The organism is Paraburkholderia sp. GAS206C, from assembly GCF_050435645.1.
Lineage (GTDB): Bacteria > Pseudomonadota > Gammaproteobacteria > Burkholderiales > Burkholderiaceae > Paraburkholderia > Paraburkholderia phenazinium_B.
Genome location: NZ_JBNDKR010000015.1, coordinates 114,519 through 166,734, shown reverse-complemented (window position 1 = coordinate 166,734; position 52,216 = coordinate 114,519). Strand labels below are relative to the sequence as shown.

General features: G+C 62.7%; 47 protein-coding genes (1 of these 47 running past the window's edge). 23 read left to right on the top strand and 24 right to left on the bottom strand.

Annotated elements, in window-relative coordinates; genetic code table 11:
• Nucleotides 1–102 precede the first annotated feature (102 nt).
• On the bottom strand, nt 103–579 hold the full coding sequence (locus tag P3T20_RS34250; protein WP_074266763.1) for a MarR family winged helix-turn-helix transcriptional regulator: 477 nt from the start codon (nt 577–579) through the stop codon (nt 103–105).
• A gap of 204 nt (nt 580–783) precedes the next feature.
• Here P3T20_RS34250 and P3T20_RS34245 point away from each other — a divergent pair, with 204 nt between their 5' ends.
• The 6 genes from P3T20_RS34245 to P3T20_RS34220 all read left to right on the top strand — a co-directional run bounded on the left by P3T20_RS34245 (nt 784) and on the right by P3T20_RS34220 (nt 8,342).
• The gene (locus P3T20_RS34245) at nt 784–1,881 is read left to right on the top strand and encodes an aromatic ring-hydroxylating oxygenase subunit alpha (RefSeq protein WP_074266762.1); all 1,098 of its coding nucleotides are present in this window, start codon (nt 784–786) and stop codon (nt 1,879–1,881) included.
• Nucleotides 1,878–2,849, top strand: coding sequence for a PDR/VanB family oxidoreductase (locus P3T20_RS34240; RefSeq protein ID WP_074266761.1), 972 nt, complete (start codon nt 1,878–1,880; stop codon nt 2,847–2,849). The genes P3T20_RS34245 and P3T20_RS34240 overlap by 4 nt, the downstream gene beginning before the upstream one ends.
• A 119-nt stretch (nt 2,850–2,968) precedes the next feature.
• The gene (locus tag P3T20_RS34235) at nt 2,969–3,736 is read left to right on the top strand and encodes a coniferyl-alcohol dehydrogenase (RefSeq protein WP_074266760.1); all 768 of its coding nucleotides are present in this window, start codon (nt 2,969–2,971) and stop codon (nt 3,734–3,736) included.
• Between the two features lie 36 nt (nt 3,737–3,772).
• Nucleotides 3,773–5,245 carry a benzaldehyde dehydrogenase gene (locus P3T20_RS34230; RefSeq protein ID WP_429289192.1) on the top strand — a complete coding sequence of 491 codons (1,473 nt, stop codon included), beginning with the start codon at nt 3,773–3,775 and terminating at the stop codon, nt 5,243–5,245.
• Between the two features lie 76 nt (nt 5,246–5,321).
• Nucleotides 5,322–6,158 carry a p-hydroxycinnamoyl CoA hydratase/lyase gene (locus P3T20_RS34225; protein WP_090682947.1) on the top strand — a complete coding sequence of 279 codons (837 nt, stop codon included), beginning with the start codon at nt 5,322–5,324 and terminating at the stop codon, nt 6,156–6,158.
• A gap of 18 nt (nt 6,159–6,176) precedes the next feature.
• The gene (locus P3T20_RS34220; RefSeq protein WP_074266758.1) at nt 6,177–8,342 is read left to right on the top strand and encodes an acetate--CoA ligase family protein; all 2,166 of its coding nucleotides are present in this window, start codon (nt 6,177–6,179) and stop codon (nt 8,340–8,342) included.
• Nucleotides 8,343–8,390: 48 nt separating this feature from the next.
• Here the strand turns inward: P3T20_RS34220 and P3T20_RS34215 are convergent, their stop codons facing one another.
• Complete coding sequence (locus P3T20_RS34215) at nt 8,391–8,864, bottom strand: MarR family winged helix-turn-helix transcriptional regulator (RefSeq protein WP_074266757.1); 474 nt, start codon at nt 8,862–8,864, stop codon at nt 8,391–8,393.
• 180 nt (nt 8,865–9,044) lie between these two features.
• Here P3T20_RS34215 and P3T20_RS34210 point away from each other — a divergent pair, with 180 nt between their 5' ends.
• Entirely contained in the window at nt 9,045–10,331 is a 1,287-nt protein-coding gene (locus P3T20_RS34210; RefSeq protein ID WP_074266756.1) for an MFS transporter, read from the top strand.
• A gap of 91 nt (nt 10,332–10,422) precedes the next feature.
• On the top strand, nt 10,423–11,499 hold the full coding sequence (locus P3T20_RS34205; protein ID WP_074266755.1) for a porin: 1,077 nt from the start codon (nt 10,423–10,425) through the stop codon (nt 11,497–11,499).
• An 890-nt stretch (nt 11,500–12,389) separates the two neighbouring features.
• Here the strand turns inward: P3T20_RS34205 and P3T20_RS34200 are convergent.
• Both P3T20_RS34200 and P3T20_RS34195 read right to left on the bottom strand, forming a co-directional pair.
• Entirely contained in the window at nt 12,390–12,833 is a 444-nt protein-coding gene (locus tag P3T20_RS34200) for a TetR family transcriptional regulator C-terminal domain-containing protein (protein WP_429289191.1), read from the bottom strand.
• Entirely contained in the window at nt 12,734–13,219 is a 486-nt protein-coding gene (locus P3T20_RS34195) for a helix-turn-helix domain-containing protein (RefSeq protein ID WP_217272830.1), read from the bottom strand. The genes P3T20_RS34200 and P3T20_RS34195 overlap by 100 nt, the downstream gene beginning before the upstream one ends.
• A gap of 949 nt (nt 13,220–14,168) precedes the next feature.
• Between P3T20_RS34195 and P3T20_RS34190 the strand changes: the two genes are divergently transcribed.
• Nucleotides 14,169–15,095, top strand: coding sequence for a hypothetical protein (locus P3T20_RS34190; protein ID WP_429289190.1), 927 nt, complete (start codon nt 14,169–14,171; stop codon nt 15,093–15,095).
• 823 nt (nt 15,096–15,918) lie between these two features.
• On the opposite strand, the gene P3T20_RS34185 is transcribed toward P3T20_RS34190, so the two are convergent.
• On the bottom strand, nt 15,919–16,707 hold the full coding sequence (locus P3T20_RS34185; RefSeq protein WP_429289189.1) for a COG4705 family protein: 789 nt from the start codon (nt 16,705–16,707) through the stop codon (nt 15,919–15,921).
• 115 nt (nt 16,708–16,822) lie between these two features.
• Here P3T20_RS34185 and P3T20_RS34180 point away from each other — a divergent pair, with 115 nt between their 5' ends.
• The 3 genes from P3T20_RS34180 to P3T20_RS34170 all read left to right on the top strand — a co-directional run bounded on the left by P3T20_RS34180 (nt 16,823) and on the right by P3T20_RS34170 (nt 19,259).
• Nucleotides 16,823–17,485 carry a response regulator gene (locus P3T20_RS34180; RefSeq protein ID WP_429289188.1) on the top strand — a complete coding sequence of 221 codons (663 nt, stop codon included), beginning with the start codon at nt 16,823–16,825 and terminating at the stop codon, nt 17,483–17,485.
• The gene (locus tag P3T20_RS34175; RefSeq protein WP_429289187.1) at nt 17,482–18,843 is read left to right on the top strand and encodes an ATP-binding protein; all 1,362 of its coding nucleotides are present in this window, start codon (nt 17,482–17,484) and stop codon (nt 18,841–18,843) included. Before P3T20_RS34180 ends, P3T20_RS34175 begins: the two co-directional genes overlap by 4 nt.
• Before the next feature lie 119 nt (nt 18,844–18,962).
• Nucleotides 18,963–19,259 carry a DUF4148 domain-containing protein gene (locus P3T20_RS34170; RefSeq protein WP_429289186.1) on the top strand — a complete coding sequence of 99 codons (297 nt, stop codon included), beginning with the start codon at nt 18,963–18,965 and terminating at the stop codon, nt 19,257–19,259.
• 23 nt (nt 19,260–19,282) lie between these two features.
• On the opposite strand, the gene P3T20_RS34165 is transcribed toward P3T20_RS34170, so the two are convergent.
• Complete coding sequence (locus P3T20_RS34165) at nt 19,283–20,671, bottom strand: heavy metal sensor histidine kinase (RefSeq protein WP_429289194.1); 1,389 nt, start codon at nt 20,669–20,671, stop codon at nt 19,283–19,285.
• The gene (locus tag P3T20_RS34160; RefSeq protein ID WP_074266746.1) at nt 20,671–21,345 is read right to left on the bottom strand and encodes a heavy metal response regulator transcription factor; all 675 of its coding nucleotides are present in this window, start codon (nt 21,343–21,345) and stop codon (nt 20,671–20,673) included. The genes P3T20_RS34165 and P3T20_RS34160 overlap by 1 nt, the downstream gene beginning before the upstream one ends.
• Before the next feature lie 181 nt (nt 21,346–21,526).
• On the opposite strand from P3T20_RS34160, the gene P3T20_RS34155 reads away from it, so the two are divergent.
• The 10 genes from P3T20_RS34155 (at nt 21,527) to P3T20_RS34110 (ending at nt 34,325) form a co-directional block, all read left to right on the top strand.
• Entirely contained in the window at nt 21,527–24,757 is a 3,231-nt protein-coding gene (locus P3T20_RS34155) for an efflux RND transporter permease subunit (RefSeq protein WP_429289185.1), read from the top strand.
• A 77-nt stretch (nt 24,758–24,834) separates the two neighbouring features.
• Nucleotides 24,835–26,073: an efflux RND transporter periplasmic adaptor subunit gene (locus P3T20_RS34150; RefSeq protein ID WP_429289184.1), complete on the top strand. Its 1,239-nt coding sequence runs from the start codon at nt 24,835–24,837 to the stop codon at nt 26,071–26,073.
• The gene (locus P3T20_RS34145) at nt 26,070–27,590 is read left to right on the top strand and encodes an efflux transporter outer membrane subunit (protein WP_429289183.1); all 1,521 of its coding nucleotides are present in this window, start codon (nt 26,070–26,072) and stop codon (nt 27,588–27,590) included. The genes P3T20_RS34150 and P3T20_RS34145 overlap by 4 nt, the downstream gene beginning before the upstream one ends.
• Before the next feature lie 418 nt (nt 27,591–28,008).
• Nucleotides 28,009–28,359, top strand: coding sequence for a hypothetical protein (locus tag P3T20_RS34140; protein ID WP_429289182.1), 351 nt, complete (start codon nt 28,009–28,011; stop codon nt 28,357–28,359).
• A 33-nt stretch (nt 28,360–28,392) separates the two neighbouring features.
• Nucleotides 28,393–29,601, top strand: coding sequence for a bacteriohopanetetrol glucosamine biosynthesis glycosyltransferase HpnI (hpnI, locus tag P3T20_RS34135; protein WP_429289181.1), 1,209 nt, complete (start codon nt 28,393–28,395; stop codon nt 29,599–29,601).
• Nucleotides 29,602–29,697: 96 nt separating this feature from the next.
• Complete coding sequence (gene hpnJ, locus P3T20_RS34130) at nt 29,698–31,119, top strand: hopanoid biosynthesis associated radical SAM protein HpnJ (RefSeq protein WP_429289180.1); 1,422 nt, start codon at nt 29,698–29,700, stop codon at nt 31,117–31,119.
• Between the two features lie 7 nt (nt 31,120–31,126).
• Nucleotides 31,127–32,362, top strand: coding sequence for a bacteriohopanetetrol glucosamine biosynthesis glycosyltransferase HpnI (hpnI, locus tag P3T20_RS34125; protein WP_429289179.1), 1,236 nt, complete (start codon nt 31,127–31,129; stop codon nt 32,360–32,362).
• Between the two features lie 4 nt (nt 32,363–32,366).
• Nucleotides 32,367–33,410: a lysylphosphatidylglycerol synthase domain-containing protein gene (locus P3T20_RS34120; RefSeq protein ID WP_429289178.1), complete on the top strand. Its 1,044-nt coding sequence runs from the start codon at nt 32,367–32,369 to the stop codon at nt 33,408–33,410.
• Nucleotides 33,411–33,478: 68 nt separating this feature from the next.
• Nucleotides 33,479–33,913, top strand: coding sequence for a Fur family transcriptional regulator (locus tag P3T20_RS34115; RefSeq protein WP_074266741.1), 435 nt, complete (start codon nt 33,479–33,481; stop codon nt 33,911–33,913).
• A gap of 31 nt (nt 33,914–33,944) precedes the next feature.
• Nucleotides 33,945–34,325: a nucleotide pyrophosphohydrolase gene (locus P3T20_RS34110; protein ID WP_074266740.1), complete on the top strand. Its 381-nt coding sequence runs from the start codon at nt 33,945–33,947 to the stop codon at nt 34,323–34,325.
• A 35-nt stretch (nt 34,326–34,360) separates the two neighbouring features.
• Here P3T20_RS34110 and P3T20_RS34105 read toward each other — a convergent pair whose 3' ends face one another.
• On the bottom strand, nt 34,361–35,602 hold the full coding sequence (locus P3T20_RS34105) for an NAD(P)/FAD-dependent oxidoreductase (protein WP_429289177.1): 1,242 nt from the start codon (nt 35,600–35,602) through the stop codon (nt 34,361–34,363).
• Between the two features lie 127 nt (nt 35,603–35,729).
• On the opposite strand from P3T20_RS34105, the gene P3T20_RS34100 reads away from it, so the two are divergent.
• Nucleotides 35,730–36,470: a class I SAM-dependent methyltransferase gene (locus tag P3T20_RS34100; protein ID WP_429289176.1), complete on the top strand. Its 741-nt coding sequence runs from the start codon at nt 35,730–35,732 to the stop codon at nt 36,468–36,470.
• Nucleotides 36,471–36,572: 102 nt separating this feature from the next.
• Here the strand turns inward: P3T20_RS34100 and P3T20_RS34095 are convergent, their stop codons facing one another.
• The 16 genes from P3T20_RS34095 to P3T20_RS34020 all read right to left on the bottom strand — a co-directional run.
• A complete protein-coding gene (locus P3T20_RS34095) occupies nt 36,573–37,010 on the bottom strand; it encodes an excinuclease ABC subunit A (RefSeq protein WP_074266737.1) in 438 nt (145 codons plus the stop codon).
• A gap of 41 nt (nt 37,011–37,051) precedes the next feature.
• Nucleotides 37,052–37,480, bottom strand: coding sequence for a signal peptidase (locus P3T20_RS34090; protein WP_429289175.1), 429 nt, complete (start codon nt 37,478–37,480; stop codon nt 37,052–37,054).
• 40 nt (nt 37,481–37,520) lie between these two features.
• Nucleotides 37,521–38,768 carry a beta-ketoacyl-[acyl-carrier-protein] synthase family protein gene (locus P3T20_RS34085; RefSeq protein ID WP_429289174.1) on the bottom strand — a complete coding sequence of 416 codons (1,248 nt, stop codon included), beginning with the start codon at nt 38,766–38,768 and terminating at the stop codon, nt 37,521–37,523.
• Entirely contained in the window at nt 38,765–39,991 is a 1,227-nt protein-coding gene (locus tag P3T20_RS34080; protein ID WP_429289173.1) for a beta-ketoacyl-ACP synthase, read from the bottom strand. Before P3T20_RS34080 ends, P3T20_RS34085 begins: the two co-directional genes overlap by 4 nt.
• The gene (locus P3T20_RS34075) at nt 39,991–40,716 is read right to left on the bottom strand and encodes a 3-ketoacyl-ACP reductase FabG2 (protein WP_074266733.1); all 726 of its coding nucleotides are present in this window, start codon (nt 40,714–40,716) and stop codon (nt 39,991–39,993) included. The genes P3T20_RS34080 and P3T20_RS34075 overlap by 1 nt, the downstream gene beginning before the upstream one ends.
• Complete coding sequence (locus tag P3T20_RS34070) at nt 40,713–41,210, bottom strand: hotdog family protein (protein ID WP_429289172.1); 498 nt, start codon at nt 41,208–41,210, stop codon at nt 40,713–40,715. Before P3T20_RS34070 ends, P3T20_RS34075 begins: the two co-directional genes overlap by 4 nt.
• A gap of 8 nt (nt 41,211–41,218) precedes the next feature.
• Nucleotides 41,219–42,367, bottom strand: a complete 1,149-nt coding sequence (locus P3T20_RS34065; RefSeq protein WP_254369071.1) for a beta-ketoacyl-[acyl-carrier-protein] synthase family protein — start codon at nt 42,365–42,367, stop codon at nt 41,219–41,221.
• Between the two features lie 32 nt (nt 42,368–42,399).
• Nucleotides 42,400–44,820 (bottom strand): MMPL family transporter, encoded by a 2,421-nt coding sequence (locus P3T20_RS34060; protein ID WP_074266730.1) that lies wholly within the window; start codon nt 44,818–44,820, stop codon nt 42,400–42,402.
• On the bottom strand, nt 44,820–45,530 hold the full coding sequence (locus P3T20_RS34055; protein WP_074266729.1) for a LolA family protein: 711 nt from the start codon (nt 45,528–45,530) through the stop codon (nt 44,820–44,822). The genes P3T20_RS34060 and P3T20_RS34055 overlap by 1 nt, the downstream gene beginning before the upstream one ends.
• Nucleotides 45,518–45,949 (bottom strand): acyl-CoA thioesterase, encoded by a 432-nt coding sequence (locus P3T20_RS34050; RefSeq protein ID WP_074266728.1) that lies wholly within the window; start codon nt 45,947–45,949, stop codon nt 45,518–45,520. Before P3T20_RS34050 ends, P3T20_RS34055 begins: the two co-directional genes overlap by 13 nt.
• A complete protein-coding gene (locus tag P3T20_RS34045) occupies nt 45,946–47,538 on the bottom strand; it encodes an HAL/PAL/TAL family ammonia-lyase (RefSeq protein ID WP_074266727.1) in 1,593 nt (530 codons plus the stop codon). The genes P3T20_RS34050 and P3T20_RS34045 overlap by 4 nt, the downstream gene beginning before the upstream one ends.
• Complete coding sequence (locus tag P3T20_RS34040) at nt 47,525–49,291, bottom strand: glycosyltransferase family 2 protein (protein WP_074266726.1); 1,767 nt, start codon at nt 49,289–49,291, stop codon at nt 47,525–47,527. Before P3T20_RS34040 ends, P3T20_RS34045 begins: the two co-directional genes overlap by 14 nt.
• Nucleotides 49,288–50,979, bottom strand: a complete 1,692-nt coding sequence (locus tag P3T20_RS34035; protein ID WP_074266725.1) for an AMP-binding protein — start codon at nt 50,977–50,979, stop codon at nt 49,288–49,290. Before P3T20_RS34035 ends, P3T20_RS34040 begins: the two co-directional genes overlap by 4 nt.
• Entirely contained in the window at nt 50,976–51,596 is a 621-nt protein-coding gene (locus P3T20_RS34030) for a hypothetical protein (RefSeq protein WP_074269244.1), read from the bottom strand. The genes P3T20_RS34035 and P3T20_RS34030 overlap by 4 nt, the downstream gene beginning before the upstream one ends.
• 113 nt (nt 51,597–51,709) lie before the next feature.
• A complete protein-coding gene (locus P3T20_RS34025; RefSeq protein ID WP_074266724.1) occupies nt 51,710–51,961 on the bottom strand; it encodes an acyl carrier protein in 252 nt (83 codons plus the stop codon).
• Nucleotides 51,962–51,963: 2 nt separating this feature from the next.
• A protein-coding gene (locus tag P3T20_RS34020) for a phosphopantetheine-binding protein (RefSeq protein ID WP_074266723.1) crosses the window boundary here: on the bottom strand, nt 51,964–52,216 show its 3' portion. It continues 47 nt past the right edge of the window; the window shows 253 of its 300 coding nt (coding positions 48–300); the start codon falls outside the window, past its right edge; its stop codon occupies nt 51,964–51,966.

The window sequence follows — 52,216 nt, the reverse complement described above, 5'->3', positions numbered from 1 at the left end:
GACCCAGACACCCACCGTATAACCCGCAAAGCTGGTCCAACGGGTGGGTCAGAATTCAGTGCAAATCGCGGGTCAGGATTCCATGCAAATCAACATTTAGCCCTACGCTTTAAGCGGTGCCCGGCTCTGCTCGTTGTTCAGATGTACGAATTTGCTCAGGAGCCGCATCAGATCAAGCGCATCTTCTTCACCCATGCCTTCGAACAGGCTATCGCGTAGATCGTGAACCCGCGGCGTCAACTCGGCGAGCAGCGTCGTACCCTCAGGCGTCAATGCGAGGCTGCGCTGCCGTCTCGGCAGCATTTCCCTGACGATCCAACCTTTGCTTTCCAGGCGCGCGGCAATGTCGGCCGTCGTCGACGTGTCGAGGGCGACCTTCTGCGCGAGAGTTACCTGATCGAGCCCGGGATTCTCTGCGAGCATGCGCAGCACCGCGTACTGCACCGGCGTGATATCGCGACCGAGCTTTTCGTAAAACATCGCTACCGCGATCTGATTAGCGCGCCGGATCAAGTGGCCGGGCTCTTCATAAAGATGCAGGGGCGGACGCGATGCGTCAGCTGTGTTTCGTTTTTTCATGGCGAGGCGAGCAGGTAATGATTCGATGCGCCGCATGCGCGGCGTAGCGGCCCTTTCAGGGAAAACCAGTATACCGCCGTCCTTGCCGGGTTCCGGGACGCTCAGTACACTCAGTCACATTCAGTGTACTGAATGTTAGGATCGCTGTGTACGGTTCGCATTATTTGAATCGAACCGTTCCGACATCAGGAGGAGACAAAGGCGATGTTTCTGAAGAATGCGTGGTACGTGGCGTGCACCCCGGACGAGATCGATGGCAAGCCGTTAGGTCGCAGGATCTGCGGCGAATCAATGGTGTTTTACCGTGGCGAAGCGGGCGAGGTGATCGCGCTCGAAGACTTCTGTCCGCATCGCGGCGCACCGCTCTCGCTCGGCTTTGTGCGCGACGGCAAGCTGGTCTGCGGCTACCACGGGCTGGAGATGGGCTGCGACGGCAAGGCGTCGGCAATGCCCGGACAAAGAGTGGGCGGCTTTCCGTCGATCAGGCGCTATGCGGCACTCGAACGGGACGGGTTCGTCTGGGTGTGGCCAGGCGATATTTCGCAGGCCGATCCCGCGCAGCTGCACCCGCTGCCGTGGGCGAGCGATCCTGGCTGGGCTTACGGCGGCGGCCTTTATCACATCGGCTGCGACTACCGGCTGATGATCGACAACCTGATGGATCTCACACACGAAACCTATGTGCACGCGAGCAGCATCGGCCAGAAGGAGATTGACGAGGCGCCGCCGAAGACCGCGAGCCGCGGCGACGAGGTCGTGACGAGCCGCTTCATGCACAACATCGCGGCGCCACCGTTCTGGCAGATGGCGCTGCGCGGCAATGGCCTCGCCGACGATGTGCCGGTGGATCGCTGGCAGATCTGCCGCTTCACGCCGCCCAGTCACGTGATGATCGAAGTGGGTGTCGCGCACGCGGAGCATGGCGGGTACGACGCACCTGCGGAACATAAGGCGTCTTCGATCGTCGTCGATTTCATCACGCCCGAGACGGAAACGTCAATCTGGTATTTCTGGGGCATGGCGCGCAATTTCCGGCCGGACGACGTGGACCTGACCGCGCAAATCCGCGAAGGTCAAGGAAAAATCTTTGCCGAGGATCTGCAGATGCTCGAGCGTCAGCAGCAAAACCTGCTGGCGTGGCCGGAGCGTTCGCTGCTGAAGCTCAATATCGATGCGGGCGGGGTGTTGTCCCGCAAGATCATCGACCGTCTGCTGGCCGAAGAGCGATCGCAACAGGTAGCGCACGAGGGCATGCCGGTTGTGCCGATCAAGCCGGTCGTGTCGACGAAGGAGGCTTCGTGAACGACGCCACGTTGACGGTCGAAGTGGTGCGCAAGTGGGATGAGGCGCACGGCATCTGCGGTTTCGAACTGCGTCGCCCGGATCGCGCGCCGCTACCCGGCTTCGACGCGGGCGCGCATGTCGACGTGCATCTTCCAGGTGGGCTCATTCGCCGGTATTCGCTATGCGGCAATCCGGCTCGCAACGACTGCTACGAAATTGCGGTGCTGCGCGATGCGAACGGACGGGGCGGTTCGATGGCGATGCACGATCAGGTGCGACAGGGTGACTTGATCCGGATCGGCGCGCCGCGCAACCATTTTCCGGTGGACGCGCAGGCAGCCCGCCATCTGCTGCTCGCGGGCGGTATCGGCGTGACGCCGATCCTCGCGATGGCCGAGCATCTCGCCGCGCAGAATGCGCCATTCGACATGCACTATTGCGCGCGTTCACGCGAGCGGGCGGCGTTCGTCGAGCGGCTGGCGGCCTCCGCATTTCAAGAACGCGTGCAGATTCATTTCGACGATGCGGCTGCGCATCAAGCGTTCGATATCGCCGCGGTGATCGCGGCGGCGACCGCGCACACGCATCTCTACGTGTGCGGTCCACGCGGTTTCATGGAGTCGGTGCTGGCCGAAGCGCGGTCGCAAGGCTGGGCCGATCATCGACTGCATCATGAGTTCTTCGCGAGTGTGGCTGCGAATGCAGATGCGCGTGAAGAGAGCAGCTTTACGGTGCGCATCGCAAGCAGCGGCGTGTCGGTCGAAGTGCCAGCCGGGTGTACGGTCGTCGAGTCGCTCGCGCAACACGGCGTGGACGTGCTGACGTCGTGCGGACAAGGTGTGTGTGGCACCTGCGTGACGCGCGTGCTGGCAGGCGAGCCCGATCACCGGGACAGCTACCTGACCGACGAGGAGAAGGCCGCCGGCGAGTACTTCCTGCCGTGCTGCTCGCGTTCACGCTCGCCCGTCCTCGTGCTCGATCTCTAGCCGTTTCCGCGCCAAGTCGCGCATGCTGAAATTTTGCTTGAAAAAATAGTTATACGATGTAACTATTATGGTGTAAAACAATTAAACGGCACTCGACCGGAACCAAGGAGACAAGCTCAATGAATCTGCATGGCAAGACCCTGATCGTCACTGGCGTTGCGTCCGGAATCGGCGCGGAAACCGCCCGCCTCGCGCGGTTTCATGGCGCCCGTGTGATCGGCGTGGACCGTCAGCCAGTCAACATGACCCTCGATGCGTTCCACCAGGCGGACCTGGGCGATCCGGACGCGATCGACGCGCTGGTCGAACGCCTGCCCGCTCGCATCGACGCATTGGCGAATATCGCCGGAGTGCCGGGCACCGCGCCGGTCGACGTCGTCGCGCGCGTGAACTATCTGGGGCTGCGCCATCTGTGCGAGGCGCTGCTGCCGCGTCTCGCGCCGGGCGGCAACGTGATCAACGTCGCGTCGATCCTCGGCGCCGAATGGCCGCAACGGCTGGCCCTGCATCGGGAGCTGGCCGGGACGGACGGCTTCGATGCCGGCTCGCGCTGGCTCGCCGGGCATCCCGTGCCCCAGGCCACCTGTTACCAGTATTTCAAGGAAGCGCTGATCGTGTGGAGCGCGCGCCGTTCGCAGGACTGGTTCGCGAAGCATTCGGTGCGCGTCAACAGCGTCGCGCCGGGTCCCGTCTTTACGCCGATTCTGGGCGATTTCGTCACGATGCTCGGTCCCGAGCGCGTGGAGGCCGATGCCGCCAGAATGAAACGCCCCGCGTACGCCGACGAAGTCGCCGAAGCTATCGTGTTTCTGGCCTCCGACGCCGCGCGCTGGATCAACGGCGTCAATCTGCCCGTCGACGGCGGTCTGGCCGCCACGGCTATCTGAACAGAGCAGGTTCAACACCAACTGGAGACATTCGTCATGAGCAATCCGTCAGGCCTCTCGCTTGCCAACGCCGATACATGGCGCGGCGCGATCTTCAACGGCGACTGGGTCCGCGTGCCGGGCACGCTGGACGTCATCGAGCCGGCTTCCGGTCGGCCGCTGCATCAGGTCGGCAAGGCCACGCAGGAGGACGTCACGGCTGCGGTGCGCGCGGCGCGCGCGGCACAGTGCGCGTGGGCCGCCACGCCACCGCGCGAACGTGCTGCCGTGTTTCATCGCGCGGCAGCGCTGCTTCAGGAGCACGCTCAGGCTGCAGCAGCGCTGATTGCGCGCGAGACCGGCGCCATCCTCCCTAAGGGCGAGCATGAGGTGCGTGAAGCGATCGTGCTGCTGCAGCGTGCCGCGGCCATGCCGCTGGAAGCGACCGGCCGCGTGCTGCCGAGCGTCCCTGGCAGGCTCAGCATCGCGCGCCAGTTGCCGCTGGGCGTGATCGGCGTGATTTCGCCGTTCAACTTCCCACTGGTGCTGTCTCTGCGCTCGGTGGCGCCCGCGCTGGCTGTCGGCAACGCGGTGGTGATCAAGCCTGATCCGCGCACGCCGTATGCCGGCGGCTTCGTGATTGCCGAAGTGCTGGCGGCCGCGGGCCTGCCGAAGGGCCTGCTGCATGTGCTGCCCGGTGGCGCGGACGTCGGGCAGGCGCTGGTCGAGGCACCCGGCGTGCCGATGCTCGCGTTTACCGGTTCGACGGCCGCCGGCCGCAAAATCGGCGAACTGGCGGGCCGGCATCTGAAGAAGGTCTCGCTGGAACTGGGCGGCAAGAATTCTCTGATCGTCCTCGACGATGCCGACCTCGACCGCGCGGTCTCCGCGATCGCATTCGGCGCGTGGTTCCACCAGGGACAGATCTGCATGGCGACCGGCCGCGTGCTGGTGCAGCGCGGCATCGCTGCAGAACTCACGCGGCGTCTCGCCGACAAGGCGCGTCACCTGCCGGTGGGCGACCCAGCCGTCGCACAGGTGGCGCTCGGGCCCATCATCGACCAGCGGCAGTTGCAGAATGTGGTCGACATCGTTGGCGCATCGGTGGCGGCCGGCGCGGTAGTCGAGGCGGGTGCGACGCACGAGGGACTGTTCTACGCGCCCACGGTGCTGTCCAACGTAAAGCCGGGCATGCGCGCATTCGATGAGGAAATCTTCGGGCCCGTCGCCAGCGTAATTCCGTTCGATACCGACGATGAAGCCGTGGAGCTCGCCAACCACACCGAATACGGCCTGTCCGCCGGCGTGATCTCGGCATCCGTCGGACGCGCGATGGCACTGGGCGAGCGTCTGCACACGGGCCTTCTGCATATCAACGACCAGACCGTGGCCGACGAGGTGATCAACCCGTTTGGCGGCACGGGCGCCTCGGGCAACAGCACCAGCGTGGGCGGTCCCGCGGACTGGGAGCAGTACACCCACTGGCAGTGGGTCACGGTGAAGGACGCCGTGCCGCAGTATCCATTCTAGGCAGCAGCGGGGCGTCTGTAGGGTATTGCAGTCCGGCGCCCCGATCTATCATTTCTCTTCGAACAAGGTGTCGGCAATGAGCAGTCAGGCAGAAGAACAGACCGTCGTTTTCAGCATCGAGAACGGCATCGCGTGGGTAAAATTCAATCGCCCGGAAAAGCGCAACGCGATGAGCCCGGCGCTGAACCGTCGCATGATGGAAGTGCTCGACGAGCTGGAATTCCATCCAGACGCGGGTGTGCTGGTGCTGACGGGAGAAGGGCCCGCGTGGACGGCCGGCATGGATCTGCAGGAATACTTCCGTGATACGGAGGCCGATGGTCTCGCAGGCACGCGCAAGGCGCAGCGTGAGAGCTACGGCTGGTGGCGGCGTTTGCGCTGGTACCAGAAGCCCACCATCGCGATGATCAACGGCTGGTGTTTCGGCGGCGGCTATGGCCCGCTGTTCGCCTGCGATCTCGCGTTCTGCGCCGAGGACGCGCACTTCGGCCTGTCGGAGATCAACTGGGGCATCTTGCCGGGCGGTGGTGCGTCGAAGGTCGCAGCGGAGCTGCTGTCGTTTCGTCGCGCGATGTATCACGCGATGCTCGGCGAGCGTATCGATGGTCGCAAGGCCGAGGAGTGGGGGCTCGTCAACGAGGCCGTGCCTGCCGCGCAATTGCGTGCGCGCGTCGTCGAGGTGGCGCAGGCGCTGCTGAAAAAGAATCCGGTTGCGCTGAAGGCTACCAAGGACGCGGTCCGCCGGGTGCGCGAGATGACCTACGACAACGCGGAAGACTTTCTCGTGCGTGCCCAGGAAGCGGCCAACAGCTACGACGACGACGGCCGCAAGGAAGGTCTGCGACAATTCCTCGACGACAAGACCTATAAGCCCGGTCTTGGCACGTACGATCTGACACGCCAGCGTACCTGAGCCCGGGAGCCCGCCGACATGAACCCGAGTCAATCCGACGTGCGCTCCGCAGTGAGCGCGCAGGCTGTGGGACGTCTGCTGCGGCCCGAGTCGATCGCCATCGTCGGTGCTTCGCCGACGCCCGGCGCGCTCGGCGCTTCGGTGCTGGCCAATCTCGAGCGCAACGACTACCGGGGCCGCATCTACCTCGTCAATCCGAAGCGCGACGAAATCGACGGCCGGCCGTGCGTGAATTCGATTGACCAGTTGCCCGATGGCATTGACGTCGCCGTGCTGGCAATTCCGCAACCCGCAGTGCTCGATGCCGTGCGCGCGCTTGCGGCACGCAAGGTCGGGGCGGTCGTGATCTTTTCGGCGGGTTTCGCCGAAGCAGGGCAGCAAGGCATCGCGCAGCAGCGCGAGATTGCGCGCATCGCTGCGCAAGCGGGCATGCTCGTCGAAGGGCCCAACTGCCTTGGCTGCATCAACTATCTCGATCGCGTGCCGCTGACGTTCATCGAAACGACAGTGAGCGACGCGCAGGCGCAGCGCAACCGCGAGCATCCGGCGATTGGTATTCTGTCGCAGAGCGGCGCGATGATGGCAGTGCTCAACACGACGCTGGCAAGCCGCAATTTGCCGCTGTCGTACGCAGTGTCGACGGGAAACGAGGCGGCTAGCCACCTGGAAGATTATCTGGCATTCCTGCTCGATGATCCCGGCACGCGCGTCATCGCGCTGATCGCCGAGCAGTTCCGTCAACCGGGCCGGCTGCTCGCGGCGGCGCGTCGGGCACGCGAGGCGGGCAAGCTGCTGGTGTTACTGCATCCGGGCAGGAGCGCCGCCGCGCGCGAATCGGCGGCCACGCACACCGGCGCCATGGCCGGCGACCATGCGTTGATGCGCACGAAGGTCGAACGCGCGGGCATCGTGCTCGCCCACACGCTGGAAGAACTCGGCGACATCGCGGAGATCGGGCTGCGCTGCGCGCAGCTGCCCGCGCGCGGCACCGCGATCGTTGGCGAGTCTGGGGCATTCAAGGCGCTGTGTCTGGATCTCTGCGAGGAGCTCGATCTCGAGCTGCCCGCGCTTCACGATGACGATGCACCCGCGCTCCGCTCCGTGATGCCGGCGTTCGTGGCGGTGGCCAATCCGCTCGACCTGACCGCGCAGGGGCTGGTCGATCCTGAGCTTTACTACCGTACGCTGTCTGCGCTATTCGACGACGACCGCTTCTCGGCGATCGTGATCGGTCTCATCCAGACCGACTCGGTGACGTGCGCTATCAAGATGCCGCCGGTGTTGCGCGCGGTGCGCGAACTGCGGCCGCAGAAACTGGTGATCTGTGCCGGCCTGGACGAAGGCGCGCTCGTGCCTGCCGACTACATCGCGCAGATGCGCGAGGTGGGCATTCCGTACTTCCCGAGCACGGAGCGCGCGCTGCGCGCGGTCGCCCGTCTGTCGGAACTCGGAACCCGCGACTTCGCGCAGGCCGTCTTTGAGCCCATCACGCCCGGCATGGCGCTGCCCAACGGCGTCGTGCCTGAATACCGGGCCAAGCAACTGCTTGCGCCGCTAGGTGTGCCGTTCGCACGCGGCGAGCTTGCCACCGATCTCGACACCGCGCTGACGATCGCGCGGCGGCTCGGCTACCCGGTCGCGCTCAAGGTGCAGGCGGCCGCGTTGAGCCACAAGAGCGACGTAGGCGGCGTGATCCTCGGCACGAGCGGGGACGATGCGCTCAGACTGGCGTGGGCGCAGCTTCACGACAACGTGCGGCAACGCGCTCCCGGAGTCGCGCTCGATGGCGTGTTGATCGAACGGATGGGGGAGCGTGGGCTGGAGATGATCGTCGGGGCGCGCCACGATCCGCAGTGGGGGCCGGTGATTCTGATCGGATTCGGTGGCGTCGCTGCCGAGGTTACGCGCGACATTCGCCTGTTGCCGCACGATCTGACCAGAGAGGCGGTGGTGCGCGAGATCGGCAAGCTGAAGAGTGCGCCGCTGCTGCATGGTTATCGCGGTGCGCCCGCGCTGGATGTCGAAGCGCTCGCGGAGGTGGTCGTGCATCTGGGGGCCCTGCTGCAAACGACAGCGGATATTCGCGAGATCGACCTGAATCCGGTGGTCGTCTATCCGCGTGGGCAGGGCGTGCTGGCGCTCGATGCGTTGATGCTGGTCGCAGCAGACCCGATCGCTACCTGAACGCGATGTGCCGGTGGGGAACGCGGTGTCGTTCCCCACCGGCGCGCGCTAGTCCTGGAAAATTTTCGACAGCAGCAGTCTCAACTGATCCCGCTCATCGCTCGACAGCCGGTGCACGGCCGCTTCGTCGGCCTTGCGCGCGGCCTTCACTGCCTGAGTGTGGAGCTTCGTGCCTTGCGGCGTGAGCGAGACGAGCTGGATGCGTTTGTCGCCGGTGCTGCGTTGACGCGCCAGCAGCCCGGCAGATTCGAGGCGGTCGAGCAACGTGGCGAGGTTGGGCGGCGCGATGGCAAGCGCCTCGGCAAGAGACTTCTGATTGATGCCCGGATTGCGCCGCAGGGTGGATAGCACCGCGAAATCGGCCTGACGCACCTCGAGCTTTTCCATCTGCATGTCGAAGTGCGCCTGGATCACCAGATATGCGCGCCGCACGTTGTAACCGAGAAGATCCAGCAGTTCCGACTGGTCGACCTGACCGACGAGATCGTCGTTGATGTTATCGGCGGTGGGTTTGGTCGACATAGGCGTGGAACATGGGTGTGGACATGGCAAAACAGGCTCGATGGATCATAGCATGCGACTACCTCGAATTCAGCGTTTTCCCCTAACCCGGGATTCTTGCGTTTTTTGATAAACAACTTATCATCTATAACAAATATAGAACATAAACAAATTCCGAGAACCTGGACAGGAGACACCCTCATGCATTCTGCTTCACCTGAACATGTGAAAACGGGTCAGAAACATGATTCGGTATACGAAATAAAGACACTCGTTTTGCTCGGCCTCGGTTTCGGCCTGGTCGGACTGGACCGCTGGATCGTCGCGCCGCTGTTTCCGCACATGATGCGCGATCTCAATCTGAACTTCCAGCAACTGGGTAGCCTCATTGGGATTCTGAGTGTCGCGTGGGGCGTCTGGGCGATCGCGATGGGGCCCGTGTCCGATCGCATCGGTCGCAAGCGCATTCTGGTCACGACGATGGTCGCGTTTTCATTGCTCTCGAGCCTGTCGGGTCTCGCAAGCGGCTTCGCTAGCCTGATGCTGATCCGCGCAGTGATGGGCATTGCGGAAGGGGCGTTCACGCCGGCCAGTGTCGCGGCTACTGGCGAGGCGTCACTGCCGTCGCGGCGCGGCTTCAATCTGGGGCTGCAGCTCAGCATGTTCTCGCTGCTGGGTCTTGGCGTCGCGCCGATCCTAGCGACGCAACTGCTGCGGGTTGTGCCGTCCTGGCACTGGGTCTTCACGATTTCCGCGGTGCCGGGATTGATTGTCGCGATCCTCATCGCTCGCACGCTGAAGGACCAGCCGCGCAACGAACTGATGCCCACGCAGGTCAGTTCCGCCCGCCCCCGCTGGACCACGCTGTTCAGACGCCGCAATGTCTGGCTCGCCACGCTCGCGATCCTGTGCGCGATGGCGGGCATCTTCGTGGTCAGCGCGATGGTACCGACCTATCTCGTCGAAGTGCTGCATCTCGACACACAGAAGATGGGCTTCGTCGTGTCGGCGATCGGCTTCGGTGGCTTCGTCGGCTCGTTTGGCGTGGCCGGGGTGTCGGATTTCATCGGTCGGCGCAACGCGGCGATCATCGCGTTCGTGTGTGCGGCGGTGCTGCTGTATCTGTTCGCACAGACCGGCGCCAATCCGCAAACGCTCTTCATCCTGCTGTTCGGCGTCTCCGTGTTCGCGCTTGGCCTGCTCGGTCTCCTAAGCGGCCCGATCGCGACCGAAGCGGCGCCGATCGGACTCGTCGCTTCGTCGGTGGGCTTCGTGTCGGGCGCGGGTGAAATCTTCGGCGGCGGACTTGCACCGGCGATCGCCGGATTCGTCGCACAACATTTCGGCCTGCCGTCCACGCTGACCTTTGCGCTTGGCGGCCTCGTCGTGGGCGCCGTGGTGTCGCTGTTCCTCGTCGAAACGTCGCCACGCAGACGCAGCGACGTGGCTCCGGGCGCCACGCTCGGCGTGCCGAAAGACATCGCCTGACGCGTCACCGCGTATCCCTCGCTACCCACGCATTCATGCAATCCGCGACACCTCGTCGCGAACCATAACAATTCGATTCAGGAGACAGTCAATGAAAACCAGAGCCCTTTGCGCGACGGCTACGCTGCTGTTCGCGTGTCATGCGTACGCGCAAAGCAACGTTACGCTCAGCGGCCTGCTCGATGCCGGCGTGTCCTATGTCAGCAACGAAGGCGGCGGCCACGTGCTGAAGTTCGACGACGGCGTTGCCGTGCCGAACCTGCTGAAGTTCACCGGTAAGGAAGATCTGGGCGGCGGCACGCATGCCATCTTGGTGCTGACAAACCAGTTCGAGATGGGCACGGGATCGTTCATGCCGGGCGGCAGCCTGTTCAGCCGCGAGGCATTTGTCGGTCTCGACGACGAGCGCTACGGCCGGCTCACCTTCGGCAACCAGTATGACTTCATGACCGATTCGCTGTTCTTCGGGCTGGACGACGCGGCGATCTATACGCAGGGCATCTATGACTTCCGCAATGGGCCGTTCGCGAAGCTCGCGTTGCCAGACAATCCCACGGGCGCATTCGACTGGGACCGCATGGCAGGCGTCGGCGTCAACAACTCGGTGAAGTATCAGAGCATGAGCTATGGCGGCTTCTCCGCGGGTGCGATGTATGGCTTCGGCGGCGTCGCAGGTTCGTTCGGTTCGAACAGCGGCGTGAGCGCGGGGATCAACTACACGCACGGCGCATTCGGCGCGAACGCTGCGTACACGCAGGTGAAGACGGCGGTCTCGGGTGCACAGGACAGCGTGCGCAACTGGGGTGTCGGCGCGCACTACCGGATCGGCTCCGTTACTGCCACCGCGCTCTATACGGCAGTGCGTAACGAGCTGAACGGCGGCCAGGTCTGGCAGGCCGAACTGGGCGGCATGTGGCAGATCGCGCCGGAGTGGTCGCTGAGCGGCGCGTACATGTACATGAAGGGCAACGAGGTGGTCGACGACAACCACGCGCACCAGCTCACCGCGACGGTGAACTACCAGTTGTCGAAGCGTACCGGCGTCTACGTGGCAGCCCTCTATCAGCGCGCAAACCAGGGTGCGGCGGCGCAGATCAATGACGTGATGGTGACATCGAGCAGCGCGTCGCAGTTCATTGGGCGCATTGGCGTCCAGACGCGTTTCTGAGAGCTGGCAATTCCATCGGGGCGTTGCCAGAGAAAACGTCTGCAGGTTGCTTCATTCGCTCGCGCCCGACGTGCGCGAGCGGCTCGCTTCCATCGCTGCGAGTAGGGCGCCCGCGCTCGAATCGTTGCCGATCAAGCAACGATGTGACACGTACCGGCAGATCGGCGTGACGCTCGGCCGAGAACCGTTGGCTATACGCACTGTTCGCGAGGTGCAGGCGGATGGGCCTGCTGGACCGGTCCCGCCGTGTCTCTTTCTGCCCCAAGAAGGCGTGAGCTCTCCGTAAGCCGCGACCATGTACCCTCACGTGGGTGGCTGGCCGATGGGTGAAGTTCTACACCTCTGCCGGTGCTGTTCGACAGCACCGGCAGAACACCGATTTCTCGTCTCCGCGAGATGTTGCAAAATCGGCGCATCCCAGCGGGTGCCGCCGTCGATATCGACGTTGGCTCCATAGATATCGCGCAAACTTGTTGGCGCCGAAGCGTCAAACATGGAGCACTTCGTAATGGTCGGGCGTGATGCAAAGGTTGCCCAAAAGTTCAGGTCACCGCAAAAAAGCACACTGATGCGACGCGGGAGTCGTTCTGCAGTACGACCAGGAGCATCTTGAGGTCAGATTCGGAGGTCTCACAGACAAGCCGTTCGATGCCGCGGGGTTTCCAGTTGCCGAGATTGCGCGCGACGATTTCGAGAGCATGGGCAACTCATGCTGCCGCGAATCGCCACCCGAGAGGGAGCGCGCTTGGGGTCAACTGGCTCTCGGGCTTCGACTTTGAAATCAAGGTGATCCCTCCTATCCCAAACGGGAAACGATTGATCGGGTTTGAGGGCGCGCGGATCGGCAACTATCAAAGCCTACTGCCCCGCAACGCCCTTTAACGCCGGCGTCAACTTTCTGGCGTCGCAGTTCCACGCCGCGGTAGTAGCACCAAGTCGGCCGCTTCCTCAGTGTCTTTGAGGAGCGTCTTACGCGACGTGCCCATCTGTGCACGCATCGTCAGACCGCGGCCAAGGTCGAGGACCTGGCTCGCGCGCGCGGCTACGGGAAAGTCAGACCGGACTTCTCCCGCGCTGATCGCGTCGCAGAAACGGCGTTCCACAAGCGCCGCAGCGGCAGCTACGGCGTCCAACACGAACTGCCGGACCTCAGCATCGTCCACGAGCGGCGCAACGCACACCAGAAGACACCCCGGGGCTGATCCTTCCTCGGTCGCAGTTTCTACAGCGTTCCTCAGGAAGCCGGCGAGCGAGTCGCGAAGAGTCGGCGGCGAGAAGAGCGCCTTCGCAGCGAGAGCGCCTTTCGTCTCTGCGTACGACCGAAGGACACGCAAGAATAACGTCCGCTTATCCCCGAAGACGATATAACTGGACGTAACAGCGAGATGAAGATGCTCCTCGGACCGTATCGCTTCCGGGCTTCCCTGCACCGATGTAACAGCGAAGCAGGCTCCGCCTCAAGAGCATCAGCAATACGTTCGATGTTGTAGATCGTCACGTTCTTCTCGCCCCGCTCCAACATCCGGACGTAAGTACGATGCACGCTGGCCCGCTCTGCAAGCGCCTCTTGGGAGAAGCCCAGTTCAATGTGTCTTCGCCGAACATTGCCGGCGAAGACGGAACCCAGGCGGCATTGTGAGGAGGCGACGGGTTCAGGTTCACGTACGGCCGGAGGGAGATGCGAGTTCCCCTCGATGTCCGTCCTACGTTCTACGGACATAAGGGTCAGTTGCTACAGGCGGGTCTGCTCAAGCGATGCAGCTTGCTGCTCCGTGCGAGAGAATAAGTCCAGGATACTGGCCACGATCTCTCCGGTGGCACGGACGACAGACTCGGTGGATTGGCGGACAGCCACCATCGATTCTTCGATCCGTGTGAGCAACCGATCGAACGCAGACGCGGCTCGCGTGAACTCGCCTACGCAGGGTGCGACGTTACCGAGCGTGCAAGTTGGCCCGATCTAAAAAAGCGGCGCTGCTTGATTAAGGTCGCGAAGCCGTCGTGAGAGCGTCGCTTGAAGATCTTGTTGCCTATTTTCGCGTAGGCGTCATCGTGCGCGCGAAGTTTGCTGGAGAGTTGCACGTTTCCGTTGGCCCTGAAGCCGGGGACGTTGCTTGATTGGAGTGGCTGGATGCTCTTTGCCTATCGACCACTAGCGGACGGAGCATTCGCGTTGACGGCACAGACGGCCACGATGTGACCAGGAGGGCATGTTGGCCGGAAGTAAAGTCCCGACTGCTCGACGCCGGTCACGAGCTCATCGCTACTCGTTAGTCACGAGTGCCTGGGCGGACACGCGTCCGGCGCCGCCGCAAACGGTCGCAAATCAGCGACTACCCGCACACAGCTTCCAGTGTCTTGCCGTCGTTCGACAGGGGCTGTCGACAGGGGCTTGTCAGGCGTGAAATTTTCGATTAGATTGCCAACTTGGCTAACCGCCACAGCCCAGCTCGGCTGAAGTGCCAAAACTTGAAGAGCGCAGTAATCCGCAACACAAGCAGCGTCAGGCCTCGAAGTGAGGTTCTGGTGTAAATGCCCGGCAACCAGGACAGAAGCAGCTATTTTTCTCACTTTTTAAGAGGTGCAATATGCAACCATCTTCGTTTAGTCGCGTCCATTTCCAGTCCCTGAAGAGTGATATCGTTGCCGCGACCAGCGAGCTTTTTCGTGTGCGCGATTCGCAACTCAATGAGGCTTTCGCCCGTGGCTTCGGCGTCAAAACGCATGCCGCGCTGATTGCCGCACTCGATGGCCATCACCCGCGGAAGCTGTTGAACGAGCCGGGTGCCGAGCTGCTTGACCACGCCGCTTTCGCCGCGCGTATGACCGAACTCGCGGATGACCGCACTGCCGAGTCGGTGACCGTCATGCTGGAAGGCGCTCGTATCGACGTGAAGATCGTCAAGCGTCCGCCGGCACGACAAAACCCGGGCCGCTACCTGGACATTGCATACGACGTGACGGTCGAGATTTCGGGCGTCTCGCCTGAGGTGCTTGAATCTTCGCCGGAGTTCCTGATACCGGAATTTTTCAAGCCGGACGGTACTGAGCTTTATCGCCTTGATTGCGACTGGTCGTTGCGCGTTGCAAGTGAATACGCGGTGACCCGCAAGAAAGAGGGTCAAGGGCTTCTCAATACCAAGGTTGTTGACGGTCGGTGGTCTGGCGGCCTGTATGTGTATTCGCTCGAGCACCAGGGGGACGATTCGCGCTGCCTGCGTTCAGTTAAAGCGGCTCTCGCGCGAGCGATCCTGCCGGCGCTGACATCGCGCGTACGCTGCTCGATTTTCCAGCCGCACCGCTATCAATACGGTGCCTGGCGCGTTCGCATCACAATCGGACCGGCGATCCAGAAGTTCCTCGGTGGTTCGCCTCTGGTGTTTGCGTTGCCAGTATTACCGAAGCGCAACGTGGTGATCGAAAAGGGTTACATGCGCGACATCAACGTTGGCGAGTTCCTGGATGGCGATTGGTACGCGGATGTTTACAGTAACGGTATCGCGGAGGATAAAAACCCGACGAGCATCGCGCAGGTCAAGGCGGCCCTGTTGCTGAGTGTCAACCAGGCTCTTCAGCGAGCTGGCTTCGCTGGCTAACCTCATTTTCCCGACTCGAAGTCGAGTCGGGCACCTCGAGGGTACTTGGACCGATAAAAAATCCGGAAACGCCAAAGCGGTCCGGGTCATTTTTTGATGCCAAGCGGCGATGTTCGATTTCAATGGCGGGAGCGAATTCCGCCGCTCCGGTTTCGGTCATAGAACCAAGAAGGGTCCAGACGGCCAGAAACCTAAGAGGGCGCAAGAGATGGCTAAGAATCTCGACGCCTTGATCCCCGCCGAGTATGCCGCACATATTTTTGGCCTTGTTATTGTTCTGTCGCGGACGTGAGACTGGAGCAGTCGCCGCGCCTGCTTGCGGGAAGATACGACTGCGGTTGTGCGGGAATATTCATTGCTGGCGCTTAAAGCGTTGGGCCTCGCCCTCGGTACGGGGGCTCGCAACAGGGGACCTTCGCAAGCTGGCCCTTTTTGCACGTGAGCGTTCACCCCTTATGTAGCAAGGTAAGTCGTGACTTTTTGTTCGCTGTTCAGTGCGCGTTTCCCGCGAAGCTTGCAAAAAGTCGATACTTTCCTGTGCAAAGGAAGATGGGTAGCCGGATGCAAACGCCTGCCCCATCTAGGGGTGAAAGTCGTAACTATTTTGTATCGTGATAGCGGGTTTGCGGAACGATCGAGTTTCGACCTCGCCGTGTTGGACAAAGCGACGATAGGTGTGCCATCCCGTATAATCTCACCACTCCCTGCTATCTCCTGGAACTCCTCACCATCCTGTAAGTCCTCACCTTGAAATCTCGCCGTGAGCGTCCGGTCCACAGCAAAGGAGATTGCGAGCAAGTGTGTGGTTGAGGAGAACGAATGCCTACACCGCCGTACTCCGCCTCGCCGAGCGCTGCGGTATCAACGCAATACACACCACGATAAAAGCCAGCAGAATCCCGGACGCATAGAGCCGGCTAATGTGAAGGCCACCCTCCGCTACTGGCTTATCGAGGAAGTCCCCCAACGTTGCGCCTAGCGGCCGTGTCAAGATAAACGCGGCCCAGAAGAGCGCGGTCCGGGACACACGCGTCCAGCAATATAAGCCCATCACGATGACCAGTCCCGCGCCGAAGAGCATGGCTCCGTATTCGTATCCGATACCGAGACCACCGCGGTCTTCACCTGCTACCCAGTCCCCAAGCGCCGTTCCGAGTGTCTGCGAGAACAGGATCGTGATCCAGTAAAACCACTCCGCCTTGCCCGTAACGATGCTCTCGACCGAGACTGTTCCCTCCGATCGATACCATATCGCCAGGCTGGCAATCAGCAATATCACGACGATTGTGGTGCCCCCTGGATAGCCGACCCCGAGCGATCGATCGGCGAAGTCCGCCATGGTCGTGCCGAGCGTCGTCGTAGCGACGATGGTCGCCCAGTACAGGAAGCGACGAAATTCCTGCGCCTTTACCTGCGCACAAACGAGGCCAATGAACAGGACGAGGAAGATTGCCGAGCCGATCAGGTAGCCAAGATTCAGGGACATCGACACCCAGTCGCCGCCGGTTTCTCCCAGCGTGGTGGCCGCGACCTTGATCACCCAGAAGCCCAAAGTCACTTCGGGAACCTTGCTGACAGTGTGCCTCGCAAAACTCACAGCGTCCGGTTTCATCGCGCATTCCTCCGTTGAACGTGGATGATATTGAACGAACGCTTAACGAAGGCTTAAGGCAGACCTAAGGCCAGATGCGCGACAATGACACCAGGATGACAACGCAGGGGGCGCGATGCGTCTGCTTCTGGTGGAAGACGACGAAATGATTGCGGAGACCGTGCTCGAATCGATGCGGCGCGAGGGCTATGCAATCGACTGGGCACAGGACGGACGGGCCGCCGAGCTATCGCTAGGTAACGACGTATATGACCTCGTCCTGCTTGACCTCGGTTTGCCCGGGAAAAACGGCATCGATTTACTCAGCAGCTATCGCAGACAAGGCGGTGAGGCGCCCGTCATCATCCTGACCGCGCGCGACGCGGTGACCGACCGGATTCGCGGTCTGGACGCAGGCGCAGACGACTACCTGATCAAGCCTTTCGATCTTGACGAACTGGCAGCGCGAGCACGCGCGTTGCTGCGCCGGCGCACCGGACAGAAGCAACCGATCTATGCGCACGGTGATCTAACTCTCGACCCCGCCGCTCATGAAGTGAGGAAAAGCGGCGCTCCAGTGACGCTGGTGCCGCGCGAATTCGGCTTGCTGCAGGCGCTGATCGAAGAGCCTGCACGCGTCTTCACTAGGGCGGAACTTGAGGACAAGCTCTATGGATGGGGCGACGAAGTGGGCAGCAACACGATCGAAGTCCACGTGCACAGCCTGCGGCGCAAGATTGGCACAGAGCAGATCGTGACGGTGCGCGGCGTCGGCTATCGGCTGAAGAGGCTCGGATGAAGTCGATCCGCCGTTGGCTGCTCGGCTGGCTCATCTGCGGTCTCGCCACTGCTTCCGGGATTGCCGCATTGGCGATCTTTCATACGGCCCGCGACGAGGCCGGCGAACTGTTCGACTATGAACTGCGTACCGTCGCGTTGTCGCTGCCCGCGAATGTTGAAGCGGCGGAGACGGTCGAGAGGGAAGGCGAAGAGGCCGCAGGCATTTCGGACGACCGTATTCTCATCGAGATATGGGACAAGGACGGTAGGCTTGTCTATCACTCGCGAGAGTCGGCTGTCCTGACGCGTCTGCCGGCCGGTATTCGCACCATTGACCGCAGCGAAGGTCAATGGCGTGTATTCGGGCTGCAACAGGCCGATCGCTTCATCCAGGTCGCGCAACCGGTCTCCGTTCGGGAAGCGCTGGCATTGCAACTTGCGCTGCACACGTTGTGGCCGCTGGGCGTGTTCGTGCCCGTGACGATCCTGTTGGTGCTGTTCGTCGTCGCGTGGGGCCTTGCGCCAATCGGCGGACTGTCGCGTCTTCTCGCAACGCGTTCGCTGGATTCACTCGAACCGCTGCGCCTCGACGGCAGGGTACCCGTGGAAGTCCGGCCGCTAGTCGAGGCATTGAACGACTTGCTACTCCGCCTGAACGTTGCGGCGGAGGCGCGGCGCGCGTTTATCGCTGATGCTGCCCACGAGCTTCGCTCCCCGCTTGCTGCGCTGAAACTGCAGTTGCAGGCGGCTTCGAACAACGGCACGTTGAAGGACGATGGCCAGACGCTCGAGCGAATCGATAGGCGACTCAATCGTATGATCCGGCTCGTGCAGCAATTGCTGACGCTCGCACGCGAGGACGCGCAGTCTACCAGCGTTGGCGCATCCGTCAGTTTGCGCAGACTTGGAGAACAGGCGGTCAGCGATTTCTCGCTGCTCGCCGACGAAAAGCAGATTGACCTGGGCCTCGAGTTCCGGCAACCGGTCACGCGAGAGGATGCGTGCAACGTGCTGACTGATCCGCACGCGTTGGGTGTACTGCTGAATAACCTGATCGACAATGCGATCCGCTACACGCCTCAAGGGGGCAAGGTCGACGTTGTGCTCACGCGCACGTCAGAGCGCCTCGGCCTTGAAGTGGTGGACAACGGCCCCGGCATTCCGGAGCAGGACCTGGGGCGGGTGCTTGACCGCTTCTATCGTGGCGAGCATGCCAAGGGCACGGGCAGCGGACTGGGACTCGCCATTGCCGCCCGCATTGCGCAACGGCAACAGCTGACCCTCTCATTGCGCAACAACGTTGGGGCCGGAGGCCTGACAGTTTCGGTAAGCGGATTTATGCGCGTGGCTGAGCGCGAAATGACAACTCCGTCATGAACGCGTCACCTCGGCGCAAACCGCGGCGCCCGAGAATGGGTTCGTAGCCTCGCTGCTACGTGAAACGGGCCGGGAGCGATACAAGCGCGAACCGGCACAACCCACCTCAGGAGCCTTCCATGAAACTTACCCGATATGCCGCACTTGCCGCAGTCGTTGTGTCGCTGATCCTTTTCGGTCAATCAGCGTTCGCGCAGAGTACGTATGCCACCGGCGCCACGACCCCACCGGCGGCCTCAGTCAACACTGGCAAGACGCGCGCCGAGGTCCGCGCGGAGCTGATCCAGGCCGAACAGCAAGGAACGATGCCCGTGTCGAAGACCAACTATCCGCCGACGCCGCATGAGATCGCGCAAAATCGCGCCGAATATCAGGCCCGTCATCTGGATAATCGCGTCAACATGGCGGTTAACTGACCCAGAATGCGCGCAACGCTCACTCACTGCCGCGGGAAGTGCAAATGGAACTGCGTGGCCGCCGCGTCGCTTTCGACAGTGGCGCTGCCGCCGTGCAGTTCCATGATGGTCCGCACGATTGCAAGTCCTAGTCCGGTCGAGCCGGATGAATTGCTGCGCGATCCGTCGACGCGGTAGAAGCGGTCGAACAGCCGTCCAAGATGTTCCGAAGGAATCGGTGTGCCGGGATTGGCGACCGTGACCATCATCCCCTCCGGGGTCTCCCTTGTGGAAAGCGTTAAAGTATCGCCGCGCGGCGTGTAACGCAGTGCGTTCGCCAGCAGATTGCTGACGGCGCGGCGGAACAGATCGACATCGGCATGCAACTGGCCGCTCGCCGTCACCTGAATCGAAATGCCGGCATCCTCCGCTATGCCTTCGAAATAGTCGGCCACTCGCAGCAGCTCGTCGCGCACCGGAAAATCCACGGCCGTCGTCACGTACTGCGGATTGTCGGCGCGAGCGAGAAACAGCACGTTTTCGACCATTCGCGATAGTCGTTCGCATTCCTCGATATTCGATACCAGCAACGCCTGATATTCGTCGGTCGAGCGCGGGCGCGCAAGCGCTACTTCGCTCGCACCGCGCATGTTGCCGAGCGGCGTGCGCAGATCGTGCGCGAGGTCGGCCGTGAACTGCGAGAGTCGCTGGAAGCCGAGTTCGAGGCGTGCGAGCATCGAATTCAGCGCATCGATCAGTGCCGCGAGTTCGCGCGGCACATTGCCGGAGGGCAGGCGCGTATGGAGTTTGCCCACCGTCACGTGGGTAGCGCTGCCGGCAATGTCACGCAGCGGGCGCAACGCGTTGCGTACCGCGACGTAACCGAGCACAACCGCGGCAAGGAGTGCGCACAGCGTCGTCAGGTAGACCGTGTTGCGGTAGCGGGCAAGTAACGCTTCGCGATCGCTCATTTCGCGTCCGACTACCGCATCGACCACCGAACCGTCGGCCAGCGCGATATCCGTGGCAACGCCGCGCATTGTCAGGCCATCGGGGGTATGCCATTCCTGCACGTCATGCTCGAGAATCCGGTTCAACGGTTTCACTTCCTTCAGATCGTCAATCGCAAAGTGCGAGGGATTACGTTCGAGCAGGACGCGACCACTCGAGTCCTGCATTCTGAGGAAGAAAGCCTGATTGCCGAGCACCAGGCTATCGAGCCGGGACTCATGCAGTTTGATGCCCTGCGGTGAATCCAGCTCGGCTGCAAGGCGCCGCAGATGCCGGGCCGTCAGCACCAGGTCGAAGTCGTCCTGGGCGCGAATCTGCTTTGCTAGCGCCTGATACAGCACACCACCGCCGACGCCGAAGACCAGCACGGTGATCAGCGCAAACCAGGCAGCCAGCCTCGCAGTCAACGAGAGCCGTTGCATCATGCGTCCTTCACTTCGAGCACGTAACCGACGCCGCGCACGGTATGCACCAGCTTGACCGGATAGTCATCGTCGATCTTCGAACGCAGGCGGCGGATCGCCACATCGACCACATTCGTGTCGCTATCGAAGTTCATGTCCCACACATATGAAGCGATTTGCGTGCGGCTTAATACTTCGCCGCTGCGCCGCGCAAGCAGATGCAGCAACGCAAACTCGCGCGGCGTCAGGTCGATGCGCTGGCCCGCACGTCGTACCTTGCGCTGGCTCGCGTTGATCTCGAGGTCGCCGATCGTCAGCGTGTCGCTCTCGCGAGCCTGGCCACGCCGTGCCAGCGTGCGTACCCGTGCGAGCAGCTCGACGAAGGCGAACGGTTTGATCAGATAGTCGTCGGCGCCTAGCTCAAGGCCACGCACGCGGTCTTCGATCTCGTCGCGCGCCGTCAGAAACAGAACCGGCGTGTCCTTGCGGCCGCGCAATTGCTGCAGCACCTGCCAGCCGTCCATGCCCGGCAACATCACATCGAGCACGATCACGTCATGAGACTCTTCCAGCGCGAGATGCAGGCCGTCGACACCGTTACGTGCCACGTCCACCACAAAGCCCGACTCCTCCAGGCCCTTCTTGAGGTAGTCGCCGGCCTTCGGTTCGTCTTCGATTACGAGGACTCTCATCGCAGTCGCCTTCCATCGGGTTGCTCGCGGTTTGCCGCCAGGTTGCGCCCAGCGGATGGTTTCGATGATACCCGCGCGGCGGCCCGAAGTTCATTACGAGTTTGTCATCCAGGCGCAATCCCGACGCAAAACCCTGCTCCCTAGACTGCGTCTATTGCTCCCCTTCAGGCGTCGTCTTCTCATGTGGATCGTCAAAATCGCTCTCCGCCGCCCGTACACGTTTATTGTGCTGGCGCTGCTGCTCGTGATCATCGGACCACTGATGATCCTGCGTACGCCCGTCGATATTTTTCCGAACATCGACATCCCCGTGATCAGCGTCGTGTGGAGCTACAGCGGGTTGACGTCTGAGGATATGGCGCACCGCATCGTCGCGCCGTACGAACGCGCGCTGACCTCGGACGTCGGCGATATCGAGCACATCGAATCGCAGTCGCTCAACGGCGTGGCCGTCGTCAAGGTCTTCTTCCATCCCGGTGCCGACATCACGCGAGCAGAGACGGAAGCGTCCGTGAGCGCGCAGTCGTTGCTGAAGGTCATGCCGCCCGGCACGTTGCCGCCCATGGTGCTGACGTTCAACGCGTCGACTGTGCCGATCATGGAACTCGCACTGTCGAGCAAGACCCTGCCGGAACAGACGCTTTATGACCTCGGCAACAATTTTATTCGCACGCAACTGGCGACGGTGCAGGGCGCCGCCGTACCGATTCCGTACGGCGGCAAGGTGCGCCAGATCATGGTGGATATCGATCCACAGGCGATGCAGTCCCACCACGTGACGTCCACCGACGTGGTCAATGCAGTCAACGCACAGAACCTGGTGTTGCCGGGTGGCACGGCGAAGATCGGCACGTTCGAATACAACGTGAACATGAACGGTGCGGCGCTTTCGGTAGCGCAACTGAACAACATTCCCATCCGCACGCAACCCGATGGCACGGTAACGTATGTGCACGACGTCGCAACCGTGCGCGATGGTTATGCGCCGCAGACCAATATCGTGCGTCATGACGGCAAGCGCGCCGCGTTGCTCGAGGTGGAAAAGAGCGGCAGTGTCTCGACGCTCGATATCATTGCCAACATCAAGAGCCTGCTGCCGCGGATCCGCTCGCAGATGCCAAAGGCGCTCGATATCCAGACCGTCACGGACGAGTCGGTGTTCGTCAAGTCGGCGGTACAGGGTGTGATACGCGAAGGTCTGATTGCTGCCGGCCTGACGGCGGTGATGATCCTGTTGTTTCTCGGCAGTTGGCGGGCCACGTTGATCATCGCGATCTCGATTCCGCTGGCGATGATCTCGTCGCTGATCATGTTGTCGGTGCTCGGCCAGACCATCAACATCATGACGCTCGGCGGCCTGGCGTTGGCGGTGGGCATTCTGGTCGACGATGCGACGGTTGCAATCGAGAACATGACGCATCACATCGAGCAGGGGCAGCCGTTATTGCAGGCGATTCTGGAAGGATCAGGCGAGATCGCCGTGCCGACCTTGATCTCGACGTTGTCGATCTGCATCGTCTTCGTGCCGATGCTGCTTTTATCCGGCGTGGCCCGGTATCTGTTCACGCCCCTCGCCGAAGCCGTAGTGTTCGCGATGCTCGCATCGTACTTTCTGTCGCGCACGCTGGTGCCGACGTTGGCGATGTATCTGCTGCGCGGCGCGCATCAGCCGGGTGACGAGGGCACGCAGCACGGACGACCCGCGAACCGTCTGGTGCGCTTCCAGCAAAGCTTCGAACGGCGCTTCGAAGCGCTGCGCGGCCGCTACGAGCGGCTGCTGGAGGCAGCACTTGCTGCACCACGCCGCTTTATCGCGGGTTTTCTGATGGTGTGTATCGGCTCGCTTGCGCTGCTGCCGTTCCTTGGCCGCGACTTCTTTCCGCAAATCGACTCGGGGCAAATTCGCTTGCATATGCGCGCGAAGACCGGCACACGTATCGAACAGACCGCGCGTCTTGCCGACGAAATCGAGAACAGCATCCGCACGGTGATTCCCGCAAACGAGCTGATGACCATCGTCGACAACATCGGCCTGCCGACCAGCGGCATCAACCTCTCGTATAGCAGTTCCGCGCCGATCGGCAGCGCCGATGCCGACATCCTGATCACGCTGAACGCGAAACACAAGCCGACCGCGCAGTATGTGGCGAAGCTGCGGCAGTCGCTTGGCGAGCAGTTTCCCGCAGTGACGTTTTCGTTTCTGCCGGCAGATATGGTGAGTCAGATCCTCAACTTTGGACTGCCGGCGCCGATCGACATTCAGGTGGTGGGCAACAACCTCGACGACAACCGCGCGTTTGCCGACACGTTGCTGAACAAACTTCGCAACGTTAAAGGACTCGTCGATTTGCGCATCCAGCAACCGGACGACGAGCCCGCGATCAACGTGGATGTGGACCGCACCAAGGCGCTGCAGGCGGGACTGCAGCAGCAGGACGTCGCGCGCAGCCTGTTGATTGCGTTGTCTGGCAGTTCGCAAACGTCGCCGAACTTCTGGCTCAACCCGCAAAACGGTGTGAGCTATCCGGTAACGACGGAGGTGCCGCAGTACGACATCAATTCGCTGCAGGCGCTGGCCAATATTCCGCTTAGTTCGATGTTCACGCCGGGCACCGGCGGCTCAGGCAGCAACGCAGGCGAGGTCAACGGGATTCTGGGCACACTCGGCACGTTCTCGCGCGCGACGCAGCAAGCCGTGGTGACGCACTACAACGTGCAACCGGTGATCGATATCTACGGCTCGGTGCAGGGACGCGACCTGGGTGGCGTGGCATCGGACGTTACGCGCATTGTGGATGCCGCCAAAGCGAACTTGCCGCGCGGTGCGCGCGTGGTGATTCGCGGTCAGGTTCAGACCATGGAGAGCTCGTTCAGCGGCCTCGCAACGGGCATCGCCTTCGCAGTGCTGCTCGTGTATCTGCTGATGGTGATCAATTTCCAGTCGTGGATCGATCCGCTCGTGATCGTCTGCGGTTTGCCGGGTGCGATGGCGGGCATCGTCTGGATGCTGTTCCTCACGCATACCACGCTGAGCGTGCCCGCGTTGACGGGCGCCATGATGTGTATCGGCGTGGCGACGGCCAACAGCATTCTGGTGGTGAGCTTTGCACGCGAGCGGCTGGCGCAGGGCATGGCGCCGTTGCAGGCGGCACTGGTGGCGGGCGCGGGGCGCTTTCGTCCAGTGCTGATGACGGCGCTCGCGATGATGATCGGCATGGTGCCGATGGCGCTCGGCATGGGCGACGGTGGTGAACAGAACGCGCCGCTCGGCCGCGCCGTGATCGGTGGCCTGATGATCGGCACGATCGCGACGCTGATGTTCCTGCCGGTCGTCTTTTCGCTGGTGCACGGCTGGCTCGCGAAACGCGAGCCACGCGGCATGACGCAAGCCGAACTAGATCTTCTCAAATGAACGGCTCCGCACCTTGCCTGGGTCCGCTGCGGAATGTCCAGAACCTGATCTGACTTGAATTGACCGGAGTACGCCGCATGTCCACTCAAACCCCCCAGTCCGCACCGGACAGCCGGCCTGCGCCTCAGCACCGGCGCGGCGCCGTGCGTGTCGTTTTGCTCGTAGCAGGCTTTGCCGTTGCGCTTGCCGTGGGCATCGTGCCGCGGCTCAATGCGCGCGCCGCGTTGCAAGCGCAGACCGCCGCGCTCGCGGTACCCACGGTGCAGGTTACGCTGCCCACCGTCGCGCCGCCCGACCAGACGCTGGTGTTGCCGGGCGATATCGAGGCGTATCAGCAGACGCCGATTTTCGCACGCACCGACGGTTATCTGAAGGCCTGGTACGCAGATATCGGCACTCATGTGAAAGCCGGGCAACTGCTGGCCACGATCGATGCGCCCGAGGTGGACGCCGCGCTGCGCCAGGCACGCGCCGATGAACAACAGGCGCAGGCGAACGATCAGTTTGCACAGTTGAGCGCGACGCGCTGGCAGCAACTGGTGCAGACACACGCCGTCTCGCAACAGGATACGGACATGAAAGACAGCGACGCACAGGCGAAGCATGCGGCGCTGCTTGCGGCGCAATCGAACGTGGCCCGCCTCGCGCAGTTGCAATCTTATGAGAAGGTTTATGCGCCGTTTGACGGCGTGATTACGGCGCGCAATATCGATGTCGGCGCGTTGATCGACGCGGGCAGCGCTGGCGGCCCCGCCAAAGAGATGTTCGATCTGGCGCAAACTGGCGTGCTGCGTGTGTACGCCGATGTGCCGCAGAACGATGCCGGCACATCGCTCGACGGCACGTCGGCCTGCCTCGAAGTCTCGCAGATCCCTGGGCGTTGCCTGCCCGGAACGGTGGCGCGCAATGCGGGGGCGATCAATGCCGTCACGCGCACGCTGCGTATCGAAGTTGACGTGCCCAACGCGAATGGCGCGGTGCTGCCGGGTTCGTATGGGCAAGTGCATCTGTCGCTGAAGGCCGCTCAGCCGGGCTTGTCGCTGCCGGTGAACACGCTGCTGTATCGGCCGGAGGGTTTGCAGGTGGCCACCGTCGATGAGCAACATCACGTACTACTGAAGACCATCAAACCCGGTCGCGATTTTGGCACGCGTATAGAAGTGGCCTCAGGGCTCGCAGCGACCGACCGGGTGATCCTTAATCCGTCCGACTCGATTACCAATGGCCAGGCCGTGCGGGTTTCTTCTAGCGCCAATTCCAGCAGCGGTACCGGCTCATCGGCGGCGCCCTCGCATGGCACAGGGGGCCAGTCATGATGCCGGTATCGCTCGACCTTACGCGACTGCGAGGGCTTCGCTCGCGGCTGCTCGGTGCTATCTGCGCGGCCAGTGTGCTGGGCATGGCAGGCTGCTCGATCGGTCCGGACTACGTGCGTCCCTCGGTGGTCGTTCCTGCAGCGTATAAGGAAAACGCCGGCACGCCGGACCCCAGCAGCGGTGCGGTTTCGACTCGTGCCAGCCAAACCGCCACAGCACCGGCGCAAGCGACTCCTGGTTGGACCCAAGCGACGCCAGCCGATAACGAGGCACGCGGCGCATGGTGGACACGCTTCAGCGATCCTCAACTGAACACACTCGAAACACGTGTAAGCGTGTCGAACCAGACGATCCAGAAAGCCGTCGCGCAACTGCAGGAAGCACGCGCCATGGTCGAATCCGCTCACGCTGCTTACCTGCCGACGATCGGTGCGGGGACAAGCGCGAGCAGCCTGCACGATTCGGACAACGTGATCGGCCACCAGCAGACGGCCGGCAGGACATTCGGCGACTACGACGTTGCGCTCGATGCGAGCTGGGAGCCCGACCTGTGGGGCAGAATCGCGCACGAAAACGATGCCGCGCGGGCCGGCGCGCAAGCGAGCGCCGCTGATCTCGAGAGCGTGCGGCTCGGCGTGCACGCCGAACTCGCCGTCGACTACTTCAATTTGCGCGGACTCGACGCGTCGAAGCAGTTGCTCGACCAGACCATTGCGGACTATCGCCAGACGCTCGATCTGACTAAAAGCCGCTTCGCGGTCGGCGTATCGTCGCAGGCGGACGTCACCCAGGCCGAGACGCAACTGCAGGCGACCGAGGCACAGGATATCGACCTCGGTGTTGCCCGTGCGCAGTACGAGCACGCGATCGCCACGCTGACCGGCGTACCGGCGTCGACGTTCAGTCTGCCGCCGGCGGCGGCGAATTTCACACCGCCGACGATTCCTGTCGGACTGCCTTCCGAGCTGCTGCAGCGCCGCCCCGATATCGCCGCCGCGGAGCGGCGTGTCGCAGCGGCCAACGACCAGATCGGCATTGCTGAATCCGCGTTCTTCCCCGATCTGGTGCTATCGGCCACGGGCGGCATCGAGAGTTCGACGCTTACCAACTGGCTCACCGCACCGTCGCGCATGTGGGCTGTTGGGCCGGCGCTGGTCGGCACGTTGTTCGACGGCGGCCGGCGTCGTGCAATGACCGAGAAGGCCCAGGCGCAATACGACGCGAGCGCGGCCGACTATCGCCAGACCGTGTTGACTGCCTTCCAGGAGGTCGAAGACAACCTGGCGTCATTACGCATCTTGCAGCAGGAGGCCGGTAAGCAGGATGAAGCTGTCGCGTCGGCCCAAAAGACCCTGCAGCTTGAGTTAGACCAATACAGGATCGGAACCGTAGGCTATCTGGAAGTTGTCACCGCACAGAGCACGGCGTTGGCGAACGAGCGAACTGCTGTCGACCTCGAGCGTCGCCAGGTGGATGCAAGCGTGTTGCTGGTCAAGGCGCTTGGCGGAACGTGGTGATTCTTTTGAGCGCGCAGGCGTAAGCCAACATAAAGCTTTCCGTACTTTCTCAATCGCTTAAGGAGTTCTGTGCTGAAGATTCGAAGCAAATCCAAAATCGTCATCTTCAACAGGGAGAATTCGTGTGATGGAGCTTGCGAATGAATTACGCGCAACGGTATCGCTAAAGCGGCGAAACGCGTGCTTAAGTTTACGTTGCAGTAATCATGTCAGGACAGTGAAAGCGTAGGACACTTAAAACAGATCAGGCGCGTTTGCTTAAGGTTCCCTTCAGCTTTGGACCGGTAGTATCGATTCACAACGCATGTATGTATTAGATGAGACCTGAATCCAAACCACGTGCATCTGCTGATCGATCGCCACAAGGAAAATGAAAGCGCCTTCGATATTTCCTCCTCCTGTATCGACGAACTGCGCCATGACACCCGCGACGACCGCAATGCTGCGTGCCTACCTGCTGACAGCGTCACTTGCCGCCGCAGCGATACAAATGGTGGCACTGCTGTCTATTGGCCTCTTTGGCGTTCCCGAAGCTGTGTTCACATCCGGGCCCTTTCGTCTCGTGGCTGTGGCGAGCGTTGTGTGCATCGTACTGGTCGTCAAGCGCATTGCCCGCGCTGCATTCCTCTCGGCGCTGTCTCTCGACTACGCCACCGTCACCGACGCGCACTCCAACACCACTTCGGTTTCTCCGGTCTGCCCGGTGCGGATGCTGGTGATCCTGCACCTTCGGTTTAATCGAAGGCCGATTGCGTGGGCTACGTGTTAGCGGAGGCGGCTTCATGGGCGGATCCTTTTAGCGATGATGGAACATCCCGTTTCTGTCTCACAGTGGCTTTTGCTCGCCCTGTGCTGGATCGCTACTTCCTATTCGTTGATCGCCGTCTTTGCCATGCCGTTTTTCAGCAAAGGCCAGAACTCGCGTCGCGTCGGCTGGACCTCTGTGAGCGTGCTCAAGCCACTGTGCGGAACCGAGCCGCGTCTGTACGAAAACCTCGTGACGTTCTGTGAGCAGGCGCATCCGTGCTTTCAGTTGCTGTTCGGTGTCTGCTCACCGGTCGACCCGGCAATCGGCGTGGTGCGACGTCTGCAGGCCGCGTATCCGCAGTGCGACATCAAGCTCGTGATCGATTCTCGCGTGCACGGCCGCAATCCTAAGGTCAGCAATCTGATCAACATGGTGCAATGGGCGCGTCATGAGGTGATCGTGCTTGCCGATAGCGATATAGCAGTCAAGCCCGACTACCTTGACACCGTGACAGCGCCGCTTGCGAACATCGATACGGGAGTCGTCACCTGCCTGTATCGCGCGCAGAGCGTCGGCGGATTCTGGCCGCGGGTGGGGGCCCTGTTCATCAACGAATGGTTCGCACCGTCGGTGCGCGTCGCGCATGCGGGCGGCTCGCGCCGCTTTGGTTTTGGTGCGACTCTAGCATTGCGGCGCACGACGCTTGAGAGTATTGGCGGCTTCGAGACGCTCAAAGACTGCCTCGCCGACGACTACTGGCTGGCCGAACACGCGCGCGCTCTTGGGCTGAACACCGTGTTGTCGCCGGTGATGGTAGCCACCGACGTGATCGAGCCTGCTTTCACGACCCTGTGGTTGCGCGAGATGCGCTGGCTGCGCACGATCCGCTCCGTGAATCCATTGGGATTCGCGTTTCTGTTCGTCACGTTCACCACGCCGTGGTTATTGGCCAGCACGTTGCTGACTCTCTCGCTCACCGCAGCGGATGCCACTCCAACGCATTCTTTCGCAGCGACCACGGCTTCGATTGGCACCGCTACGGGCTGCGTTGCTCGCATTCTTTTGCATGCACGCAGCGCTCGCTGGTCGCGCACATTCTGGCGTGACCTGCCACTTGTGCCGTTGCGCGACATGTTGCTCGCGCTGCAATGGCTGGGCGCGGTGTTCGGCTCCCACGTCGTATGGCGCGGTGCGCGGATGCCGGTCCTCAATCGCGTGGCGCGGCCAGGAGTACCGATCATGGAGATTTTCGATGACCGGTAAGGCATCCCATTCAAGTCACAGCGCGCCGTCGCGCCGCTGCGACTTTTCTCATTCGATCAGTTATCGGATTCAACGCAAATTGCCGGAGCATCATTCATGAAAACGCTGTTTTTGCAGGCCCCGTCGTATGACGGTTTCGATGGCGGCGCGGGGTCGCGCTATCAGGCGAAGCGTGAGATCCGTTCGTTCTGGTATCCGACATGGCTCGCGCAGCCTGCGGCGCTGGTGCCGGACAGCCGCGTGCTCGATGCGCCGGCGGATGGTCTCTCGGTGGAGGCTTCGCTCGATATCGCGCAGCAGTATGACCTCGTCATCATTCACACGAGCACGCCGTCGTTCCCGACGGATGCGATGTTTGCGCAGGATCTGAAGAAGCGCAAACCGTCGGTGATGATCGGCATGGTGGGGGCAAAGGTCGCCGTTGATCCGCACAACTCGTTGACTGCGAGCGAAGCGATCGATTTCGTCTGCCGTGAAGAATTCGATTTCACCTGCCAGGAAGTGGCGGCGGGCAAACCGCTCGCGCAGATCCAGGGGCTGAGCTATCGCGCTGCGGACGGTTCGATCGAGCACAACGAGGCGCGCCCGATCCTCGAGAACATGGATGAGCTACCGTTCGTGGCGCCTGTCTACAAGCGTGACCTGAAGATTGATAACTACTTCATCGGCTATCTGAAGCATCCGTACGTGTCGATTTACACGGGCCGCGGCTGCCGCTCGAAGTGCACGTTCTGCCTGTGGCCGCAGACAGTTGGAGGGCACCGCTACCGCACGCGCTCGGTAGAGAACGTGCTGGAAGAAGTGAAGTGGATCCGTGACAACATGCCCGAAGTCAAGGAGATCATGTTCGACGACGACACCTTCACCGACTTCAAGCCGCGCGTCGAAGAGATCGCACGCGGGCTGGGCAAGCTCGGCGTGACATGGTCCTGCAACGCAAAGGCCAACGTGCCGTATGCGACGCTGAAGATCATGAAGGAAAACGGCCTGCGTCTGCTGCTGGTGGGCTATGAATCGGGCGACGACCAGATCCTGCTGAACATCAAGAAGGGCCTGCGTACGGATATCGCACGACGCTTCAGCGAAGACTGCCGCAAGCTCGACATCAAGATTCACGGCACCTTCATCCTGGGGCTGCCGGGCGAGACGCAGGAGACGATCGAAAAGACGATCGAGTACGCAAAGGAAATCAACCCGCACACGATCCAGGTGTCGCTCGCGGCACCTTATCCGGGCACGACGCTCTACAACCAGGCCGTAGAAAACGGCTGGCTGCAGGAGAACAAGGTGATCAACCTGGTGAGCAAGGAAGGGGTGCAGCTCGCGGCAATCGGTTATCCGCACCTGTCGCGTGAAGAGATTTATCACCACGTCGAGAGCTTCTACAAGCGCTTCTATTTCCGGCCCTCGAAGATCTGGGAGATCGTGCGCGAGATGCTGCTGAGCTGGGACATGATGAAGCGGCGTCTGCGCGAAGGCGTGGAGTTTTTCCGCTTCCTGCGCGCTCACGAAGCGTGATGCGGCGATGAAGTCTCTGCTGTGGTTTGCCTGCCTGATCGGTCTGCTGGTCGCAAGCGGACTGATCGCTGTTGAGGGTGCGCTGCGCGGGGAGCATCTGATCCTTATGGCGCTGGCGTTTCTGTGTGGTACAGGCGCCGTGTTCGGCATCGTTTATACGGTGCTGGCCGGCGCGCTGATTGGACGTTTCTTTGCCCGTACCACCTCGGAACCCACCAGCTTTCCGCCGGTCACCATCGTCAAGCCGTTGCATGGCGACGAGTGGACCTTGCTCAGCAATCTGTCGAGCTTTTGCCAGCAGGATTACCCGGGTCCGCTGCAATTTCTGTTCGGCGTGCACGACTCGGAAGATCCGGCGCTGCAGACGGTCGAACAACTGCGTCTGCTGCATCCTGATGCGCACATAACGGTTGTGGCCGATGCGCGCCTGTACGGACCCAACCGCAAGATGAGCAACATCCTCAACATGCTGCCCGAGGCGCAGCATGATGTGCTGGTGTTTGCGGACAGCGACGTGAGTGTAAGCCCGACCTATCTGCGCAATGTGATCGGTGAGTTGCAGAAGCCTGGCGTGGGACTGGTCACCTGCGTCTATCGCGGTCAACCAGATCCGGGTTTCTGGCCGCGGCTGTCGGCGAAAGCGACTAACTATCAGTTTCTTCCCGGCGTCGTGACGGGCCTGGCGTTTGGGATGGCGCGGCCGTGCTTTGGACAGACCATTGCCATGCGACGCGAAACGCTCGAGAAGATCGGCGGCTTCGCGCAGTTCGTGCATCACCTCGCGGAAGATCATGCGATCGGCGAAGCGGTGCGGATGATCGGCGAGAAGGTGGTGATCCCGCCGTTCACGGTATCGCACGCCTGCGTGGAAAGCAGCGTCACCAAGCTGATTGCGCATGAGTTGCGGTGGAGCCGGACGATTCGGACGATCACCCCGGTTGCCCATCTGGGTTCGTCGTTGATGCATCCACTCGCTTTTGCATTGCTTGCTACAGCATTCTCGGGCGGCGCAGCGTGGGCGTGGCCGCTTGTAGCGGCGGCGCTGCTCGCGCGGCTAGCGTTGAAGGTACAGTCGGACCATGCGTTGCGGCAGGCGTATAGCGACTTGTGGCTGCTGCCGTTATGGGACATCGTGTCGTTCCTGATCTTCGTGACGAGTTTCTTTTCGACGCGGGTGATCTGGCGAGGTTTCAGTTTCGAGGTGGACGGCGATGGTTTGCTGTCGCCGGTTCAGGACGAGTAGCGTAATGAAGCATCTGGGTCGTTTTGCTGCACTGGCGGGTTTGATTGCGTCGCTCTGGCTTGTCGTCCATGACAACCCGGGGGCAGTGCTTGGACTGATGCGTGCCGCAGGCGCGGGGTTGGTGCTGGCGGGACTGGCCCATGTCCTGCCGATGCTTGCCAACGCACGTGACTGGCAAAGCCTCATCCGCGGCGCAAACCGCCCGAGCGTTGCGGGCATGTTGCAGCTGGTCTGGATCCGCGAATCGGTCAACAGCATGTTGCCGGTGGCGCGCATCGGCGGCGAGGTGGTGTCGTTCCGCATGATGCGGCGGCGCGGTTTGCGTGGCTCGACCGCGGCGGCGAGTCTCGTCGTCGATATGCAACTCACGCTGATCAGCCAGTTGATGTTCACGATGGTGGGCATCGGCTTTCTGTTCGCGCAAGCGGCATCCGGCACGCTACGTCTCGCTGCCGATCTGGCATGGGGCATTGTCGCGCTCACACCGCTACTGGTGCTGTTTTCGCTGGTGCAGCATGCGAGCCCGTTCGAACGCATCACACGTGTGCTCAACCGTGCAACCAGCGGCAAGCTGGCCGCGCTCGTCGGTCAGTCGGCGCAGATCGATCAGTCGATCAAACTGATCTGGCGCCGCCGTGGCGTGGTGCTGCGTTACCTCTTCTTCTGGCAACCGTTGCAGTGTGTATTGACCGCGCTGGAGATCTGGCTCGCGTTGCATTTTCTTGGCGCGCAGGTGAGCTTTGTCGAGGCGATAGTGATCGAATCGCTGATCCAGGCGGTTAGCAGTGCGGCCTTTTTTGTGCCCGGAGGCCTAGGGGTGCAGGAAGGCGGCTTCATCCTGATCGGCGGCGCACTCGGTCTCGACCCTTCAACCTGCCTCGCACTCGCTGGCGCGCGACGGATTCGCGATCTGCTGATTTTCGTGCCGGGTTTGTTTGCCTGGCAGATTGCCGAGTCTTCCGGCGAGGCGCGCGGCCGACTGGTCAACGCGCTATCGACAACCGCGACAGCGAACGGCCGCAACGACATTGGCAACTCGCGAACCTAAGTGGCATCCTTAAGCAAACCTTAAGCATCCGCGGTGCACGATACCGCCGTCTGTTTCGGCGCCATGAGATGAGAACTGTCTATGCTGAGCTGTCGCGAGCGGGGATACGCGCGACACCCAATCGAGTCGCCGTCCTAACCCTGTTCCGCGACAACCCCGTCGAGCATTTTTCTGCGGATCAGATCTACCGCAGGCTAGCCGCCGACACGGAATCATTCAGCCTGGCGAGCGTCTACCGGACCTTGTCGCATCTGCTCGAGATGGGTTTGATCACGAGTGCCTTACTCGGTGATTCGCGCGTCATTTACGAGTTGAATCGCGGAAAACCTCACTATCATCTCGTCTGCAATCGCTGCGGTACAATTCGTGACGCCTACGACGCGACGATAGAGGCCGCGTATCGGTCCATGGCGGCCGAGCACCGGTTTGCCTACGCCAGCGCGTCTGCGATTGTCTACGGCGAGTGTCCTGACTGTGAGGAGGCTCGCAGGCGCAAGGGCTGAACCGGCCGGTGCGATACGAACAGGATCTACCGTGAACAAGCCTGAATCGCGAAGTGACCTAACAGAATTGCGCGACCTCGTTCGTGAGTTTGTGAACGAACGCGACTGGGACAAATTCCACACTCCTAAGAATCTCGCAACGGCGCTCAGCGTCGAGGCGAGCGAGCTGCTTGAACCGTTTCAGTGGCTTGTTTCGGGGGACAAACATGAAATCGACGAAGCGAAGCTGACCGCTATTCGCCACGAAATGGCGGACGTGCTGGTCTACCTCGTTCGCCTCGCCGACAAGATGGAGGTGGATCTTTTTCAGGCAGTGCTAGAGAAGATGGCCCTCAACCGTGCGAAATATCCCGCCGACCAGGTGCGTGGCGACTCGAGAAAATACTCCGAGTACAAAGACAAAAATCAATAGTGCCCGGAGTTTTTCTCGCACACCCGCCTAATGCCTTAATGCGTCAGGCAGATCTCATGTAGCGCATCCAGCCGCCGTACAGGATCGGCGACATACGGATTCGATTCATCCCACGCATACCCAGCCAGGATCGCACTGATCATGCGGCGAATCAAAGTCGTCTGACGCGGATAAAAGATGATGTCCTGCAGCGCGCCCGTGTACCACCGCTCCACGAACGCACGGAACGTATCGATGCCCTTACGCAGCGGTATGTCGTACTCGGCCTGCCAGTCGACCCGCTCGCCGTTCAGCTGACGCTCGAGCGTCTGCACTGCCAGATGCGCCGAACGCAGCGCAATCGTCACACCGGAAGAGAACACCGGGTCCAGAAACTCGCCCGCATTGCCAAGCAGTGTGTAGCCCGGCCCGTGCAGATGCTCCACGTTCGCCGCGTAGCCGCCAATGTGGCGCACCGGCATCAGGAACGGCGCATTGCCGATCAACCTCGCGAACGTCGGCTCCTGCTGCAGTAGCGCACGCAGTTTCTCGTCGCGTTCTTCCTCGGGACCGTCGAGGAACTCAGCCTCGGCGACGCACCCTACCGAAGAACGGCCGCCCGCCAGCGGAATCATCCAGAACCAGACGTCGCGGCGGTCCGGATGCGTGGCGACGCAAATCTTGTTGCGATCGGTAGCGTCGAGCGTCAGGCCGTCGCGCACGTGCGTGAAAATGGCCGCGCGGGTTGGCATGCGCGTCGGCGCCTCGAGATTCAGCAGGCGCGGCAGCACGCGGCCAAACCCGCTGGCGTCGAACACAAAGCGGGCCTGTACCTGATATGCCTGGTTTTCCTCATCGACCACGTCCAGCACTGGCGCGTCGCCGGTTTGCATGGCCCGGACCGTATGTCCGAAGCGCACGTCGGCACCCTGTTCCGCGGCGCAGCGGATCAGAATGTCGTCGAACACAGCGCGTTCGACCTGGTATGTCGTGCCCCAGCCCGGCGTATGCTTGTCGCGGAAGTCGAACGCAGATGACTTGTCGCGCCAGATGAAATGCGCGCCGTTCTTGTGCTGGAAGCCTGCCTGCACGACCGCCTGGAGCATGCCGGCTTCTTCGAGGTAGGCCATGCTTTGCGGCAACAGGCTTTCGCCAATCGAAAAGCGGGGAAAATGCTGCCGCTCGAGGACGAGCACCGAGCGGCCCGCTTTCCTCAGCAAAGCTGCTGCGACCGCGCCGGCGGGACCCGCACCGATGATCGCTACGTCGACGATGTTTCTCGATGAAAGGGAATTCAATCTTTCCTCAAACGGTTATCTAAAGTGAAGTGAACTGCGCCCGCACGGGGCCCAGAGCCATTATTCTCCCGCAAGCCATTACAATGGCTTGCGTTCAATCAAAATTCAGAATTGCCAGGTGAAACATATGTCGTCATCTGAACTGTCCCGCGTGCCGTTCGTGCATGAAACGGCCTTCGGAATCTGGTTCCTGCGCACCCATACCTGGGAGCATCACGTCCTGCGTGTCGCGATCAACGACCTGAAGGGTCTGATCGACACGCCGCTGCCTGACGCACCCGTTATTGCCGACGTCGGGTGCGGACAGGGCATTTCGTTTCGTCTGCTAGCCGAAGCGTTTCGCCCGAGCCGCATCGTCGGCATCGATTACCATACACCTTCGCTCGATCTCGCCGCACAAGCCGCTCGCGCTTGCAAGGCCACGAGTGCCGGCAGTGCGACCGACATCGAGGTGCTGCACGGCGATTGCGCGCAGCTTGCGCTGCCCAGTGCGAGCGTCGATATCGTGTTCTGCCATCAAACGTTTCATCACCTCGTCGAGCAGGAACGTGCGCTAGCCGAATTCCACCGGGTGTTGAGACCGGGCGGCGTGCTGCTGTTCGCTGAATCTACCGACGCCTACATCAAGTCCTGGGTGATCCGCCTGTTGTTCCGTCATCCTATGCATGTGCAGAAGAGTGCCGACGGCTACCTCGACATGATCCGCCAGGCGGGCTTCGCTTTCACGACGCGCAATGTTTCGCTGCCTTACCTCTGGTGGAGTCGCGCGACGGACTTCGGTCTGCTCGAGCGGCTCGGCCTGCATCGTCCGAAACCCGGCAAGCGCCGCGAGACCTTGGTCAACGTTGCGGCCGTTAAAGTGGGCTGACGCGCACCGCACCTGCACTGCACCTGCACTGCCCAAGGCGGGGCGGGAAACGGACACTTCTCCGCTTGCCGCCACCGGCCAACACTTCGCTAATACCTTCTTTTACCGCCCTTTCAACGTCACCACATCGCCCACCAGCGCTACGCCGGCGATCACCGCACCTGCGCCACAGGTGAATTCGGTGGGGCTTTCCGTCAGTTCGTTCTTGTAGTTGCTCTTGATGTTGATGACCGCATTGCCGCCTTCCTGGCGCGCACGGTTCTGCAGTTCGATCACGGCAGAGAGGAACACGTGCTGGCAAGCTTGCAGATCGCTCTTGCCGAACGCATTGGTCTTCTTGTTCGTGGCGAACGAACCATACGACTTTGCGACTGCCGGATGGCTCTGACCGGCGAAGTACAGCGCGACGTCCGGCGTGACTTTGCCCGGTTCGCTCGCAATGGCAGCCTCCACCGGATAGCTGGCGACGGTGTCCCGGGCGAATGCGTGTGACGTAACCAGTGTGGCGCACAACGCGGCAAGCATGAGATGGCGTTTCATGGGGCTCCTCGTTCTAGTTAGTACGGTTGTGGGTAAGGTGGCTAGTTGGTTTGCAGCACGACGAGATTGCCGCGCACGGCGACGGCTGCAGCGCTTGGACTCACGCCGCAGGTGAAATCGGTGGCCGAGCTGGTCTCGGTGGTATGGAAGCGCGTTTGCACATCCACTACGGCGTTCGCGCCATGTTCTTGCGCATCGGCGCGCAGCTTCGTCAAAGCCTCTGCCAGCGCTCTGCTGCAGGAGTCGTCCTGGCTGCCTTCACCGCGGGCCACGCGCACCGAATACTTTGCTTCGCCAAGCTGGGTTTGTACGGCGGGATGTGCCTGCGAGCCGAAATAGACAGCAACGCTGCTTCCCCCGGCGGGCTGGTGCACGACCGATTGCAACGGCACCGACCTGACCTGGGTCGCGCATCCGGCTTGCGTAATCACCACCGCAGCCAGTGCCCCGAGCACGAGACCATTCCTCATGGTGTTTTTCCTTTGTTAATTGTTAAAGTCAGCGGAAACGTCATGCGCCGTTCCAGGCGCGAAATATCAGGCTCGCGCAACTGCCGCCGAACCCGAATGAAACCGACATGGCCGTCTCGACGCGCGCTTCGCGCGACGTCCGGACGAGCGGCATGTCCCCTACGGCAGGATCAATCGTTTCGATGTCGCGGGTCCCTGCGATATAGCCGTCCCGCATCATCAGCAACGTGTAGATCGCTTCGTGCGCACCGCAGGCGCCGAGCGGATGGCCGGTCAATCCTTTGGTCGACGAGAACGGCGGCACCTGACCGCCAAATACCGCGCGCAACGCATGCAGTTCTTCGAGGTCGCCGCGCGGGGTCGAAGGGGCATGCGTGTTGATGTAGTCGGGACGCACGCTGGCTTCATCGAGCGCCTCACGCATCGCACGCGCAATGCCGGGCGCGCGCGGCGCGACCATATCGGCGCCGTCGGTGCAATGACCGAAGCCGATCAGCTCTGCCTGGATGCGCGCACCGCGCGCGAGCGCGTGCTCGAGCGATTCGAGCAGCAATACGCCTGCGCCCGAGGCCATCACGAAGCCGTCACGCGCGACATCATAGGGACGCGATGCGTGTTCGGCGTCATCGTTGGAGCCTCGTGACAGCGCGCCCATGGCATCGAACATCAGCGTCATGTTGTCGTGCAACGCTTCGCTTCCGCCCGCGAGAACGATCTGCTGACGGCCCGTCTGGATCAGTTGCAGTGCCTGGCCAATCGCGAGCGCCGATGTCGTGCAGGCCGACGACGGCGAGTAAGTCGTGCCCTCAAGCCCAAACACGTGCGCCACATTCGCGGACGTCGTGCTGCCCATGCATTGCGGCACCGTGTACGGCGGGACGCGGTCTATCCCGCGCGCCGTGGCGATCGCCATGGAGACGTCGTAAGTCGACATGGTCCCGACGCCCGAGCCGATCACAGCGCCCGCTTGCGGCGAATGCAGGGCGGCCGGATCGAGCCCGGCATCGTCGAGCGCGCTGCGTACTGCGTGACACGCGAAGCGGGCGGTGTCGCCCATGAAGCGTTCGAGCTTGCGTTCGAAGGGCGGCTCGTCTTCCACCAATGCAACGCCCGCCACCTGGCTGCCAAACCCGCGTTCGCGCCACGCGTCGATGCGCGAGACGCCGGAGCGTCCCGTTCGTAAGCGCGCCGATACGTCGTCAAGCGTATTGCCGAGACAGGACACGATGCCCATGCCCGTGATGACGACGCGGCGCAGGCCGCGCGCGGTATGTGTCGCCTGGCTCATCCGGCGCGCCTGAAGATCAGCGAAGTATTGATGCCGCCAAACGCGAAATTGTTGCTCATCACGTATTCGGCTTCGAGCGTGCGGCCCTCGCCGACGATGTAATCGAGTGCCGCGCAGGACGGATCGACGTTATCGAGATTGAGCGTCGGAGCGAACCAGTTGCGCTTCATCATTTCGATGGTCCACCACGCTTCGATCGCACCACACGCGCCGAGTGTATGGCCGATATAGCTTTTCAGCGAACTGATCGGCATGCGTGAGCCGAAGACCTGCGCGGTGGCAAGGCTTTCCGCGACGTCGCCCAGATCGGTTGAGGTGCCGTGCGCGTTCACATAGGCAATTGCTTCGGGCTGCAAGGCAGCGTCCTGCAGCGCAAGCTTCATCGCGATCGCCATGGTTTCGGCGGTCGGCTGCGTCATGTGCGCGCCGTCCGAATTGCAGCCGAAACCGACGATTTCCGCGTGAATGCGCGCACCGCGAGCCACTGCGTGTTCGTATTCTTCGAGCACTAGCGTGGCCGCGCCTTCGCCCACCACGAGACCGTCGCGCTTCACGTCGAAGGGGCGCGGCGTCAGATGCGGTTCGTCGTTGCGGGTGCTGGTGGCATAGAGCGTGTCGAACACGGCGACCGCGGGCCCCGACAGTTCTTCCGCGCCGCCCGCCAGCATCAACGTTTGCTTGCCCTGAGCGATCGCTTCATACGCGTAGCCAATCGCCTGGCTGCCCGACGCGCAGGCCGACGACGTAGGCACGATGCGCCCTTTCAGGTCCCAGAACAGGCTGACGTTGACGGCCGTGGTGTGCGGCATCATCTGCACATAGCTGTTCGAGGTCACGTCGCTCATCGAGCCGGTGTCGAGCATTTTGCCGAACGCCCGGATCGGATCGACCGAGCCCGACGACGAGCCATAGGCGACGCCCATGCGTCCATCGCTAATGGACGGTTCGTCGAGCAGGCCTGCATCGCCCAGCGCCAGTTCGCTCGCGCGCACCGCATACTTCGAGACCGGGCCCATCGAGCGGGTCTTTTTGCGCGGATAGTGCTCGGGCGTGATGAATCCCGGCAACGGAGCCGCAAGCCGTGTATGCAGCGACTGGAAGTAATCCCACTCCGGCACGCGCCGCACGGCATTTTGGCCGCGCTTCAAGGCCGCCTCGATGTCGTCCCATTGGCTGCCGAACGCGGACACACCGCCCATTCCCGTTATGACGACGCGCTTCATCACACCATCCCGCCGTTGACGCCGATCACCTGGCGCGTGATATAGGAGGCCGCATCGGACATCAGGAAGCCCACCACCGCCGCTACTTCGACGGGCTGGCCGACGCGGTTCATCGGTACGGCTTTCAGCGCGTGCTCGAGCGGCAGTTCGTCGAGCATGCCGGTGTCGATCAGGCCCGGCGCCACGCTATTGACGGTGATGTTGCGGGTCGCGAGTTCGACCGCAAGCGCTTTGGTCGCACCTATGAGCCCGGCCTTCGCCGCGCTGTAGTTGACCTGGCCGCGATTGCCGGTCACACCGGAAACCGACGCGACGGTTACGATCCGTCCACCCTGGCGCGCGCGCACCATCGGCATGGTGAGCGGATGCACGACGTTGTAGAACGCATCGAGACCGGTTTCGATGACGATGTCCCAGTCTTCGTCGGTAAGCGCAGGGAAGGCCGCGTCGCGGGTCACGCCTGCGCAGCAGACGATGCCGTAGTAGGCGCCATGCGCATCGACGTCCGCTTCGAGGGCGGTGCGGCACGCAGCGCGATCGCGCACGTCGAACTGCAATACGCTCGCCGTGCCGCCTTGCGCGGCGATGCCCGCGGTGACCGCTTCGGCTTCGCTGCGTCCGGTACGGCAGTGAACGGTCACCGCAAAGCCGTCGCCGGCCAGTTGATAGGCGATCGCGCGGCCAATTCCACGGCTTGCGCCGGTAACGAGAACACGCCTGCTCATGACCTGAAACCCTCTTCGATAAATGACTGAAAATCACGCGGCCGAAATACCTTGATGACGGCTTCGGCACCCACGAGATCATCGTGCCGGATGACGCATTCATAGGCGCCGTGGCCTTCTTCGCCGCGCAATAGCTCTTTGACTTCGATCCGCAGCAGCGCGTCGTGCGCAAATGCCGGGATGTGTGTTTCGTAGCGGTGCGAGCCGAGTAGCACGCCGGGGCGCATCTTGTTACCCGCGCGCATCTCGAGCAAGCCGACGTGCGCCGCGATGGCTTGCGCCATCAGTTCTATGCCGATCCACGCGGGCATCGCGCCGTCTGCGTTGGCGTACCACGCGTCGCTTTCTACGTGTGCCTGGGCCGTCAGCGATTCGTCGTCGCATGCCAGCACCGCATCGATCAGGCGCATCGTCCCGCGGTGCGGCAGGATGTCCTCGACAGGCGGAAACGCTTCGCCTTCGACGTTTTGACTGGGTGGATTGGACTGGATCATGACGTCGCTCACCGTCCGAGTATCACGCTGACGTTGCTGCCGCCGAACGCGAAAGAATTGCTCATCACGTATTGTGCGCCCGCATGGCGCGGCAAAAAACGTTCTGTCTCGACGAGGTCGAGCACCGGCAGTTCTGCATCGGCCTCGCCATCCCACAGATGACGCGGCAATGCGACGTCGTCGCGCGCGAGTGTGAGCCACGCGAAGCCGAGTTCGTTTGCGCCCGCCGCGCCAAGTTGATGGCCGGTGAGCGGTTTGGTGCCGCTGGCTGCGACACCGCCGGGGAAGACCCGCGCCATCAGGTGCGCTTCCATCTGGTCGTTCTTGCGAGTGGCCGTTGCATGCAGGTTCACGTACCCGATCGACGACGGCGCAAGACCTGCATCATCGAGCGCGGCGCGCAACGCCTGTTCACCGCCGACGCCTTGCGGATCAGGCGCTGAGATGTGATGCGCGTCGCTCGATTCGCCGGCGCCCGCGAGCACGACCGGTCCTTCGTCGCGGCTCATCAGAAATACTGCTGCCCCTTCGCCGATATTGATCCCGCGGCGATTGCGACTCAGTGGATTCATACGTGTCACGCTGGTCGATTCGAGCGAGGCGAAACCCTGCACTGTCAGTTCGCACAGCGAATCGACACCGCCGGCTATGACTGCGTCGCACAGGTTCAATTCGAGCAGCCGGCGCGCCGAGATCACGGCCTTTGCGCCCGAGGTGCAGGCCGTCGATACGGTGAACGCCGGTCCTTCCACGCCGAGCGCCGCAGCGGCGAACGGCGCAGCCGTGCCGATTTCCATCTGGCGATAGTCGAAACCGGCAGGCATCTCACCCGTTTCAGCGTGTTGCGTCAGAGCGGCTTCGGCTGCGCTGATGCCCGACGTGCTGGTGCCGAGCATCACGCCGATACGGCGGGCGCCGTATCGTTCGCGCGCCGCTTCGATGGCAGGGCGGATCTGCGCGAGCGCGGCCAGTAGCAAACGGTTGTTGCGGCAGTCGTAGTATGCGAGGGCAGCGGGCGGCGCGAGCTCCAACGCGCTCGTGACGCGCCCGACGAAGGTCTCGCCGAGGCGAGTTCGCAGCGTACCCATGCCGGGAGCCTGTCCGTTAGCGAGCGCCACGACGATCGACGGCACGTCGTTGCCGAGTGCGTTGATCATGCCGAGCGCATGCAGATAAACACGTGACGTGCTCACGCCGGTTCTCCCTCAGTGCGAGATGTTTGTTGTTTCGACGGAATGCCGATGGGCGCGAGCAGCACGGACACCATGATGCCCAGCGACAGCGTCGCGCCGAAGCTGCGCAACGCCGGCATCGAGCTCATGCCGAGCATGCCGAACGACAGCAGCGTCGTTGCCGACGACAGCAGCACGCCGGTCCACACCGCGCCGGGGTCTGCATCGACGCGCAAGGTGCCTTCGCGCAGGAACACGGCATAGTTTGCGCCTACGCCGAGCACAAGCATCAGCGCAAGCCAGTTGAACAGCGTGAACGGGACGTGCGCGTAACCAAACGCCCCGAGCGTGACGCCAACCGCCAGCAACACCGGCAGCGTCACGGCGAGGCCGCCGCGCGCCCGGTAGCGCACCATCAGCAGGATCAGCACCAGCAGCAGCGCGCCCGCGAGCCAGACGGCGGCATCGACGCGATATTCGCCGAACAGCTTCGACACGCTCGCAGCCTTGTCGACGAAACTCACGCCCGGGACTGCGTGCGCGGCGTCGAGCAGTGCGGGCTCGTTAGCCGCTGTGACGCTTTGCGGGATCACGACCGCGGCGAAAGCGCGGGGTGTCGTCTGCGTTTCGCCGAGCCACAAATGACGGAACGGCTGCGACCATGGAGCGGCGAGCCAGCGGTCGATGGTGAGCACAGAGGAGGCTGATTTCCCGTAGTCCGCGAGCCAGGTATCCACGACTTCGTCGCGAAACCCGGCCTGCAGCAGCATCGTGCGCAAGGCCGCAGGGTCATTGAACACGTGGGCGGCCAGCAGCGCGTGATCGGCTTGTTGCCGCTGCGCGGACGGCACGAATGACGTCACCGATTGCCAGTTCCCCGCACTCGACGCTCCAGTCAGCGCATCGAGTTTCGTACCGAGCGCTTCGGCACGTTCCAGCACGATCTCCGGCGTTTCGCCACGCACCACGAAGAACTGCGCCGTATTGTCGACGCCCACTGCGCGAGCGACTTCGCGCTCCTGGGCGACGAGCGTCGGGTCGCGCTGGATCAGCAGGTGGATGTCGTCATCGCTTCTCAGTTGCAGCCAGCCCGGCGCGGAAGCGATTATCAACAACGCAGCCAGCCACACAGTCCGGCGGCCGCCGATCAGCGCATGCCATTTCTTCAGGAGACGTGCCGCGGCCTTGAACACGGACTGCGGGCTGCGAGCCGGTGCGCGGATAAGCAGCGTCGGCAACAGCAACAGGACCGAAGCGAAGGCGATCGAAATCCCTGCGATGGCAAAGCACGCAATCTGCTTGAGGGCGGGGAACGGTGCGCAGGCGAGGATCGCGTAACCAAGCAGGCTCGTCGCGAGCGCAACGCTCAGCGCGGGCGCAACTGCCCGTGCGCCGCGTTGCGAATCCCAGCCGCGTTGCGCGCCCAGATAGACGACAAAATACTGGATCGAGTAATCGACCGCTTCGCCGATCAGGCTCGCGCCGAAGACGAGCGTCAGCAGATGCAGTTGCCCGAAGACGAGCAGCGTCACCGCGAGGGCGCCGACAATGCCGAGCGCTGTCGAAACGAAACCGAGCAGCAGCAACCGTGGCGAGCGAAAGATCCACAGCATCAGCAGCGCGATGCCGCACATCGATACGAGGCCGATGGCGTGCATCTCATGTTCGGAGGCGCTGCGCGCCGCCTGGGCGTAGAACACGGCTCCGGTTCTCGCGAGCGTGACGTCAGGGTACGTCTGCTTCAGTTCTGCTTCACCGTGTGCGACAGCAGCGAGCACCGCGCGCTGGGTCTGCGTCTCGTAGGCGGAGCCGGGCAGTGTTGCCATCACCAACACGCTTGTCGACGCGCCGCGATGCGAGACCAGCAGGCTGTCCTCGATCTGCAGATTGGAGGTGGCGAGCGGCAAACCGTCCAGCCAGTGCTCGAGCCAGCCGAACGGGTCGTCCCCGAGCTGGGTGGCGAGGCCGCCTTCGGCGGGTGCGTAAAGACGGCGCTGCAGGATGTCATGCAGATTCTGCGGCGCGCCGGCCAGCAGCGTGCGATCAGCTGGTGCGAGCAGGCCGAAGCGGTAGGGCATGTACAGCGCGCCGATCTGCGACATATCGAATGGCGGCAAGGTCGCCGTCACCGAGCGAAACGCGCCAGTCGCGGACAACGTCGCGCCCAACTGCTTTGCGGCAGCCTTCGCATGGGCCGCGTTGTCACTCGTGACCAGCAATACCGTGCGGTCGCCGAGCGCGGCGGCGAGCTTGTCGACGGCTTCTTCTGCGACCGGGTCTGCCTCTGTAGCCGGCAACAACGCGAGCAGATTCGTCTGCAGCGGCGACGGGCCTGCGAAGCGCCAGCCGCAGTACACCGCCGCGGCGAGCGCGAACACCAGCCACGCGGCGCGCATGCCCCATGCCTGTTTCGCGCTTCGCGTGTGCAATACGTCCACTAGGGCGCTCCGAACAACTGCTTCTCGGCGGGCGTCAGGTCGGTCACCGGCGTGCTGTCTGTGAAGTCCAGGCTGGTGACGTCGCCGCTCGCGAGCGTAATGCGCAAGGTGCGCAGATAGTTGCCGCCGCTCATCTGCAATTCCTTGATCGCCTGGGCGAGCTGCGGTTGATTGGGCGTGAGTTGCATCTGCCACAGCGCCGACGTGCCCACTGCTTGCACGTCGAATTGCGAGTAGAGAGCCGAAAGATCGCCACCGAGCATCGCGCGCATCATCCCCGACACCTCGGCGACGCCGTGCGGACCTGACGCGCCGTGAGGGCTGGCTCCCGTCACGCGCTGCCCAGCCGCGTTGACTTCGCTCACGCCTGCATCGGTGATCAGATAGGTTGCCTGGTACGGCGTCTCGACGTGCCAGACGACCCCACGTCCACGCATCAGCAGCAGAGATCCTGAACTGACCAGCGGCTGTTTCAGCGCCGCGCGGGTTTGTGTCTGCGTGAAGCGCGCGCGGATGCCATTTGCGCGCCCCAACTGCGCGGCGATCTGCGATACGAGATTGGTGCTTTGAGTCGAGCCCGAGGCTGCGGAGGCGTTTGGCGGCGCGGCCGCAGCAGCAGCGGCGCGTGCCGGTGACACCGAGAGCTGCAGAGCGAGGCTCGCAGCTGCTACCAGCATCACATGTGCGACGCGTGGTCTTAACGTGCCCATACGCGCTCCAGCTTTTCGAAGACGACAGGCGGCGAGACGAACTGCAATTCCTGAGTGGCTGCGTTGACCGCGACCTGCGTCGTATAGCCTTTCGTCAATCGCGTGCCGGATGCCAGATCGACGATTTCATAGCCTATTTTCAGGCGGTTTTCGTATTCCAGCAGTCGCGTGCGTACTTCGAGTTTTTGGCCGTAAAGGGCCGGGCGCACGTATTTCAGATGTGCTTCGACGACAGGCCATAGATAACCGGACGCCTGCATCTCCGGGTAGTCGTAATCGAATGCCCGCAGCAGCGCAGCGCGGCCTGCTTCGAAGTACTTCAGGTAGTGACCGTGCCAGCAGACGTTCATCGCGTCGACATCGTGAAACGGCACTTCTACGGCCGCGCTCGCCGTCAGAACTTTGGATGAATCGCTCATTGCGCGCCTCCGCCAGGGTGCTCGACCAGCTTGCATGCAGCGATACGCGCGGTCAGGGCGCGCAGGTCCGCCTCGAGCGCGCGGTCTTCGTCAACGAAAGGCGAGCTTGCGCTCACGCTTTCCACAAACGCTTGCAGCGGATGCGGGACGAACGTCGCATCGTTGATCCGCAGACGCAGACGGACCGCCTGCACGGTGGCAAGCGTATGCGCCGCGGCGACCTGCTCGGTCAGTTCCAGCACACGCAGGCAATCGCGCGCGGCGATCGTGCCCATGCTGACCTTGTCCTGATTGTGCGCTTCGGTGGAACGCGAGAAGACGCTCGCGGGCATGGTCTGCTTGAGCGCTTCGGCCGTCCACGCGGACGACGAAATCTGCACGGCCTTGAAGCCGTGATTGATCGGCGCGCGCGCCGAGGTTGCACCGGAGAGGTTGCGTGGCAGCCCGTTGTTGAACTTGTCGTCGACAAGCAAGGCCAGTTGCCGGTCCATCAGATCGGCGAGGTTGGCCACGGCGGTCTTCAACGCGTCCATTGCGAAGGCGATGTGACCGCCATAGAAGTTGCCGCCGTGCAGCACGCGTTCGCTGTCCGGATCGATCAACGGGTTGTCGTTGGCGCTGTTCAGCTCGTTCTCGATATCGCGGCGCATCCAGCTCAGTGCGTCACACGTCACGCCGATCACATGCGGCGCGCAACGGATCGAATAGCGGTCCTGCAGACGGTGGCCCGGCGTGTCATCGCGGCCGGTGAGGTCGTCGCGAATCCAGGCGGCGGCTTCGGCCTGCCCGGCGTGCGGTTTCGCTTCGAACAGCAACGGATCGAAATGCGCGGCGCGGCCGTCGAGCGCGATGGTCGACAGTGCGGTCAGGCGCGCAACGAGCCGCGTCAGATGCGCGGCACGCGCGAACGCGAGACATGCGAGTCCCGTCATCACCGCGGTGCCGTTCATCAGCGCGAGACCTTCTTTCGGCGCGAGCGTGAGCGGCTCGTGTCCGAGTTCGGCCCACACTTCCCGCGCCTCCTGCAGGCGGCCGCGGAACAGCACCTCGCGCTCGCCCACGAGTGCCGCCGCGACGTACGACAGCGGCGTGAGATCGCCGCTTGCGCCAACCGATCCTTCGGCCGGAATACGCGGCAGCACGCGATGGTTGATCAGATCCGCGACACGTTCGAGCAGCACCGGCCGCACGCCGGAGAAGCCGTAGGCAAGCGAATTGAGGCGCGCGGCGATGACCGCAAGGGTCTCGTCGTCATCGAGGTGCCGGCCCATGCCGCAACCGTGATAGCGGGTGAGCTGAAGCGGCAGGGCTTCGACCAGCTCCATCGGCACATCGACCACGCAGGCATCGCCATAGCCGGTGTTGACCCCGTAGACGGTCGCGCCTGCGGCAAGATGGCGGCGCAGGAAGTCGGCGCCGCGCGCGATGCGCTCACGCCAGGCAGGATCGGTGCTCAGAGCGACCGGTGCACGTTGCTGTGCAATGGCAACCACCTCTTCGATCGTCAGCCGCCGGCCGCCGATCGTGATGGGTCCCGCTTCCGCTCGCGTCACTTGTCTCACGTCCTGAGTCAAATCATTTTCGGCCATGTGCGCCTCCGCTGGGGCGCGCCCAGAAATCGAAAAAGTTGAACCATTGATAGGGCGCCTTACGGCAATAGTGCTCGAGGCGCGTGGCATAACGTTGGGCCCACGCGGAAATGTGCCGCTCGCGTTCGCGGCGCGGCAGTTCGATGCGCTCGGCGAACGGCTCGAAATACAAGCGGTAGCCGCCGCGCTCCTTCAGGCAGAAGAACAGATAGACGGGACACTCGAGCGCATGCGCGAGCACGTAGGGCCCCTGAGCGAAGGGCGCGCTCGCGCCGAGAAACTGCGCGGTCGTGGTCCGGCCCATCTGGCGGGCAGGCGTGCGGTCGCCTACGATCACCAGCAGTTCGCCGCGCGCCACGCGCTCCTGCATCATCATCGCGGTTTCCGGGCCGAAGTCGTTCACTTCCAGCAGATGCTGCGTGAATTCGCGGTTCGCCGAGGCCAGAACGCTGTTGAAACGGCGCGCATGCTCCGTGTAGACGATTGCTGTCACCTTGGTTTGCGCGCCGCGTACCGCGAGCGCGCGGGCCATCTCCAGATTGCCGAGATGCGAGCCGATGACGAGCGCGCCGCGGCCGCTCGCGAGCAGGTCGTCCAGTGCGCGGGCATCGTCGAAATTGAAGTCCGCCGGTGCGATCCGGCCCGACCACGCCGTCAGTTTGTCGAAGCCGGACTGCGCGAACGCGAGCATGTGCCGATATGCGGAGCGCCATCCCGGATGTGGGGTTTCCTGCTGTGGCGAAGCCTGTGCAAGGTGCTCGAAGTAGCACCGCGACGCTTCGCGCGCAGGGCGGCCAGTCAGCAGGAAGTACGCGACGATCGGATGCAGCCACCACGCGGTGAGCCGTGGGCCAATTGTCTTGCAACCGAGCACGAGCAACATCATGCCGAGGCGGCTGCCGCGTTCGGCCATGCGCCACCAGGCGGCATGGCCTTCGTTGCCATCGTTGCGTTCGTTGGCACCGGTAGCGCTTGTCGCGCTGGCGTCGTCGTCGGCCTTAACGGCTTGCCGCGGCATCACCTTGTGCAGCAGCAGTAGCGGCAAGCGACACAGCATCCCGGCGACGAGCCGCGTATGCGTGCGGCTGATCCGCACGTTGTCCCACAGCACGTCGAAGTGGGACACCCCGTCCGTCGCATAGGTCACGGGCGTTGGAATCGCGATGAATTCGACGCGGCGCCAGTGCAGACGCACGAGGATTTCGATGTCGAAGTCCATGCGCGTGCCGAGCTTTACCTTGTCGATCAGCGCGCAAGCAATGTCGAGCGGATACAGGCGGAACCCGCACATCGAATCCTGAATCGTCAGCGAGAGCGTTTCGATCCATACCCAGACATGCGTCACATAGCGGCCGTAGAGCCGTGATTTCGGCACGCTCGCGTCATACACCGGCCGGCCGAGAATCACCGCGCGCGGGTTGGCTTGCGAGGCTTCGAGAAAACGCGGTACGTCGGCGGCATCGTGCTGACCGTCGGCGTCGATTTGCAAGGCATGCGTGTAGCCTGCCGCGCGTGCGGCGCGCAGACCGGCCATGACCGCCGCGCCTTTGCCGCCATTGACCGGCAAACGCAGCAGCGTGAGTTGGCCGGCGTATTGCTGCGCCAGCGCGGCGAGCACCTGTTGGGTCGCTTCGTCGCTGCCGTCGTCCACGACGTAAAGCGGCAGGCCGTGCACGACCAGATTCGCCACAGTCGCGCCAATCGCGTCCTTGTGGTTATAGATAGGGATCACGATGCAGGCAGCGTTGCTCATGCAGGCTCCCTGTAGACGATCGCGCCCGAGGCGCAGTCGCGCTCTCCAAGACGATAAGTGAACTGGATTCGTTGACGCGACGCATCGTGCGTGAGCGTCAGCTTGAGCTGCGCGCCGGGCGGCACCGGCGCCATGAATTTGAGGCGGTCTATCGAAGCGACATTGGTCGCAGCGGGCACTTGGACTGCAGCGAGCTTGATGGCCCAGTCGACCTGTACGACACCGGGCAAGATCGGCAAGCCGGGGAAGTGCCCCGCGAAGTGGACCAGCGTGTGTGGCACGTGCAGTTCGTAGAAGAACACGTCGCCCTGTCGAGCCTCGGCCAGCACCTCGACACCGTCCGCGCGCGCCTCGAAGGTTGCGGCGAGCGCGGCGGCCGGAAGCTTGCCGCGCGCATCGAACGGCAAGGCGAGGCGAAAGCGCCAGTGACGCGGCAGCACGACGAGATCGAAATACGCGGCCAGATGCCGGCGCAAGGCTTTCACAAGCGCCACGCGTCCGCTCGTGCGCAATGCTTCGATGCCTGCTTCGGTCAGCACCACGACAGCGCCGGCCCGTTCGCGCGAGGCGTTCGCGAGCCGCGTCACCGCAACCTGCGCGACAAACGGATGCTGCGCGATACGCGCTTCGAGCTCGGCCAGCGAGAGGCGCTTGCCGTCGAGTTTGATGACGCGATCAAGGCGTCCCAGCAGACGGAAGCGGCCGTCGCTGTCGAAGGCGGCTTCGTCGTCGGTGCGGTGCCACTCGTCGTGGCCGAGGTGCGGCGAGCGCACACTGAGTGCGCCATCTTCGGCACGCTGGACCAGAATGCCGGGCATCGCCCGCCACGCGTCCGACTTGTCCTGCTGGCGCCACGCAATGCCGCCGGTTTCGGTGCTGCCGTACACCTCGAGCGGCGCGGCGCCGAAACGCTCGGCGTATTGACGCGCCGTTTCGGCCGCGAGTGGGCCGCCCGACGAGAAGAATGCGAGCGGCGCCGGCGTCAGTGTCGCGAAGGCCGGCAGATCGGGCCAACGCGACAGTTGCGCCGGCGTGGACACGACGACTGCCGCGCCGCATTGGGCGATGCGTGCCTGGAGCGCCTGCGGGTCGGTGCTGACGGTGCGATCAAATGCACGTCCGGCCGCCAGCGGCCAGAACACGCGAAACAGAATCCCGTAGATGTGGTGATGCGGAACGCTCGCCAGAACCGTCGCCTCGCCGAGCATGTCTCCCCATTGCTTTTCAAGCGTATGGACTTCGGCGTTGAACTGGGCGAGCGTCTTGTGAACGGGCTTCGGCGCGCCGCTACTGCCCGATGTGAAGAGCGTCAGGCGAGCGAACGGATCGATTGCCCACGTGTCAGCTGGCTCATCCTGGCGCACCGCTTCATGTTCCAGTGTCGCCAGATCGGCCGCCGTGAAGAGGCAGTCGTAGGCATCGGCCAGATCCGCGAGATATCCCGGCGTGGCGTTGGCCGGAATGACCGGCTCTTTGCCGCTCGCGAGCAACGCGAAGAGCGTGCAGGCAAAGTCGAACGGATCGTCGAGACACAACGCGTAGCGCTTTGCCGGCTGCGCCCGCAGCGCGGCAGCGAGCCGCAACGTGCGGGCCCGGAAGAAAGCGAAATCAAGGACGGTGTCGGCGTCGCGGCACACGGGTGTGTGATCGGCGCGCGCCGAGACCAGCAGGTCATGCAGCGCGATCATGATGCCCCCGAACCCGCGGCTCTCGGCAGCATGACGAAGCGGCGCCACGCGATCTCGGCTAGCAGCAGCACGCCGATCAGCACATAGGCGAGCGCACCGTTATACAGCGACCAGGCTTCGCGCCGCCAGCACAATGCGGTATAGACGGAGAACGCGCTATTCAGCGTGAAAAACACACACCAGAGCTGCGTGATGCGACGGGTATAGCGGATCACCTGCGGAGTCGGATCGGGATTGTGCAGACGGGCGAATTTTTCGACCATCGACGGGCCGTCGACGAGTGTGGCGCCGAATGCGACCAGCAGGCCAAGATTGACGAGCGAAGGATAGAGCCGCAGCAGCAGTTCGCTGTTGGTCCACACGATCGCCACCGACGCGACATTGAGCACCGCGGCGACGCACCAGTCGACCGGCGTTAGCCGCCGCAGCGAGCTCGCGAACGTACCGGTGCCGGCCCAGCGTTGCAGCCAGAGCAGAGCGAACAGCATACAGCCGACGTAGCGCGGCGCATCCCAGTGCCAGGCGCACAGGATGACTAGCGGATAAGCGAGCTTGGTGGCGATGCTCAGCGGGCCGCTGAATTTCCCGCCTGGTTTGCCACTCCGGTTGCCACGCATTTTGCCCTCGCCATGCACGGCGACCGTCGCCGGTGCAGCGAGGTCCTCATCAGCCTCGGTATCGTGCGCGGCAGCTTCGACGACCTGCTGTTTGCACGAGGGGACGGACAGCATCAGTCCTGTGCCGCGAGCAGCGATTCGATCGCACTGATCACGTCGCCGACCGTGCGGACCTGCTTGAACTCTTCCGGTTTGATACGGCGGCCTGTCATTTCCTGCAGCTTGATCGCGAGGTCGACGGCGTCGATGCTGTCCAGATCGAGTTCTTCGAACAGATGCGCTTCGGGCGTCACACGTGCCGGCTCAATAGCGAAGTTCTCTTTGAAAATGGCGCGAATGCGCTCCAGAATTTCTGCCTCGGTCACGATTATTCCCCTGTGCTTGCGGTTGCGCCGACTGCGGCGGCCGTATCCTGCTGACTGGCGATCAGCGCCGCCAGGCTGCTGACCGAGCGAAAGTGATCGCGCATGCGCGGGTCATCTGCGCTGATAACCAGGTGGTATTGCTTGCGCAGCACGATGCCGATCTCCAGCGCGTCGATCGAATCCAGTCCGACGCCGTCCGTTTCGAAGAGCGGCGCGTCGTCGTCGATATCCGCGGGCGTCAGGTGTTCCAGATCG

Bases quoted from the DNA above. Each gene is read 5' to 3' on its own strand.
- P3T20_RS34210 (WP_074266756.1), top strand. From the start codon at position 9,045: ATGCATTCTGCTTCACCTGAACATGTGAAAACGGGTCAGAAACATGAT.
- P3T20_RS34160 (WP_074266746.1), bottom strand. From the start codon at position 21,345: ATGAGAGTCCTCGTAATCGAAGACGAACCGAAGGCCGGCGACTACCTC.
- P3T20_RS34115 (WP_074266741.1), top strand. From the start codon at position 33,479: ATGAGAACTGTCTATGCTGAGCTGTCGCGAGCGGGGATACGCGCGACA.
- P3T20_RS34165 (WP_429289194.1), bottom strand. From the start codon at position 20,671: ATGCAACGGCTCTCGTTGACTGCGAGGCTGGCTGCCTGGTTTGCGCTG.
- P3T20_RS34055 (WP_074266729.1), bottom strand. From the start codon at position 45,530: ATGGGCACGTTAAGACCACGCGTCGCACATGTGATGCTGGTAGCAGCT.
- P3T20_RS34245 (WP_074266762.1), top strand. From the start codon at position 784: ATGTTTCTGAAGAATGCGTGGTACGTGGCGTGCACCCCGGACGAGATC.
- P3T20_RS34235 (WP_074266760.1), top strand. From the start codon at position 2,969: ATGAATCTGCATGGCAAGACCCTGATCGTCACTGGCGTTGCGTCCGGA.
- P3T20_RS34065 (WP_254369071.1), bottom strand. From the start codon at position 42,367: ATGATCAACGCACTCGGCAACGACGTGCCGTCGATCGTCGTGGCGCTC.
- hpnI (WP_429289179.1), top strand. From the start codon at position 31,127: ATGAAGTCTCTGCTGTGGTTTGCCTGCCTGATCGGTCTGCTGGTCGCA.
- P3T20_RS34040 (WP_074266726.1), bottom strand. From the start codon at position 49,291: ATGAGCAACGCTGCCTGCATCGTGATCCCTATCTATAACCACAAGGAC.
- P3T20_RS34155 (WP_429289185.1), top strand. From the start codon at position 21,527: ATGTGGATCGTCAAAATCGCTCTCCGCCGCCCGTACACGTTTATTGTG.
- P3T20_RS34085 (WP_429289174.1), bottom strand. From the start codon at position 38,768: ATGAGCCAGGCGACACATACCGCGCGCGGCCTGCGCCGCGTCGTCATC.
- P3T20_RS34090 (WP_429289175.1), bottom strand. From the start codon at position 37,480: ATGAGGAATGGTCTCGTGCTCGGGGCACTGGCTGCGGTGGTGATTACG.
- P3T20_RS34030 (WP_074269244.1), bottom strand. From the start codon at position 51,596: ATGCGTGGCAACCGGAGTGGCAAACCAGGCGGGAAATTCAGCGGCCCG.
- P3T20_RS34150 (WP_429289184.1), top strand. From the start codon at position 24,835: ATGTCCACTCAAACCCCCCAGTCCGCACCGGACAGCCGGCCTGCGCCT.
- P3T20_RS34070 (WP_429289172.1), bottom strand. From the start codon at position 41,210: ATGATCCAGTCCAATCCACCCAGTCAAAACGTCGAAGGCGAAGCGTTT.
- P3T20_RS34185 (WP_429289189.1), bottom strand. From the start codon at position 16,707: ATGAAACCGGACGCTGTGAGTTTTGCGAGGCACACTGTCAGCAAGGTT.
- P3T20_RS34220 (WP_074266758.1), top strand. From the start codon at position 6,177: ATGAACCCGAGTCAATCCGACGTGCGCTCCGCAGTGAGCGCGCAGGCT.
- P3T20_RS34140 (WP_429289182.1), top strand. From the start codon at position 28,009: ATGACACCCGCGACGACCGCAATGCTGCGTGCCTACCTGCTGACAGCG.
- P3T20_RS34120 (WP_429289178.1), top strand. From the start codon at position 32,367: ATGAAGCATCTGGGTCGTTTTGCTGCACTGGCGGGTTTGATTGCGTCG.
- P3T20_RS34180 (WP_429289188.1), top strand. From the start codon at position 16,823: ATGCGTCTGCTTCTGGTGGAAGACGACGAAATGATTGCGGAGACCGTG.
- hpnJ (WP_429289180.1), top strand. From the start codon at position 29,698: ATGAAAACGCTGTTTTTGCAGGCCCCGTCGTATGACGGTTTCGATGGC.
- P3T20_RS34050 (WP_074266728.1), bottom strand. From the start codon at position 45,949: ATGAGCGATTCATCCAAAGTTCTGACGGCGAGCGCGGCCGTAGAAGTG.
- P3T20_RS34045 (WP_074266727.1), bottom strand. From the start codon at position 47,538: ATGGCCGAAAATGATTTGACTCAGGACGTGAGACAAGTGACGCGAGCG.
- P3T20_RS34100 (WP_429289176.1), top strand. From the start codon at position 35,730: ATGTCGTCATCTGAACTGTCCCGCGTGCCGTTCGTGCATGAAACGGCC.
- P3T20_RS34230 (WP_429289192.1), top strand. From the start codon at position 3,773: ATGAGCAATCCGTCAGGCCTCTCGCTTGCCAACGCCGATACATGGCGC.
- P3T20_RS34175 (WP_429289187.1), top strand. From the start codon at position 17,482: ATGAAGTCGATCCGCCGTTGGCTGCTCGGCTGGCTCATCTGCGGTCTC.
- P3T20_RS34205 (WP_074266755.1), top strand. From the start codon at position 10,423: ATGAAAACCAGAGCCCTTTGCGCGACGGCTACGCTGCTGTTCGCGTGT.
- P3T20_RS34145 (WP_429289183.1), top strand. From the start codon at position 26,070: ATGATGCCGGTATCGCTCGACCTTACGCGACTGCGAGGGCTTCGCTCG.
- P3T20_RS34035 (WP_074266725.1), bottom strand. From the start codon at position 50,979: ATGATCGCGCTGCATGACCTGCTGGTCTCGGCGCGCGCCGATCACACA.
- P3T20_RS34225 (WP_090682947.1), top strand. From the start codon at position 5,322: ATGAGCAGTCAGGCAGAAGAACAGACCGTCGTTTTCAGCATCGAGAAC.
- P3T20_RS34195 (WP_217272830.1), bottom strand. From the start codon at position 13,219: ATGTCCGTAGAACGTAGGACGGACATCGAGGGGAACTCGCATCTCCCT.
- P3T20_RS34215 (WP_074266757.1), bottom strand. From the start codon at position 8,864: ATGTCGACCAAACCCACCGCCGATAACATCAACGACGATCTCGTCGGT.
- hpnI (WP_429289181.1), top strand. From the start codon at position 28,393: ATGATGGAACATCCCGTTTCTGTCTCACAGTGGCTTTTGCTCGCCCTG.
- P3T20_RS34250 (WP_074266763.1), bottom strand. From the start codon at position 579: ATGAAAAAACGAAACACAGCTGACGCATCGCGTCCGCCCCTGCATCTT.
- P3T20_RS34170 (WP_429289186.1), top strand. From the start codon at position 18,963: ATGAAACTTACCCGATATGCCGCACTTGCCGCAGTCGTTGTGTCGCTG.
- P3T20_RS34080 (WP_429289173.1), bottom strand. From the start codon at position 39,991: ATGAAGCGCGTCGTCATAACGGGAATGGGCGGTGTGTCCGCGTTCGGC.
- P3T20_RS34095 (WP_074266737.1), bottom strand. From the start codon at position 37,010: ATGAAACGCCATCTCATGCTTGCCGCGTTGTGCGCCACACTGGTTACG.
- P3T20_RS34075 (WP_074266733.1), bottom strand. From the start codon at position 40,716: ATGAGCAGGCGTGTTCTCGTTACCGGCGCAAGCCGTGGAATTGGCCGC.